The organism is Vibrio superstes (assembly GCF_003569005.1).
GTDB lineage: Bacteria > Pseudomonadota > Gammaproteobacteria > Enterobacterales > Vibrionaceae > Vibrio > Vibrio superstes.
In genome coordinates, this window is record NZ_BCUR01000004.1 from 1,186,688 (window position 1) to 1,244,358 (window position 57,671).

General features: G+C 44.8%; 53 protein-coding genes, 1 riboswitch and 1 other annotated feature (2 of these 55 running past the window's edge). Of the genes, 30 read left to right on the top strand and 23 right to left on the bottom strand.

The window, feature by feature from the left end; genetic code table 11:
* A protein-coding gene (gene dinG, locus D5I41_RS13390; protein WP_119010206.1) for an ATP-dependent DNA helicase DinG crosses the window boundary here: on the bottom strand, window positions 1-694 show its beginning. It extends 1,376 nt beyond the left edge of the window; the window shows 694 of its 2,070 coding nt (coding positions 1-694); it begins with the start codon at window positions 692-694; its stop codon lies off the left edge, out of view.
* A gap of 534 nt (window positions 695-1,228) precedes the next feature.
* On the opposite strand from dinG, the gene D5I41_RS13395 reads away from it, so the two are divergent.
* Complete coding sequence (locus D5I41_RS13395; protein ID WP_119010207.1) at window positions 1,229-2,251, top strand: porin; 1,023 nt, start codon at window positions 1,229-1,231, stop codon at window positions 2,249-2,251.
* Window positions 2,252-2,571: 320 nt separating this feature from the next.
* On the top strand, window positions 2,572-4,020 hold the full coding sequence (glgA, locus tag D5I41_RS13400) for a glycogen synthase GlgA (RefSeq protein ID WP_119010208.1): 1,449 nt from the start codon (window positions 2,572-2,574) through the stop codon (window positions 4,018-4,020).
* Between the two features lie 329 nt (window positions 4,021-4,349).
* Here glgA and purB read toward each other — a convergent pair whose 3' ends face one another.
* The 3 genes from purB to mnmA all read right to left on the bottom strand — a co-directional run bounded on the left by purB (window position 4,350) and on the right by mnmA (window position 7,627).
* Window positions 4,350-5,720 (bottom strand): adenylosuccinate lyase, encoded by a 1,371-nt coding sequence (gene purB / locus D5I41_RS13405; RefSeq protein ID WP_119010209.1) that lies wholly within the window; start codon window positions 5,718-5,720, stop codon window positions 4,350-4,352.
* 141 nt (window positions 5,721-5,861) lie between these two features.
* Complete coding sequence (hflD, locus tag D5I41_RS13410; RefSeq protein WP_102360223.1) at window positions 5,862-6,479, bottom strand: high frequency lysogenization protein HflD; 618 nt, start codon at window positions 6,477-6,479, stop codon at window positions 5,862-5,864.
* A gap of 17 nt (window positions 6,480-6,496) precedes the next feature.
* The gene (mnmA, locus tag D5I41_RS13415; RefSeq protein ID WP_119010210.1) at window positions 6,497-7,627 is read right to left on the bottom strand and encodes a tRNA 2-thiouridine(34) synthase MnmA; all 1,131 of its coding nucleotides are present in this window, start codon (window positions 7,625-7,627) and stop codon (window positions 6,497-6,499) included.
* 165 nt (window positions 7,628-7,792) lie between these two features.
* On the opposite strand from mnmA, the gene D5I41_RS13420 reads away from it, so the two are divergent.
* On the top strand, window positions 7,793-8,056 hold the full coding sequence (locus D5I41_RS13420; protein WP_017030351.1) for a hypothetical protein: 264 nt from the start codon (window positions 7,793-7,795) through the stop codon (window positions 8,054-8,056).
* Window positions 8,057-8,317: 261 nt separating this feature from the next.
* On the opposite strand, the gene D5I41_RS13425 is transcribed toward D5I41_RS13420, so the two are convergent.
* Entirely contained in the window at window positions 8,318-8,995 is a 678-nt protein-coding gene (locus D5I41_RS13425; RefSeq protein ID WP_119010211.1) for a pseudouridine synthase, read from the bottom strand.
* 305 nt (window positions 8,996-9,300) lie between these two features.
* Between D5I41_RS13425 and D5I41_RS13430 the strand changes: the two genes are divergently transcribed.
* Window positions 9,301-11,529, top strand: coding sequence for an NADP-dependent isocitrate dehydrogenase (locus D5I41_RS13430; protein WP_119010212.1), 2,229 nt, complete (start codon window positions 9,301-9,303; stop codon window positions 11,527-11,529).
* Window positions 11,530-11,601: 72 nt separating this feature from the next.
* On the opposite strand, the gene D5I41_RS13435 is transcribed toward D5I41_RS13430, so the two are convergent.
* The gene (locus D5I41_RS13435; protein WP_119010213.1) at window positions 11,602-13,026 is read right to left on the bottom strand and encodes a basic amino acid/polyamine antiporter; all 1,425 of its coding nucleotides are present in this window, start codon (window positions 13,024-13,026) and stop codon (window positions 11,602-11,604) included.
* A 303-nt stretch (window positions 13,027-13,329) separates the two neighbouring features.
* Here D5I41_RS13435 and D5I41_RS13440 point away from each other — a divergent pair, with 303 nt between their 5' ends.
* Window positions 13,330-13,620, top strand: a complete 291-nt coding sequence (locus D5I41_RS13440) for a putative quinol monooxygenase (RefSeq protein WP_119010214.1) — start codon at window positions 13,330-13,332, stop codon at window positions 13,618-13,620.
* Between the two features lie 93 nt (window positions 13,621-13,713).
* Window positions 13,714-14,496, top strand: coding sequence for an esterase/lipase family protein (locus D5I41_RS13445; RefSeq protein WP_119010215.1), 783 nt, complete (start codon window positions 13,714-13,716; stop codon window positions 14,494-14,496).
* A 72-nt stretch (window positions 14,497-14,568) separates the two neighbouring features.
* On the opposite strand, the gene D5I41_RS13450 is transcribed toward D5I41_RS13445, so the two are convergent.
* On the bottom strand, window positions 14,569-15,225 hold the full coding sequence (locus D5I41_RS13450) for an NAD(P)H-dependent oxidoreductase (protein WP_017030858.1): 657 nt from the start codon (window positions 15,223-15,225) through the stop codon (window positions 14,569-14,571).
* A gap of 307 nt (window positions 15,226-15,532) precedes the next feature.
* On the opposite strand from D5I41_RS13450, the gene D5I41_RS13455 reads away from it, so the two are divergent.
* Window positions 15,533-15,763, top strand: coding sequence for a glutaredoxin family protein (locus D5I41_RS13455; RefSeq protein WP_119010216.1), 231 nt, complete (start codon window positions 15,533-15,535; stop codon window positions 15,761-15,763).
* 59 nt (window positions 15,764-15,822) lie between these two features.
* Here D5I41_RS13455 and cspD read toward each other — a convergent pair whose 3' ends face one another.
* Window positions 15,823-16,044, bottom strand: a complete 222-nt coding sequence (gene cspD, locus D5I41_RS13460; protein WP_017030343.1) for a cold shock domain-containing protein CspD — start codon at window positions 16,042-16,044, stop codon at window positions 15,823-15,825.
* Window positions 16,045-16,487: 443 nt separating this feature from the next.
* Between cspD and clpS the strand changes: the two genes are divergently transcribed.
* Both clpS and clpA read left to right on the top strand, forming a co-directional pair.
* On the top strand, window positions 16,488-16,808 hold the full coding sequence (clpS, locus tag D5I41_RS13465; protein ID WP_017030856.1) for an ATP-dependent Clp protease adapter ClpS: 321 nt from the start codon (window positions 16,488-16,490) through the stop codon (window positions 16,806-16,808).
* Window positions 16,809-16,865: 57 nt separating this feature from the next.
* Window positions 16,866-19,130 carry an ATP-dependent Clp protease ATP-binding subunit ClpA gene (gene clpA / locus D5I41_RS13470; RefSeq protein WP_119010217.1) on the top strand — a complete coding sequence of 755 codons (2,265 nt, stop codon included), beginning with the start codon at window positions 16,866-16,868 and terminating at the stop codon, window positions 19,128-19,130.
* 147 nt (window positions 19,131-19,277) lie between these two features.
* Here the strand turns inward: clpA and infA are convergent, their stop codons facing one another.
* The 6 genes from infA to D5I41_RS13500 form a co-directional block, all read right to left on the bottom strand.
* The gene (gene infA, locus D5I41_RS13475; RefSeq protein WP_001040192.1) at window positions 19,278-19,496 is read right to left on the bottom strand and encodes a translation initiation factor IF-1; all 219 of its coding nucleotides are present in this window, start codon (window positions 19,494-19,496) and stop codon (window positions 19,278-19,280) included.
* 70 nt (window positions 19,497-19,566) lie between these two features.
* Window positions 19,567-20,265, bottom strand: a complete 699-nt coding sequence (locus D5I41_RS13480) for an arginyltransferase (RefSeq protein WP_119010218.1) — start codon at window positions 20,263-20,265, stop codon at window positions 19,567-19,569.
* 43 nt (window positions 20,266-20,308) lie between these two features.
* Entirely contained in the window at window positions 20,309-21,016 is a 708-nt protein-coding gene (gene aat / locus D5I41_RS13485; protein ID WP_119010219.1) for a leucyl/phenylalanyl-tRNA--protein transferase, read from the bottom strand.
* A 311-nt stretch (window positions 21,017-21,327) separates the two neighbouring features.
* Entirely contained in the window at window positions 21,328-23,706 is a 2,379-nt protein-coding gene (locus D5I41_RS13490; protein ID WP_119010220.1) for an FN3 domain-containing metallophosphoesterase family protein, read from the bottom strand.
* Window positions 23,707-23,725: 19 nt separating this feature from the next.
* Window positions 23,726-24,733 (bottom strand): HupE/UreJ family protein, encoded by a 1,008-nt coding sequence (locus tag D5I41_RS13495; RefSeq protein WP_119010221.1) that lies wholly within the window; start codon window positions 24,731-24,733, stop codon window positions 23,726-23,728.
* Window positions 24,726-25,577 (bottom strand): peptidylprolyl isomerase, encoded by an 852-nt coding sequence (locus D5I41_RS13500; protein ID WP_119010222.1) that lies wholly within the window; start codon window positions 25,575-25,577, stop codon window positions 24,726-24,728. Before D5I41_RS13500 ends, D5I41_RS13495 begins: the two co-directional genes overlap by 8 nt.
* Before the next feature lie 236 nt (window positions 25,578-25,813).
* On the opposite strand from D5I41_RS13500, the gene D5I41_RS13505 reads away from it, so the two are divergent.
* The 8 genes from D5I41_RS13505 to aroA all read left to right on the top strand — a co-directional run bounded on the left by D5I41_RS13505 (window position 25,814) and on the right by aroA (window position 34,043).
* Window positions 25,814-26,389 carry a HupE/UreJ family protein gene (locus D5I41_RS13505; RefSeq protein WP_119010223.1) on the top strand — a complete coding sequence of 192 codons (576 nt, stop codon included), beginning with the start codon at window positions 25,814-25,816 and terminating at the stop codon, window positions 26,387-26,389.
* Entirely contained in the window at window positions 26,386-27,915 is a 1,530-nt protein-coding gene (locus D5I41_RS13510) for an ABC transporter substrate-binding protein (RefSeq protein ID WP_119010224.1), read from the top strand. Before D5I41_RS13505 ends, D5I41_RS13510 begins: the two co-directional genes overlap by 4 nt.
* 34 nt (window positions 27,916-27,949) lie before the next feature.
* Window positions 27,950-28,852 carry an ABC transporter permease gene (locus tag D5I41_RS13515; protein WP_235868918.1) on the top strand — a complete coding sequence of 301 codons (903 nt, stop codon included), beginning with the start codon at window positions 27,950-27,952 and terminating at the stop codon, window positions 28,850-28,852.
* Window positions 28,849-29,637 (top strand): ABC transporter permease, encoded by a 789-nt coding sequence (locus D5I41_RS13520; protein ID WP_119010225.1) that lies wholly within the window; start codon window positions 28,849-28,851, stop codon window positions 29,635-29,637. Before D5I41_RS13515 ends, D5I41_RS13520 begins: the two co-directional genes overlap by 4 nt.
* On the top strand, window positions 29,630-31,069 hold the full coding sequence (locus D5I41_RS13525; RefSeq protein WP_119010226.1) for an ABC transporter ATP-binding protein: 1,440 nt from the start codon (window positions 29,630-29,632) through the stop codon (window positions 31,067-31,069). Before D5I41_RS13520 ends, D5I41_RS13525 begins: the two co-directional genes overlap by 8 nt.
* Before the next feature lie 30 nt (window positions 31,070-31,099).
* Window positions 31,100-32,008 carry a LysR family transcriptional regulator gene (locus tag D5I41_RS13530; protein WP_119010227.1) on the top strand — a complete coding sequence of 303 codons (909 nt, stop codon included), beginning with the start codon at window positions 31,100-31,102 and terminating at the stop codon, window positions 32,006-32,008.
* A gap of 176 nt (window positions 32,009-32,184) precedes the next feature.
* Window positions 32,185-32,640, top strand: coding sequence for an outer membrane lipoprotein (locus tag D5I41_RS13535; protein WP_119010228.1), 456 nt, complete (start codon window positions 32,185-32,187; stop codon window positions 32,638-32,640).
* A gap of 119 nt (window positions 32,641-32,759) precedes the next feature.
* Window positions 32,760-34,043 (top strand): 3-phosphoshikimate 1-carboxyvinyltransferase, encoded by a 1,284-nt coding sequence (aroA, locus tag D5I41_RS13540; protein ID WP_119010229.1) that lies wholly within the window; start codon window positions 32,760-32,762, stop codon window positions 34,041-34,043.
* Between the two features lie 242 nt (window positions 34,044-34,285).
* On the opposite strand, the gene D5I41_RS13545 is transcribed toward aroA, so the two are convergent.
* On the bottom strand, window positions 34,286-35,089 hold the full coding sequence (locus D5I41_RS13545) for a glucosaminidase domain-containing protein (RefSeq protein ID WP_119010230.1): 804 nt from the start codon (window positions 35,087-35,089) through the stop codon (window positions 34,286-34,288).
* A gap of 172 nt (window positions 35,090-35,261) precedes the next feature.
* Window positions 35,262-35,507 (bottom strand): YciN family protein, encoded by a 246-nt coding sequence (locus D5I41_RS13550; protein WP_119010231.1) that lies wholly within the window; start codon window positions 35,505-35,507, stop codon window positions 35,262-35,264.
* A gap of 245 nt (window positions 35,508-35,752) precedes the next feature.
* On the opposite strand from D5I41_RS13550, the gene topA reads away from it, so the two are divergent.
* Window positions 35,753-38,386 carry a type I DNA topoisomerase gene (topA, locus tag D5I41_RS13555; protein ID WP_119010232.1) on the top strand — a complete coding sequence of 878 codons (2,634 nt, stop codon included), beginning with the start codon at window positions 35,753-35,755 and terminating at the stop codon, window positions 38,384-38,386.
* A 182-nt stretch (window positions 38,387-38,568) separates the two neighbouring features.
* The gene (locus tag D5I41_RS13560; protein WP_119010233.1) at window positions 38,569-39,873 is read left to right on the top strand and encodes an inosine/guanosine kinase; all 1,305 of its coding nucleotides are present in this window, start codon (window positions 38,569-38,571) and stop codon (window positions 39,871-39,873) included.
* Window positions 39,874-40,169: 296 nt separating this feature from the next.
* Here the strand turns inward: D5I41_RS13560 and D5I41_RS13565 are convergent, their stop codons facing one another.
* Window positions 40,170-40,592 (bottom strand): H-NS family histone-like protein, encoded by a 423-nt coding sequence (locus D5I41_RS13565; RefSeq protein WP_119010234.1) that lies wholly within the window; start codon window positions 40,590-40,592, stop codon window positions 40,170-40,172.
* Window positions 40,593-41,050: 458 nt separating this feature from the next.
* Window positions 41,051-41,235: riboswitch (Lysine riboswitch) on the top strand.
* Between the two features lie 90 nt (window positions 41,236-41,325).
* Here D5I41_RS13565 and D5I41_RS13570 point away from each other — a divergent pair.
* The 9 genes from D5I41_RS13570 to hisIE all read left to right on the top strand — a co-directional run bounded on the left by D5I41_RS13570 (window position 41,326) and on the right by hisIE (window position 50,459).
* Window positions 41,326-42,921, top strand: coding sequence for a Na+/H+ antiporter NhaC family protein (locus D5I41_RS13570; RefSeq protein ID WP_119010235.1), 1,596 nt, complete (start codon window positions 41,326-41,328; stop codon window positions 42,919-42,921).
* A 217-nt stretch (window positions 42,922-43,138) separates the two neighbouring features.
* Window positions 43,139-43,266: a sequence feature (His leader region), on the top strand.
* Window positions 43,267-43,310: 44 nt separating this feature from the next.
* Complete coding sequence (hisG, locus tag D5I41_RS13575) at window positions 43,311-44,207, top strand: ATP phosphoribosyltransferase (RefSeq protein ID WP_102360229.1); 897 nt, start codon at window positions 43,311-43,313, stop codon at window positions 44,205-44,207.
* Window positions 44,208-44,210: 3 nt separating this feature from the next.
* Window positions 44,211-45,506 (top strand): histidinol dehydrogenase, encoded by a 1,296-nt coding sequence (hisD, locus tag D5I41_RS13580; protein WP_119010236.1) that lies wholly within the window; start codon window positions 44,211-44,213, stop codon window positions 45,504-45,506.
* 12 nt (window positions 45,507-45,518) lie between these two features.
* Window positions 45,519-46,571 carry a histidinol-phosphate transaminase gene (hisC, locus tag D5I41_RS13585; protein WP_119010237.1) on the top strand — a complete coding sequence of 351 codons (1,053 nt, stop codon included), beginning with the start codon at window positions 45,519-45,521 and terminating at the stop codon, window positions 46,569-46,571.
* Window positions 46,572-46,598: 27 nt separating this feature from the next.
* Window positions 46,599-47,672, top strand: a complete 1,074-nt coding sequence (gene hisB / locus D5I41_RS13590; protein WP_017030327.1) for a bifunctional histidinol-phosphatase/imidazoleglycerol-phosphate dehydratase HisB — start codon at window positions 46,599-46,601, stop codon at window positions 47,670-47,672.
* Window positions 47,673-47,675: 3 nt separating this feature from the next.
* Complete coding sequence (gene hisH, locus D5I41_RS13595; RefSeq protein WP_119010238.1) at window positions 47,676-48,302, top strand: imidazole glycerol phosphate synthase subunit HisH; 627 nt, start codon at window positions 47,676-47,678, stop codon at window positions 48,300-48,302.
* Between the two features lie 32 nt (window positions 48,303-48,334).
* Window positions 48,335-49,072, top strand: a complete 738-nt coding sequence (hisA, locus tag D5I41_RS13600; RefSeq protein WP_119010239.1) for a 1-(5-phosphoribosyl)-5-[(5-phosphoribosylamino)methylideneamino]imidazole-4-carboxamide isomerase — start codon at window positions 48,335-48,337, stop codon at window positions 49,070-49,072.
* A complete protein-coding gene (gene hisF, locus D5I41_RS13605) occupies window positions 49,054-49,827 on the top strand; it encodes an imidazole glycerol phosphate synthase subunit HisF (RefSeq protein WP_119010240.1) in 774 nt (257 codons plus the stop codon). The genes hisA and hisF overlap by 19 nt, the downstream gene beginning before the upstream one ends.
* Window positions 49,824-50,459 (top strand): bifunctional phosphoribosyl-AMP cyclohydrolase/phosphoribosyl-ATP diphosphatase HisIE, encoded by a 636-nt coding sequence (gene hisIE / locus D5I41_RS13610; RefSeq protein WP_017030323.1) that lies wholly within the window; start codon window positions 49,824-49,826, stop codon window positions 50,457-50,459. The genes hisF and hisIE overlap by 4 nt, the downstream gene beginning before the upstream one ends.
* A 45-nt stretch (window positions 50,460-50,504) precedes the next feature.
* Here hisIE and D5I41_RS13615 read toward each other — a convergent pair whose 3' ends face one another.
* The 4 genes from D5I41_RS13615 to D5I41_RS13630 all read right to left on the bottom strand — a co-directional run bounded on the left by D5I41_RS13615 (window position 50,505) and on the right by D5I41_RS13630 (window position 53,209).
* A complete protein-coding gene (locus tag D5I41_RS13615; protein ID WP_119010241.1) occupies window positions 50,505-50,999 on the bottom strand; it encodes a YchJ family protein in 495 nt (164 codons plus the stop codon).
* Between the two features lie 52 nt (window positions 51,000-51,051).
* A complete protein-coding gene (locus D5I41_RS13620) occupies window positions 51,052-51,822 on the bottom strand; it encodes an EAL and HDOD domain-containing protein (RefSeq protein ID WP_235868919.1) in 771 nt (256 codons plus the stop codon).
* Between the two features lie 109 nt (window positions 51,823-51,931).
* Window positions 51,932-52,651 carry a UDP-2,3-diacylglucosamine diphosphatase gene (gene lpxH, locus D5I41_RS13625; RefSeq protein WP_119010243.1) on the bottom strand — a complete coding sequence of 240 codons (720 nt, stop codon included), beginning with the start codon at window positions 52,649-52,651 and terminating at the stop codon, window positions 51,932-51,934.
* A gap of 63 nt (window positions 52,652-52,714) precedes the next feature.
* Window positions 52,715-53,209, bottom strand: coding sequence for a peptidylprolyl isomerase (locus D5I41_RS13630; RefSeq protein ID WP_017030838.1), 495 nt, complete (start codon window positions 53,207-53,209; stop codon window positions 52,715-52,717).
* 156 nt (window positions 53,210-53,365) lie between these two features.
* On the opposite strand from D5I41_RS13630, the gene cysS reads away from it, so the two are divergent.
* Both cysS and D5I41_RS13640 read left to right on the top strand, forming a co-directional pair.
* Entirely contained in the window at window positions 53,366-54,745 is a 1,380-nt protein-coding gene (gene cysS / locus D5I41_RS13635) for a cysteine--tRNA ligase (RefSeq protein ID WP_119010244.1), read from the top strand.
* A gap of 81 nt (window positions 54,746-54,826) precedes the next feature.
* Window positions 54,827-55,405, top strand: coding sequence for a thymidine kinase (locus D5I41_RS13640; RefSeq protein WP_119010245.1), 579 nt, complete (start codon window positions 54,827-54,829; stop codon window positions 55,403-55,405).
* A 101-nt stretch (window positions 55,406-55,506) separates the two neighbouring features.
* On the opposite strand, the gene D5I41_RS13645 is transcribed toward D5I41_RS13640, so the two are convergent.
* Both D5I41_RS13645 and D5I41_RS13650 read right to left on the bottom strand, forming a co-directional pair.
* Complete coding sequence (locus D5I41_RS13645; RefSeq protein WP_119010246.1) at window positions 55,507-56,484, bottom strand: alpha-L-glutamate ligase-like protein; 978 nt, start codon at window positions 56,482-56,484, stop codon at window positions 55,507-55,509.
* Window positions 56,485-56,488: 4 nt separating this feature from the next.
* Window positions 56,489-57,671 carry the 3' portion of an inactive transglutaminase family protein gene (locus D5I41_RS13650; protein ID WP_119010247.1) on the bottom strand. Its footprint extends 323 nt past the window's final position, so only the last 1,183 of its 1,506 coding nucleotides appear in the window; the start codon falls outside the window, past its right edge; the stop codon is at window positions 56,489-56,491.

The window sequence follows — 57,671 nt, forward strand, 5'->3', positions numbered from 1 at the left end:
CGCCGCCACCCAAGTCTAAGTCGGCCATAACCAAGCTATGGTTGGCAATCACTACATCGGCTTTATCGAGCTCAGAGCGTGCTTTCTGAAAAGGGCAGTCCCTATGTGCAGGGAGCCCGTTGTTACAGCTGTGCTTATCGCTGACAATGCTTTGCCAAACCTGATCTTTTATTGGCTTGGGCCAAGAATCTCGATCGCCATCCCATTTATTGTCAGATAGCGCCTTGTACATTCTCTCCAATAAATCGATATCTGATTTGTTTGGCTTGGTTTCGAACATGGCTATTTGCGTCTCATCAGCGCCGGAGGCAGCCGCGAGCTTTTCTGCGCAGCAATAGCGTTGTCTGCCTTTGGCCAATATAAAAGAGAACTCAAAATCCACTAGGCGACGATACAGTGGCAGATCTTTATTAATCAGCTGTTCTTGCAGAGCAACAGTCGCGGTAGAGATCACCACCTTACGGCTATTAAACTTTGCCACTGGAATAGTGGCCATCAAGTAGGCTAATGACTTACCAATGCCGGTTCCGGCCTCAGCCACTATTAGGCGATTCGACTTGTGATAATCACCACATAAGGTCTTGGTTATCTCAGCTACAAGGTAATTTTGCGCGCGACGAGGGATAAAGTTATCCAGCTGATGATGTAGGTTTTTATAGCTGTGGCGAATCGCTTCTTGGATTTTTCTATTCATTTCTTTTCAAACAGTTAGATGCTTTGGCCATGATAACACACCTCTAAAGCACAAAGAGTTCCCCTCAAAATGTTATTTATCGAATATTTTTTGAGATCAAGGTCACATAAATGTTATTGGCCGACCTAAGCGACTGAAACTTCTACATGATTCCATTGTCGTGCCACCTTGGTGGATAATTTTAAAAGTCCGTTTAGATTTTATTATGTCAATAAATTAAACCCTAAATGTGAAAGTAAAAATAGTGGTTAATTCTGTAGAATTACTACTTTGCAAAATTGTTAAGTGGTGGTGAATTGGCTGTAAAAACTGTGAGCTGTGCATTTGCACTTAGCTAAGTTGTTGTTTTTATGTGATTTTTATATTTTCATTTGTATTTTTTAGGGTGTTTGACACTGCTTTAGAAAAATTGCAATGTATCACCAACTTCAGGAGAGCGTAGATGTAGAAGCATTTTCACCTGATGATTATAAAAATAAATATATTTCAAGAGCCGCATAGGGTTCGAGTTAAAAGAAAAGGACGTAAATTAACATGAAAAAGACACTATTAGCGCTAGCAGTAGCATCTGTAGCTGCCACTTCTGTAAATGCAGCAGAAATCTACAAGTCTGAAGATGGTTCAGTAGAATTCTACGGTCAACTTCGTCAAGAGTTAAAATTCCTAGATTCTAAAGACCATGAAGCAACTCTAAGCTCTGGTTCTTCTCGTACGGGTGTTAAAGGTAGCTACTCGATCACAGATTCTGTAGATGTAATCGGTCTAGTAGAGATTGGTGTAGCAGATGGTGGTGTAACTCAACGTCAACACTACGTTGGTTTCGCTGGCGATTTTGGTACATTTGAATTTGGTAAGCAGTGGACTATCTCGGATGATGTGTACGGTGCTGATTACTCTTACTTCTTCGGTGGTTCTGCTCTACGTTACGCAACACTTTCAGGCGCATTGCATGAGTCTCAAATTCAATACAAATTTGATGGTGACGCATTCTGGGTTAAGGCTGCTTATGGTTTGAACAACGATGATTCTAACCAAGACCTTTATGAAGCATTCGCTGGTACTTCATTTGGTGATCTAAGCCTACACGTAGGTGCTGGTTACACTGGTGAAACTACTCCTGCTGATCCTGCAACTACAGTACTTTTAGAAAATACCTACGCTGAGTTTACTGCAGAGTATGGTCTTGGTGACCACCTGATCGGTTTCACTTACTACTGGGCTGAGTTAGCAAACCAAGACGGACCTGAAAAAATTGATGAGAATGGTTTCTCTGTAGCTGGTATTTTCCAAATGATGGAAAAAACAGCTCTATACGCTGGTTACGAATTTACAATGCAAGAAGCTAATAGCGCACTTGGTGGTGGTGACGAAGATGGTACACTTGTCTACGTTGGTATCGAGCACAAGTTTAACTCTTGGGCTCGCATTTACGGTGAGTATGGTTACGGCGACGGTGTAACACTTGGTTATAACAACCAAGGGTCTGATGCTCAAGTTGAGCCACAAGTTGCAGACGGCGAAAGCAACTTCGCAGTTGGTGCACGTTTCTACTGGTAATCACTAGTAAGACATAAGTATTTTAATGCCCAGCCTCAGTGCTGGGCATTTTCCTTTCTGAAGCATGCAAAACCCCACCTAAAATCGCCTTTTATCTTTTTTTACTTATCGTTTAAGTATGTGATTGCAGTGACTTATGACTTGAATTGATGCCTGTGAGTACTCTTCAAGATATGAATCTTTAGCCTGCTGAGTAGTGCCGTGAAGCACTAGCGCAATCGTTTGTTTTTTATGTTAAAATTGCCTAGAAATGACACGAGTCAAATCGACCATAACCAGAAGCTGTCAACAGCTCTAATGAAAAACAGGATTTCCCCAAAATGTCACAATTAAAAGTTTGGTTTACCGTCTCCGAAGCTGAAGGACTAGTAAAAAGCGGAGGCTTGGCAGACGTAGGTAAGGCGCTGCCAAAAGCGCTACAAAATAAGGGCGCGAATATCGCTATCGCTATTCCTGGCTATACAAAGTTACCTAACTTTGAACAGAGCCCAGTTGTGCTTTCTACTACGCTAGAGCACTTTCCACATACTCCGTACCAAGTTCGTAAGTTAGAGCTTGATGGCGTACCCGTGTACGCATTTGAGTGTGCACAATATTTCGACCGTCCAGAGCTTTATGCTGAGCGTAACCAAGCGTACGCGGACAACGGTGAGCGCTTTGCGTTCTTTGCGGCAGCAAGCCTAGATGCTTTGCCGAAGCTTAACTTCAAGCCTGACGTGGTTCACGCCAATGATTGGCACACTGGCTTAGTGCCTTTCTTATTGAAGACACGCTTTGCCAGCAACGATTTCTACAAAGGCATCAAGAGCGCACTGACTATTCATAATGCATTGTTTAAGGGAATCTACCCATACAATGAAGTAAGTATCATTCCAGAACTAAAGCAAGTTGAAGCAAGCACGGTGAACTACGGTCACGACTGCATCAGCATGCTACGTGCAGGTATCCAATACGCTGACAAGCTTAATGCAGTGAGCCCAAACTACGCTGAAGAGCTGAAGACCCCACTGGGCTCTCATGGCCTAGTTAACGACTTCGTATCTCGCTCTGCAGATTTTTCTGGCATCGTGAATGGTTGTGACTACAGCGAATGGGATCCAGCAACAGATAAATATCTAGTGAAGAAGTTCAAGCCCACGAAGGCGAGCTTTAAAGCCGGTAAATCTGCCAACAAAACAGCGCTTCAACAGGAGTTTAATCTTCCTGTGGCTAAGCTCCCTATGTTTGGCATGGTGTGTCGTCTGACTCATCAAAAAGGCTTCCACTACATTTTGCCTATCCTAGATCGTTTCTTGAAGAACGATGTACAGCTAGTGATCATAGGTACGGGCGATCCTGATATTGCAGCGCAACTGCGTGAAGTATCAGAGCAATACGGCGATAAGTTTGCCTTTGTAGAAGCATATGACAACCGTCTAGCTCACCTTGTAGAAGCAGGCTCAGATTTCTTCTTAATGCCTTCAGAATTTGAAGCATGTGGCTTGAACCAGCTTTACTCTATGGCTTACGGCACGCTGCCAATCGTTCGCGATGTAGGTGGCCTGAAGGATACCGTGAATGATTACGATACTGACCCAAGTGTTGGTACCGGCTTTTCATTCCACGACCCAATTCCAGATGAGCTACTAGTCTGTATGCAACGTGCATTGATTTTGTACCTTCAACAGCCAACAGAGTTTGCTGAAGTGCAACTACGCGCAATGAAGCAAGACTTCGGCTGGGATGTGGCTGCAGAGAAATACTTGGCAATGTTCAAGAGCGCAATGTAGCGATAACTCAATGAGCACAAAAAAGCCTGAATCGAAAGATTCAGGCTTTTTATTATCTAGCTAATAGCTAATAGCTAATAGCTAATAGCTAATAGCCTGTCTCTTGATCACAAATCGAACTTTAGAACTTCCGTCATGCCCGAGTGCTTTTCTGGGTCAGCACTCTGGTCGGGCATCTGTTTTTATAAAAGGTCCCCGACTGGTACGCCAGCCCGGAAAAGCACTCGGGGACGACGTTTATTCAAAGTAATGCTCTAAACGGACATACAAGAGCTCATTTTGAACGACGTTCAATACTTGTGTATGAAAGCCAGGCTGATAGCTGATACTTACAGCTTATCAGTCAGTTCGATTGCTTGACCAATATAGTTCGCAGGAGTCATTTCTTTCAGGCGAGCTTTCTCGTCTTCTGGAAGCTCTAGGCCGTCGATGAAGTTACGCATTGCTTCGCCGTCAACGCGCTTACCGCGTGTTAGCTCTTTTAGCTTCTCGTATGGTTTCTCGATACCGTAGCGACGCATGACTGTTTGTACTGGTTCTGCCAATACTTCCCAGTTCTTGTCTAGCTCTGCAAGCAGTGCTTCACGGTTCACTTCTAGCTTGCTAATACCTTTCAATGTAGAAGTGTATGCAATGATTGCGTAGCCTACGCCAACACCTAGGTTACGCAGAACCGTAGAGTCAGTTAGGTCACGCTGCCAGCGAGAGATAGGCAGTTTTTGTGCTAGGTGGCCGAATACAGCGTTAGCAAGACCTAGGTTACCTTCCGAGTTTTCAAAGTCGATTGGGTTAACCTTGTGCGGCATGGTTGAAGAACCAATTTCGCCAGCAATGGTTTTTTGCTTAAAGTGACCTAGTGCAATATAACCCCAGATATCACGATCGAAATCGATCAAGATAGTGTTGAAACGTGCAACTGCATCAAACAGTTCAGCAATGTAATCGTGTGGCTCAATTTGAGTGGTGTAAGGGTTCCAAGTTACGCCAAGAGACTCGGTGATGAACTCTTCTGCAAACTGGTGCCAATCGACTTCAGGGTAAGCGGATAGGTGAGCGTTGTAGTTACCTACTGCGCCGTTCACTTTACCTAGAATCTCAACACTTTCGATTTGCTTGTATTGACGCTCCATACGGTACGCTACGTTAGCCATTTCTTTACCCATAGTTGATGGGGATGCTGGCTGGCCGTGTGTACGAGATAGAAGTGGAATGTCACGGTATTCAACAGCAAGTGCTTTTAGAGCATCAATGATGTTTTTGATCTCAGGAAGAATCACAGTCTCACGTGCTTCTTTAAGCATTAGAGCGTGAGAGGTGTTGTTGATGTCTTCTGAAGTACATGCAAAGTGGATGAACTCGTTAACCGCGTGAAGCTCTGGTACGCCAGCAACTTTCTCTTTTAGGAAGTACTCAACCGCTTTTACGTCGTGGTTAGTCGTGCGCTCAATGTCCTTGATGCGTTGTGCGTCTTCTTCGCTGAAGTTAGCCGCTACGTTGTCAAGAAATTGGTTTGCTTCAGCGCTAAACGCTGGTACTTCTGCGATTGCATCTGTTGCTGCAAGCTTTTGTAGCCAGCGGATTTCAACGATAGTACGGTACTTTAGGAGGCCATACTCACTAAAGATGCTACGTAGTGCAGTGGTTTTGCTACCGTAACGGCCGTCTACTGGTGAAACAGCAGTCAATGCTGACAGTTCCATGTTGTTCTCCCGAGTTGAGTTTCTTAAATTTTGTGAGGTTTATACCAGTAACAAAGGCAATTGTCACTAGTGTTGCGCAAACGATTGCGTTAATTTTCTGTGCGCAAAAAAATTAGCTCGCGACAATGCGCGAGCCAATGTTTAAATTCGAGCTAAAAGTATCTCAGCCTGCTCAATCATTTTCTTGCGGCCAAAGATTAAGTGGCGACGCTTGCCACCCACCTGACGCCACAGTACGGCACTACGAATACCAGAAAGGAGTAGGGCACGGACCTTGCTTTGTACCGAGGTTTGTTGAAGCATTGCTGGGTTGCCCGTGACTTGAATACGAGGGCCAATTGGGCTGACCACATCAAGATAGACGCTAGCAAGGTTGCTGATCATTTGTTCTTCAAACAGATCAAAATGCTCAGTTTGGCGCTCAATTTGTTGAATGCGATCGCCCAGTTGCGCCATAGAGTCGCGGCGCTGGCTTAGCTTGCGTTCCAATGCCATCAAGCTGATCACGTAGCGGGTCAACTCATTGCCTGTTGCTGAGCTATCAATGCCACGTGCTAGACATTCAAGTCCCACCTTAAGGTCACGCTCATTGCCAAAGACGCTGACCGTGTCGGCTGGGTTGGTATTGATAATTGCAGCAACTGAGGTTTCAAACGCGGCAGAATTACAATGTCCGTCTTTTGCCACTTGTTGAACTAAAGCGACAGCCTGGCAGATGCCAGCAAAAGCGATGGTACGGTCATAATTGGTATTTGCCACGTAAGAACTCCTTTGTCTTAAGCTTTGATTCGTTTTTCGATAATTCCGCCACCCAAGCATACATCGTCTTTATAGAAGACCGCAGATTGACCAGGGGTAACGGCTACTTGTGGTTCGTCGAAGATCACTTTGATGTTCTCGTCGTCCACAGGAATAATGGTACATGGAATATCGGTTTGGCGATATCTCGTTTTCACAGTGCACGTCATTGGCTCACCAATAGGGTTGCGATCGACCCAGTGTAGCTGAGAGGCAATTAGACCTTCAGACTTAAGCAATGGATGGTCTGCACCTTGAACCGCAATCAATACATTACGCTTCAGGTCTTTCTCAGCTACGTACCATGGGTCTTCGTTACCACCGCCGCCTTTTTGGCCACCAATGTGTAGACCTTTGCGTTGACCTAGTGTGTGGTACATCAAACCCATGTGTTCGCCAATCTCTTGACCTTCAGGGGTTTCAATTTTACCCGGCTGTGCTGGCAAATAGCGAGAAAGAAAATCTGTAAACTTGCGCTCACCGATAAAACAGATGCCAGTTGAGTCTTTTTTCTTCGCTGTGATAAGACCTTGCTCTTCAGCAATGCGGCGAACTTCTGGTTTCTCTATGTCGCCCACAGGGAATAAGCTGCGGCCAACTTGTTCATGGCTTAGCGTATACAAGAAGTAGCTTTGATCTTTGTTGCCATCTAGGCCGCGAAGCATGCGAGGCTTTTCGCCTGCCGCAATGTCTTCTGCGCTAGGGAAGGTACGACGCACGTAGTGGCCCATTGCGATGTAATCCGCGTCCAGAACTTCGTCAGCAAATTCCAAGAAGGCCTTGAATTTGATTTCTTTGTTACAAAGGATATCTGGGTTTGGCGTACGACCTGCTTTGTACTCCTGAAGGAAGTACTCAAACACGTTGTCCCAATATTCTGCAGCAAAGTTTATCGTGTGCAAATGAATGCCCAGCTTGTCACAGACGGCTTGCGCATCGGCAAGGTCTTCTGCTGCTGTACAATACTCTTCGTTGTCGTCTTCTTCCCAGTTCTTCATAAACAGGCCTTCAACTTGATAGCCTTGCTGTTGAAGCAGGTACGCAGAGACAGAGGAATCAACCCCACCGGACATGCCGACGATGACTTTCTTTTGGCTGTTGTCAGACATTCAAAATTACCACTAGATAAACACGGTCGCAGATTCTAACAGAAACAAACCCAGTGTGACAGATCCTTGAGGTGAATCACATTTTCAAATTGACTGAAAAGTGTAAACATTTTCTGTCATACTATGTGCCAACATTTCGTTGCTCCCACAATAGGGCTAAAGACCATGCAAGACCAACAAGAAGTTCAAGACCAACTGATTGAAATCGTTGAAAATCAGATTGAATCGGGCAATCCAAAAAAAGTAAAAGAAACGCTGATGCGCCTAATGATGACCGGCAATAGCCGCGATGATGCTATCGCCATGATTGGTTGCGCAGTAGCAATCGAAGTATTTGATGTTGTGAACAATGGCGCAGAGTTCAACGAAAAGCGTTATGCAGAGCATTTGGACAGACTTCCTGACCTTGGGTTTATGGAAGGGGAATAGTATAGCTTCAAGCTACTAGCTATCAGCCTGACTTTTATACAAAAGTATTGATAGCTAATCTAAATGCTATCTAACAAGTAGTGTTCCTGATTGGATCCCTACTTTGAATAAACGTCTTGCCCGAGAGCTTTTCCGGGCTGGCGTACCAGTCGGGGACCTATATATAGGAACAGATGCCCGATAAAAGCATTCGGGCAAGACGGAAATCCTAGAGTCTGACTTGTGACCAAGAGACAGGCTATCAGCTTGAAGCTAGTAGCATTAGGCCTCTTTCCACTCCCCATTAGGTAGATCGCCCAAACTGTACTTGCCGATGGAATAGCGGATAAGTCGCAGAGTGGGGTAGCCGATATTGGCGGTCATTCGGCGTACTTGTCGGTTGCGGCCTTCTATGATGGTGATGGAAAGCCAGGTAGTTGGGATGGCTGCGCGAAAGCGCACGGGTGGGTTTCTGTCCCATACTGTCGGCTCTGGCATGATTTCTACCTGTGCGGGTAGAGTTATACCGTCTTTAAGTTCTACGCCATTGCGCAGCTTATCCAAGTCTTGCTCTGATGGCGCGCCTTCAACTTGTACCCAATAGGTTTTAGGTGATTTTGAATCAGGCTGAGTTAATTTAGCCTGTAAAATACCGTCATTGGTCAGCAGTAATAATCCCTCACTATCTCTATCGAGCCTTCCTGCAGCATACACATCCTTTACCTTGATGAAATCGGCCAAAGTTTGTCTGCCGTCACCGTCAGTAAACTGGCTTAACACATCAAAAGGCTTATTAAACAGCAGTACTTTCCGCTCTTCGGCAGACACACGTTTAACTGTGCGTACTGGCTTTCTTCGATTGGAAGAGCTATAGCGCTTTTGGCTGAATTTGTTATTGGGCTTCGAAGATGTTTCAGAAGTTCGAGACTTATTTTGAGGTCGGCGGTTGCCGCTAGACATGTTAACTACCTTGCATTTTTGTAAACAAACTGTATGAGTTCATTCTCACGAAACAACATTTGCTTTATGATACGCGCAGCAAACGGGTTAGGCTAATCATAACACGATTGCTAACAGAGCCGATTATTTGATAGGTTAAAGACAAGCGCCTTGTATGACTTAAGGCGTTTTAGGCTATTTGAAGCCAAGAATTGATAAAACCCAAGACACAACATCAATGATTCGCACGATGCGAACGCTATAAAATCGACTAACACGAGAGCTGAATACAGCCAGTGAACAAAAAATTAAGATAGGGAAATTTCATGTCTGCACAAAAGCCCACCATTATTTACACCATTACCGATGAAGCTCCAGCGCTGGCAACATACTCATTTTTGCCAATGGTACAAGCATTCACTGCATCGTCTGATATTGCAGTTGAAACTCGCGACATATCATTAGCGGGTCGTATTATCGCTAACTTCGCTGAGTACTTGAAACCAGAGCAACGTATTGGTGACGCGTTATCAGAGTTAGGTGATTTGGCGAAAACGCCAGAAGCGAACATTATTAAACTGCCAAACATCTCTGCGTCTATCCCGCAGCTTAAAGCGGCGATCAAAGAGCTACAAGCAAAGGGTTTTGACCTTCCTGATTACCCAGAAGAAGCAAAAACTGACGAAGAGAAAGCGATTCAATCTATCTATGACAAGATCAAGGGTAGTGCGGTAAACCCAGTATTGCGTGAGGGTAACTCAGATCGCCGTGCTCCAGCTTCAGTAAAGAACTACGCGAAGAAGAACCCACATTCAATGGGTGCTTGGTCTAAAGATTCTAAATCACACGTAGCGAGCATGGACGGCAACGATTTCTTCGGTAGCGAAAAATCGGTCACTATCGATAGCGCAACTGAGGTTCGTATTGAACTGCGTGGCGATGACGGCAGCGTTAACACATTAAAATCAGCATTCGCACTGCAAGACAAAGAGATTATTGATACCTCTGTGTTGAACAAGAATGCGTTGGTGTCTTTCTTTGAGAAAGAGATTGAATCTGCGAAAGAGCAAGATGTACTGCTTTCTCTGCATATGAAAGCGACCATGATGAAGGTATCAGACCCAGTTATCTTCGGTCATGCAGTTAAGGTTTACTACAAAGAGGTATTCGAGAAATACGGGTCTCTGTTTGACGAACTAGGTGTTGATGTCAACAACGGCCTTGGCGATGTGTACGCTAAGATTGAGTCTTTGCCTGAAGCACAGAAACAAGAAATTATTGCAGCTGTTAATGCGGTTTATGAAACGCGCCCTGAGCTTGCAATGGTAGATTCAGACCGTGGCATTACTAACCTTCATGTCCCATCAGATGTAATCGTTGATGCTTCTATGCCTGCAATGATCCGTACCTCTGGTCAAATGTGGGGTCCAGATGGTAAGCCAAAAGATGCGAAGGCGATGATCCCTGATCGCTGCTACGCTGGTGTTTACCAAGCAGTGATTGATTTTTGTAAGCAGCACGGTGCATTTGATCCGACAACTATGGGCAGCGTGCCAAACGTAGGTCTGATGGCGCAAAAAGCGGAAGAGTATGGTTCTCACGACAAGACATTCATCCTAGCTCAGTCAGGTAAAGTCTGTGTTGTTGATGCGAACGAGAAGGTACTTCTTGAGCAATCGGTTGAAGAAGGCGACATCTTCCGTATGTGTCAGGTAAAAGACGCGCCAATTCAAGATTGGGTGAAGTTGGCGGTTAATCGTTCACGTCTATCTGGTACTCCAGCGGTATTCTGGTTAGATTCAAATCGTGCTCACGATGCAGAGCTTATCAAGAAGGTAGAAGCGTACCTGCCTGAGCACAATACTGACGGTTTAGACCTTCGCGTATTGTCACCAGTAGAAGCAACCTTGTTCACCTTAGAGCGCATTGCTAAGGGTGAAGATACCATCTCTGTAACGGGTAACGTACTGCGTGATTACCTAACCGATTTGTTCCCGATTCTAGAGCTAGGTACTTCAGCTAAGATGCTGTCTATCGTGCCTCTGATGAACGGTGGCGGTTTGTTTGAAACAGGTGCCGGTGGTTCAGCGCCTAAGCACGTTCAGCAGGTAGAAAAAGAAAACCACCTACGTTGGGATTCTTTAGGTGAGTTCCTAGCTCTGGCTGCATCTCTTGAGCACCTAAGTGAAGTGACTGGCAACGAAAAGGCTCGCGTACTTGCAGAAACGCTTGATGCAGCAACAGGTAAGTTCCTTGACGAGAACAAGTCTCCTTCACGTCGCGTGGGTGAACTTGATAACCGTGGCAGTCACTACTTCCTTGCTCGCTACTGGGCAGAAGCATTGGCAAGTCAAAACAAGAACGTTGAACTGGCAGAGCAATTTTCTTTGGTAGCTAAATCTCTGGCTTCTAATGAAGAGAGCATTGTTGGCGAACTGAACAGTGCGCAAGGTGTTGCAGGAGTGTTGGGTGGTTACTACTCACCAGTAGATGCGATTGCCTCTGAGCTAATGCGTCCAAGCGCTACGCTAAATCAGGTTATCGATAACGTATAATTTAATATATAGCAAAAGCCCGAGCTAAGTGATTAGCTCGGGCTTTTTTATGCATTGAGATTTGTTTAACGGTTATGCGTGAAGATAACCGGTGAACATCAGATAAACAGAAAGTGCGGCTAGCGCTATCAATGTTCGCTCTATCCAAGTATCCACTAATGAATACACCTTCTCGCCTGCCTTTATTCGCGAGGCGTGCGTGTATCGGAAAAACGGGATACCTATGGTGTACAAAATAGTCGCCATCAACTGATATTCAAGTCCTGCCGCGGTAATTAGCCAAGCGCAAAACAACGCCGCGCTGGTGGCCAAAGCAATGTGGCCGTAATTACGCTTTTCTAAACCAAGGGACTTAGGATTTAGCGAGATCTTAAGAAGGAACAGACAGCTGAGTAGGTAGCAAGGTAGAACCATTACCGATGCGATGTTAATCGCTGCCAGATAGACATTCTCAAACATCACTACCAGTAAGACGCACAACTGCATGAACAATGTAGAGACATTCAATGCATTGATTGGCGCCTCATTTTTATTGGTGCGACTGAAGAAGCGCGGGAACTCACCCACTTTACCTGCTTCATAGGGCACTTCAGCGACCAACATCGTCCATGCCACAAGAGCACCGAATACTGAAACCAACACACAGATGTTGACCAGTACACGTCCGTAAGGGCCAATGGCTGCTTCTAACAGAGACGCTGCTGATGGGTTTGCCAATTGTGACAACTCTTGCTGAGGCAAGATGCCAAAGGCCAATATAGAGATCAGGCTGTACATGCTAATAGCGACTAAAAAGCCAATGAGGGTTGCTTTACCGACATCCGATTTCTTTTTCGCCCTGCCAGATAATACTACTGCGCCTTCAATACCCACAAAACACCAAAGTGTGACCATCATAGTGCTCTGGATTTGAGTGACTACTGAGCCGAGTTGCTGCTCTTCTCCCCATACATCTAGGGATAAGTTTGCGGGCTCAAAGCTGTACATAATGATCGCAATAATAATGATCAAGCCGATCAGCTTACCTACCGTTGAGATAAGGTTGATAAAAGATGAGCTGGCGGTGCCTCGCAGTGCTATGGCGTTCATGCCCCAGAGTAATGCTGAGCAAAGGAATACGGTTTCAATGCCGTGTTGAAGCAATACAGGGAAGAACAAGCCCAAAGAGTCATTGATCATAACGGCAAGGGCGACGTTACCCATACAGGTCATTAACCAATAGCCCCAAGCTGAATGGAAGCCGATGTATTCGCCAAAGCCTGCTTTCGCGTATGAGAAAATACCCGAATTTAGGTTAGGTTTTTGTTCGGCAAGTACTCTAAAGGTTTGCACCAAAAGAAGCATGCCGATACCTGTGATCAACCAAGCTAGGGATACGGCACCGATGGAGGCTTGTTCGGCCATGTTTTGCGGAATACTGAAGATACCGCTACCGATCATTGAGCCAAATACGATGGCGATTAAGCCAACTAAGCCTACGGAATTCTTATTACTCATTGCGTGCTCTAAACTGCTTCAGTGGTCGTCAAAAAGTGCGATGACCAAATTATGTGAAGTGAAATGATGAGTTGTGTGTTATTTGACCACCCTCATCACAAGGGGGAGGGATTATACTGACTGGTGTGCTGAATAAGTAGAGTTAATCGTAACGAGAGATTAAAACTATAATTTCACGGATGATCGGTGTTCTTTAAGGGAAATGAGGCCGATACTTAGAGTTGAGTTTTCGCCGTCATATTATTATGCAGATAACTCATTGAAAGACACATTTTTTTACAAAATAGAATCAGGGATTTAAGAATGACAAAGCTAACCATAGTAGCCAATATCGTAGCCAAACAAGACAAAATTGAGTTGGTGAAATCAGAACTGCAAAACCTTATCGATACCACGCGCGCTGAACAAGGCTGTGTGAACTACGACCTACATCAAGATAATGATAATCCAGCACATTTTCTGTTCTTTGAGAACTGGGAAACACGTGACCTATGGCGCAAGCACATGGAAAACGATCACCTAGCGGCTTATATTGCGGCAACAGAAGGGGCAGTAGAGTCTTTCGTTGTGCATGAAATGACGCAGATAGGCTAGCCTGAATATCGGTTTTATTTTGCACAAAATTGGGTGAGTGTTTGATTCCTGTTTGATATTCTAGTGATAGAAGAAATAGGAGTCATTGAGTCTATGAGAAAGAGCCTGATCACAGTAGTTTTTGGTGTATTAGTTACGGGTTGTAGCCAATCTGAAGCCCCCAAAGAGATCAGCGATTATAATTCCCACAAGAACCAGCAGGTGATTATCGTTCACGGCCTTGCTCGCAGTGCATCTTCCATGGAGGAGATGTCGGATAGAGTAAAAGAGCATGGCTATCAAGTGTGCGTGGTGGATTACCCAACTGTGGGCAGAGAGCTTGACTACACATTACGTAAAAGCGGTATGCAGATAGATGAGTGCGTATATCAGTTTGATCGCGAGTTGTCTCAGGCTAGTGGTAGTAAAATACACTTTGTTGGGCACTCTCTAGGTGGGTTGGTTATTCGAGATTACCTTGCCAAAAAGCCAGCAATGACGTATTCGCAACATCTAGGTGAGGTGGTGTTTTTAGGCACCCCTAATCATGGTAGCGACGTGGCGGATTTTTTCTCTAGCCTTTGGCTGCTGCCACTTGCTGGTGGTACGGCGGCCTCATTAACCACTGATCCGCAAAGCTTACCTAATTCATTGCCACAACCTAATTATCCGTTTGGAGTAATCGCAGGGACGGATACTTACCCGGTTTTAAGGCATGTGTTCGAGAATTCGAACGATGGCCTAGTGTCGGTTGAATCAGCGCAATTAGAGGGTATGCAAGACTTTATAGCAGTGGACATCAAACACGACAGCTTGAGAAGCGACCCTATGGTGACCGAGCTTGTTCTTAACTACCTAAGCAATCGACGCTTTGCGGTTGCAGAAACAGCGCAATAATACCAATCGTCGTAAATAACGGCTGACTCATTCAGACATTGAGTCAGCCGTTTTTGTAATTAGCGTTAGGCACTAAAGAACCTTGACGACTTTATCTAGGTCTAGGCGAGACTTAGGAAGATTGGCATTGTAATCTTCTTCTTTATGGTGATAACCAATGGCAAGAGCGACATTACATACATAGCCATCCAGTTCTTCAGCAAAGATGTCACCAATCAGTTCACTGTCCACCCCTTCCATTGTTGTCGAGTCAATCCCAAGCCTTGCAAGAACGTGTAGAGCGTTACCTAGAGCCAGATAGGTTTGCGACTTGGTCCATGTTGAGGTATCACCATTTTCATCGGTATTGAGCTCAACAAAGGCAAATGCGCCAAACGCCGAATCGCGTTGCTCTTTCGGGGTACGACCATCTTCAATACCCTTATCCACTACTTTGGCGTAGTCTTCTTTCGTGTAACGCGGGTTGTGAGCAAACAAGATCACATGAGAAGCGGACTTCACATGAGGTTGGTTAAATTGGTGCTTTATGGCAAACGTATCGTGCATGCGTTGCTTGGCTTCGTCGCTTTCAATGACGATAAATTTCCAAGGCTGTGAATTAATGGATGACGCGGATAGGCGAAGCGCTTCGTAGATCACGTCTAAATCTTGTTGAGGAATACGCTTTGACGCATCGTAGCGTTTTGCCGTGTAACGATTTTCTAGATCAGTGATGATTGGATGAGCCATGGCTGAGTCCTTTAATAGTTGGGTGAGGTAGCAAATGAGTGCGACCAAATAAACTGTGAGTGCTTTGAGTAAATCTAGACTATTTGATCGTGTCACGTGAATAAACCGCAGTTTATGCAAATTACTTTCAAATACTATTTAATAATCCTAATAGCATTATGAATCTATTTATAGATAGCAGGTATCCTAACTGATTGAATATTATGAATATGCTGTATTTGGTCACAAAAATTGGGTATGTAGGATATTTGCGATTCTAGCTGTGATCTCGCATAATCGGCACAAATATCATTGCTAGGTTTAACGCATGAAGAGATTAGTTTTGTATGTAAAGGATAAGTGCCCGCATTGCAAAGATGCTCAGCGCTATCTTGACTCTAAGGGTTATAAATACCGCTTAACCAATGCCAAGATGCAAAGAGGTCGCAAGGAGCTTGATGCTATCGGAGCTAGGTCTTTACCTGTATTGAAGATAGGCGATCAGATCATGATTGGTTGGGATCCGAAGAACTTTGAGCGAATGTACAATAGTAATTAAGCTAGCGACTAAAACGAAAAAAGAGGCTCTAGAGCCTCTTTTTACTTAATGCGGTAACGCTATTTTGCTGCGTCGCTTTCTATTGGTACCACAGCGCTAGCATGGGAGCCCTTAGGCCCATCTTCTACTTCGTAGTTGACAGTTTGACCCGCTTTTAATGTTCTATAACCATCCATCTGGATAGTTGAATAGTGAGCGAACACATCGCCTTCTTCTCCTTCTGGGCAAATAAACCCAAACCCTTTGGCGTTGTTAAACCACTTAACTGTACCTGTTGCCATGCTTTACATCCTTATGCATTTATTACTTGTTGTGCGCTGTGTCGCAATAGTCTGAATGATCAAATTACTTCAGTTAAACCAACTTCATCAGCCTACTTTGTTTGAATAGAAAACCTCAAATGATGATTTTCTAATCAGACAATAGAATAATGTAGACAAAGAATCATCATCGTCAATACATTTCATTCGATTATTTAACAGAATAATAACTATTGCTTTGAGATTAAACAACGCGGATCACTCAATATGTGGTGTAAGGTCAAGGTATGAGCAACATGTTGCAATAAACAGCGGGTTTTGCGCTGAAAGTAGGCTAAAAAACGCTCGTCCGATACTGATAGCAATCTTTTATTTGCAGGGATACAATTGCTCTATTAGTCTCTAAAGTAGCTGGAAAAAATTCTGCTACAAGAGTGATTGTTTTTTCTACTAAAGACGTAAAAATGAGTAAATTTTTTGAATGGGTGACTCCAGACTCAGACTTGCTGGAGAAAGAAAAAACCGAGGTAAAACCACCACCTATGTATCACGTTATTCTTAATAACGATGATTACACCCCTATGGATTTCGTTATTGAGATTCTTGAGCGCTTCTTTGGTATGGATGCCGACAAAGCGACTCAGACCATGCTTCAGGTGCATTACCAGGGGAAAGCACGTTGTGGAACGTACACAGCTGAAGTCGCAGAAACAAAGGTTGCTCAGGTTACAATGTATTCTGAACAACAAGAGCATCCTTTGTTGTGCACCATGGAAAGAGCATAACCACATCGCTGTCGAACAGGACTAAGTGGTTGTTTTTGAAGTTTTGGGGAGGCCTGTATGCTTAACAAGGAATTAGAAACGAGTTTGAATGGCGCTTTTTCTCAAGCGCGAGATAAACGGCACGAGTTTATGACGGTAGAGCATCTACTGTTGGCGCTTCTGGACAACCAATCTGCTCAAGAAGCTCTCAAGGCTTGCGGAGCAAACATTGACACAATTCGTCAAGAGCTTGATACCTTTATTGAACAAACCACTCCACTGATTGCCGTTGATGATGCGACGCGCGAGACTCAGCCAACCCTGAGCTTCCAGCGAGTATTGCAACGTGCGGTTTTCCATGTGCAATCTTCTGGCCGTAATGAGGTATCTGGTGCCAACGTACTGGTCGCTATCTTTAGTGAGCAAGAGTCTCACGCCGCCTATCTTCTGAAAAAGAACGATGTGAGTCGATTAGACATCGTCAACTTCATCTCTCACGGAATCACGAAAACACAAAAAGATGAGCCATCGGAACTGTTTGGCAGTGCAGAGACCACAGAAGAAGTCGCGCAAGAAGACCAGTTAGAAAATTTTGCAACCAATCTGAATATCGTAGCTCGCAATGGTCACATTGACCCGCTTATTGGTCGCGACCAAGAGCTGGAGCGCACTATTCAAGTGTTGTGTCGTCGTCGTAAGAACAATCCTCTATTGGTCGGTGAAGCCGGGGTGGGTAAAACCGCGATTGCTGAAGGCCTAGCGTGGAGAATTGTTGAGGGTGACGTGCCAGAGGTTATTGCCAACTCTGTTATTTACTCCCTAGATATTGGTTCACTGCTTGCGGGCACCAAATATCGTGGTGATTTTGAGAAGCGCTTCAAGAACATCCTCAAACAACTTGAGAAAGAAGATGACGCTATTCTGTTCATTGATGAGATTCATACCATCATTGGTGCAGGCGCAGCATCAGGTGGCCAAGTTGATGCTGCTAACTTAATCAAACCACTGCTAAGCAGTGGAAAGTTGCGCTGTATTGGTTCTACGACTTATCAAGAATACAGTACCATCTTTGAAAAAGAGCGCGCGCTATCTCGCCGCTTCCAGAAGATTGATGTGGTTGAGCCTTCTCTAGATGATACGACTAAGATCCTAATGGGTCTTAAATCGAAATACGAAGAGCACCATGAGGTTCGCTATACCAATAAAGCCCTTCGTGCTGCGGTAGAGCTTTCTGCTAAATACATTAACGAACGTCATTTACCTGACAAAGCTATCGACGTGATTGATGAGGCGGGTGCGAAGAGTCGCCTAGTGCCTAGCAGTCGTCGTAAGAAGACAGTAGGGGTGGGCGATATCGAAGCTATGGTTGCCAAGATGGCGCGTATTCCTGAGAAGTCGGTCTCTTCTTCAGATAAAGACATTCTTCAGAATCTAGATAAGAAAATGAAGATGTTGGTGTTTGGGCAAGATGAGGCTATCGATGTACTGAGTGAGTCTATCAAATTGTCTCGTGCTGGTTTAGGCGCAGAGAATAAGCCAGTGGGTTCTTTCTTGTTTGCAGGCCCTACAGGGGTGGGTAAAACCGAGGTGACAGCACAGCTTGCTAAACTGATGGGTATTGAACTGCTTCGCTTTGATATGTCTGAATATGGTGAGCGTCACTCTATCAGCCGATTGATTGGTGCACCTCCAGGTTACGTTGGCTATGACCAAGGTGGTTTGTTAACGGATGCCGTGATTAAACAGCCTCACTCTGTGGTTCTTCTTGATGAGATTGAGAAAGCACACCCAGATATCTTTAACTTGCTTCTGCAAGTGATGGATAACGGTACGCTAACAGACAATAACGGCCGTAAAGCCGACTTCCGCAATATCATCTTAGTCATGACCACTAACGCCGGTGTGGTGGAGACTGAGAAGCAATCAATAGGCCTGATCCAACAAGATCATGCACCTGATGCGATGGCTATTATTAAGCGTGTATTTACTCCAGAGTTCCGTAACCGCTTAGACAACATCATCTGGTTCAACAGCCTAGATGAAGAAGTTATCCATCAAGTTGTCGATAAGTTCATTGTTGAACTTCAGGCTCAGCTTGATACTCGTGGTGTGTCTCTTGAGGTTGCAGATAGCGCTCGTGAATGGCTAGCTGTGAAGGGCTATGATAAGTCGATGGGTGCAAGACCTATGTCTCGAGCAATTCAAGAGAACCTGAAGAAGCCACTGGCCAATGAGTTGTTATTCGGTGTGTTGGTGAATGGCGGTACTGTGACCGTTGATCTTAAGAATGACGAGTTGCAATTCCACTATGCGAATACAGAGGAAGAAGCGGTTCATCATTAATGGATTCATAATGAGTGAGTAGAACGTTGGGCTCTGAAGGGGCCTAACGCTAAGCCCACTGAGATGACTTAGATTAGAACATTAATCTTCAGCCAACAAAAAACGGAGCCTTAGGCTCCGTTTTTTTATGCATAGTTAATAGAGATATTAACGAGCACGGAAGACGATGCGGCCTTTACTTAGGTCGTATGGAGTCATCTCTACAGTCACCTTATCGCCAGTTAGGATACGGATGTAGTTTTTGCGCATCTTACCAGAGATATGTGCAGTCACAACGTGACCGTTTTCTAGTTCTACACGGAACATAGTGTTTGGCAGAGTGTCCAGGACAGTGCCTTGCATCTCAATTACGTCTTCTTTAGCCATTTAATCCTCGAATCAGAATAAGGGTAATCTTGGTAACTCATTTAGTTACCTATTCACATTGGGCGATATTCTACCCTTGCCACCGGTGATTTACTAGCTTTTGATGCGAATCAAATCGGACTTTATAGTTCATGGCTGGGCATTCATCAATTTGATAGCCCAGATAGAGCCACTTTTTACCTTGTGAACGGGTGTATTGGATCTGATAGAGCACAGACAGTGTACCCAATGAAATAGGGTGGTCCGGGTCATAAAAGGTATAAAAAGCACTGTTTGCACTATTCACTTGATCAGTAACCGCGACCGACACCAATTGATCTTGATAATAAATCTGCAAAAAGGTGGTTGGAATCGTTTTTGAGCGGATGAATTTGGCAAAGTCATCACGTTTTGGAGGGTACATACTGCCCTCAAAGTGCCGAGCTTCGATATATTTCTCGTAAACTTCAAACCAATTGGGGTTAATTTGCGTGGTAACTTCCCAAGTATATTGTTTACCTTTATTGAGCAAACGCCTTTGGCTTTTGGATGGTTTACAGTGCTCAACGTCGATTCGAATGGCGATACATTTACTGCACCCTTCACAATGGGGGCGATAAATCGTGTCTCCACTGCGCCTGAACCCATTTGCTAACAACAACTCATAGCCTTGTAAGCTTTGCAGTTCATTGTCCAGTGCAATCGCGACACGCTCTTGCTTGTCCTTCAAATAGCTGCATTGATGGCTTTGGGTGAAACCCACTCGAATTTGTTGTAACTCTGGATTCATTTACGGATAGATTCCTTTTCGGTGTTAGCTGTCTAGATAAACGTTATGAAGTGCATAGTTGCTGACTGTCGTAGCAACCTGCCGTCATCGATGCATCTCTACTCTCTAAAAGATAGTCTTGAAAGGTGGTTCTTGGTATCTCAATTGCGCCTAAAGAGGCCAAATGCGGGTTCATGATCTGACAATCTATTAGTTTCCCTCCATGGCTGATGAAGTGTTGGCAAAAATACCACAGTGCTATTTTTGAAGCGTTGGGCTTAACACTGACCATAGACTCTCCGCAGAATACCTGACCCACAGAGACGCCGTACAGACCGCCAATCAGGTCATCGCCATCCCATACTTCAACAGAGTGGCAATGCCCGCTTCGAGCAAACGCTTTATAGGCGGCAAGCATCTCTTCAGTGATCCAAGTTTCTTGATCAGGGCGAGTATCGGCACACAGCTGTATCAGTTGCTCCGTTGCTTGGTTTATCGTGACTTGGTATTGATGCTTACGCTGGAACTTTATTAAGCTTTTAGCTGGCTTAAATGTGTCAGGTACAAATACCGCTCTTGGAGAGGGGCTCCACCATAATATCGGTTCACCATAGCTGTACCATGGGAATATACCTTGACGATAAGCGCTACGCAGTCGCTCAACAGAGAGATCTCCACCAAATGCGAGTAAGCCATTGGGCTCAGCAAGTGCAAGCTTTGGGTCTGGGAATTGAGTGTCGCTATGACTAAGCTCAGGAAGATAGATGGTCATTTAGTAATGATAGTTTTTTACTGTTGCATCCATTTTTATCACAAGCTGGATATCAAAGGAACATACAGAGTGGGTTGTGGTGTGATTACGGTCTTTGAGTACAAGATAAAACTAAAAGATAGGGGGATCTTGCACGAGTAATTGAAAGAGGACTCTCAGGAATAATTCTAAGTGAAATGAGCCAAACTGAGATTTATTCATGGCTAATATTATAAGTTAGAAGAGATCAGAGGTTGTTTTGGTAAAGAAAAAGCCCACCTGCTTAGCAGATGAGCTTCAATTAAGCCTAATTGGAAACAGCGATTGCTCGGTTACAACTCAGGCATCGACAAGATAAGCTCTACGTCATCGAACTGTGAGTCGGTATCTGTTCCAGCCTTGTGCTCGGATTCCATCACAATGCGTACGTAGTGAGTGCCGGTTGGAGCAAGCTCCGCGCCCATGTACTTAGTTAGCTTCTTAGAAGAATTGGCCTTGATGTCTTCCGTTTTACTGATCAGCTCTTGATCTTCATCTAGGAACTCTACATACATCCAAATCGGGTCATCGTTGGCGCTACCCCAGTTCATCATGTAAGAAGAGTAGGTAGCGTATAGTGGTTCCGAACCTGTGTAACCCGCTAGTTCCTCGATAGCATTCACTGTCTGTGAAGCAACACCACCAAAGCCGTAACCAACACCATTGCAGTTTTCATCGCCTAGGTTACCTAGTTGGAACACTCGCTCTCCATTCGCATCTGGAATACCACAAGCCCCTTTAGGTAGCGAGCGAAGTGCATTCTCAGTTTGCTCTTGCGTCTTAGGGTAGTGATCCCAGCCATCTTCGTTTCCAGCTTCAGCATCGCCATTAATGACCAAGTTATCGGTTGCGACACCCTTATAATCAAGATCTTGAACAGGAGACCAGTCAGACCAGTTTAGGTTGTTATCACGATAACGGACGCGAGCGTAAATAGTGCTTCCAGGAACCGCACTTGATACCGTCTCATAGGAGGTAATATCAACGCCTTTTTGTGTGTCTACGGGGAAGGTATCGAGACGGTCAGCATCACAGAACTCGTTTTTACCTGCATAAGGGTTACACTCATTTACAACGCGATTGCCGTCCTCATCTAGGAAGTCTTCTTCGTTGTACCACCAGTTATATGCGCGGGTGGTATTACCCCAGATGTCATTCACATCTTCGCTAAAGTCCGATGTGCTTGATAACTGCCAGTGCGTCTCGTAGTGCTTAGTCTCAGGTTGACCATCAAATTCGGTAGCTGCTATTGCAATGACACCCGGATCCGTGAAGCCAATATTATTGATCATCGGCTGCGATGGTCCAGTATGAACCTTGTAGACCTGCGTTTCATACACTGGGAACTCGTGTTGGAAACCACGGTAGAAGCTGCCTCCGTTACGACGAGTCATTGTGATTTGTTTGTCACCTTCAGCAGTCATGGTGAAGATGTTATAGCCATTTTCATCATTCGACAGCGCTACGGTATCGTAGTCGTGTTGTGCAAACTCCGCGAAGTGGTCAATACGACCGACAGAAGTGGCGACGTTGAGTGCAACGTGAGGAACATTCTTGTCGTTGCCACGCGTATAGGCGTGTGTGTGACCAAACATGTGGCCCGATAGCTTGCCTGAATTCGCTGAGTACTCGTGCAAGAGATCCACAAACTCACAAGCCTTCCAAGACTCACCAGACAACCACATAGAAGACTTACAAGGGGCGTGAGTAATACCTAGAACGTAGTCGATGTCAGCATCATGAACTGTCTGCTCAAGCTCCTCCTTGGTCCAATCGTATTGGTATTCTTGACCACCATCGGTTTTGACGAAGCTATCAAAGAAGAACATACGTAGATTAAGAAAATCTAAAGAATAGGTGTAGCGCGCCTTGTCCCAACCCATCTGTTCAGGCCAATCTAAGTAGATGTCATAACCTTCAATGTTACCACCGTCGTGTTCATGGTTACCTGGAGTTGGCAGAATAGGGATGTAGGCGGCCAGTTCGTGAGAAGAATTGAAGAAATCACGATACGCTTTGCGCACATTGGTTGCATAGACAAGATCACCTGCAACCATGATGCCAGAGATTAGGTCATTACAACTTGCCACATCACCTAGACACTCATTACGGATGATGCCGTTTTCGTAGATATCACGAAGACCTGTTAAGCCCTCTCCCCAGCGGTCACGATCACTAGCGTGTGTATCCGACATGGCGATAAATGTGTATTCGCTGTTGTTAGCAATATCTGACTCAGTTGGCCAAGTACGGAAGTTGTAGACCTTAGAATCTCCAGCACTTGTGCGGACAAAGTAATCATACTTAGTGTCGCTGTGCAAACCCTCAATACGAGCCAGTTGGACGAGTGACAAACTGTCATACTCTCGGCTTGTACTGATAATAGGTAGGTAAGGGCCACTAGAGCCTTGTTCGCGATAATAAACCACAGAGTCAGCTTCGCTTACGACTTCTGGCTCAAACATAACCGTCATGCCGTCTGTCGCAGGGTGCTGAAGGTAAGGGGTGGCTAGAAAGTCGGCGACAGGCCCCTCTCGGTCATAGACACCCTCTATTGGGTTTTCTGGGATACCTGTTCCAGGGTCGGTTGGTTTATTTGAGTTGCTTGATGAGTTACAGCCGGCAAGCAGCGGCAACGCAATCAATGCGCTATATAAAAGCGACTTTTTCATGTGACTTCCTATTTTTAGATTAAACGAATAGATGAATGCTTCGCGCTTCAAACCACAAGATGAAGCGGTCTAGTACCCAATACATTGCAAGACCACCAGTGAGGTAGATCGAGATTACCTTGGCCTTGTAAATTTCTTTCTTATCAAAGTTGAATTTATTGGAGATGAAAGTAATGCTAATCCATGCAAAGACAATTAATAATTGACCGAACTCAACCCCGATATTGAAAAAAAGGATGCTTGATATATCAATAATATTTGCTGTATTGACTTCGGATAATACAGAGGAAAAACCTACGCCATGCAATAACCCACAGAAAAATGAAACAATTACTGGGTATCTATGGGTTAAGCTGTTTTTATCTCTTGCTATTTCATAGGCAAGCAACAGAACACTCATAGCAACAATTAATTCGATGGGCTCTATAGAAGGCTGTATAATCCCAAGGCTAACAATAAATAGAGTCATTGAATGCGCTATTGTGAAACCAGTAATAGCTTGGACTAACTTTCTATTTGACTTTACTATCATTAATAAGCAGAGAATAAACAATACATGGTCAAACCCACCTAATATATGTTCAAACCCGACGTTCAAATAAAGTAGGTTACTATCTGAGCTGTTTAATTCTTCTGGTATCGTCCATGATAGTTTGTTTGTAATTTCAGTTAGTTCATTTTTTCCGTCGATATCGTAGTAGTTAATCAAGGTTGATATTTGAGGTACGTAGTAGTCAAACTTGATATCTAACGTTTTTCCTAACAGTGATTCTTTGCAATTAATCGTGGATATCAAGGTATTAAAATTAGTACTTTGACACCCTGCTGGAAGCACGAAATAAGGGCTATTTTCTTCTTTATATTCATCAGGCAACCTCAACTCAACGCGATATTGGTTGTTCTCCATGGTGATGACCGAGATAAAGATCGGCTCTAAGCCATGACTGATCGCATGTGTTGCAAACAATGAGGTGAAGGTTGTCAGTACGAATAAAAATAGGCGATGTAAAGACTTTTGATTAGACATCTGACTTTACTCTTAACTGACCAATTAATTCTTGGATTAACACCTGATATCGCTCATCTATTCTCTGTTGATAAAGATCAGAAATAACTTGATCTTTAATCGTCTCAAAATCAGGGGAGGTAGCTGGAATCGTCTCTTTTCTGATCCAGTGATAACCTTTATCTGTGGTATATGGACCAGACCAAGTACCATCTTTTTGGTCTAAGATAGCTGCAGATTGTATTTCACCAAATGAACTGATTAGCCTGTCTGGGTCTGCATTTCTAAAAATTTTCTCAAAATTAACCACATCAGACATGCCAACTAACTGACGCAGAGATAGGGGCTCTTTACTTAGTATTTCACTTAGATTTGGGTTATTATTTTTCTTGTTTACTAATACCAGGTCATAGGTTTCTGACTTGTGATAATTGTGCGTACCATCTTCAAAGAAACGTTTGGCCTCATTAATGCTAGGTAATGGTTTTTCAGCATTGACCATCATCTCAATAATATTCTTAGATTTAGCGGTAATAATTGATTTCAACTCTTCATCGTTCTTATCAAGAGAACGGTTAATAGCAAAATTATAAAGTGCTTCATTAGTAATATACTCACTGATGAGGAGCTCTTTCTTGTCCTCGTCAAGAGTATTAATATACTGATTGATCATGTCGGCATTATCTAGCCCATATTGGACATTAACGAACTTGCGAAGATTGTCTTGGCTGACAACGACCTTATTGGATTGACGATCATAAAATAAGGTGTTGTCTATGATTAATATGCCGATTGAGATGATAAGGAAGATAAACAACGGACTTTTAAAATATCCACCCGTTTTTTTAATTAAAAGTTGAACCATGACTCTATTTCTCTGTCATTTAATAACTGAGCTAGAGGCTAGGCTATATTTATTACTGAATAATTAAGGCGTGTATAGATTTTCTATACCCCCGAGGGATAAATTGTCAGACACTACTGATTGTATATTCATGTAAGAAAATGTTTTTATGGATTAATTTCAGGTCTAGTCCAGAATGAAATGAAAACATAATATTATTGTTTTATCGTATCCTCGATTTAAATAGGGACACGACAATGAGAATTCTCATATTACTTTCATCATTTTTTTCTTGTTCTGTATTGGCTCATAGTGCGGAATCCACTGCAGAATTTTTGCAAGGTATTGCACATCCCATGAGCGGTATGGATCACTTACTCGCCATGCTTGCGGTCGGCGTACTTAGTAGTCGGTTTGGAGGCGCAACCATATGGCAAATACCGGCAGCATTCATTGCCTCTATGCTGGTCGGTTTATACCTTGGAGAGAGTGGGTTCTCATTGCCAAGCTATCAACTAGGAATTGCATTCTCACTGGTACTACTAGGGCTATTTCTTTTAAGACCAGGAACGCCAAGTTTGCTCTTAATACTCATTTCAGTGTTGGTGTTTGGTCTTTTTCATGGTTATGCCCACGGCATTGAAATCGGTGGGTTAATTAATCCAGAGGGGTTCCGTAAGGGGTTCTTTATGGGGTCGGTGATCATTCATGTTGTGGGTGTCATGTTAGGTTTAGTGCCTAGGCAATATAAAGGTTTTCATCAAGTTATGACGTTAAGTGGTGTGGTTTACATCTCGATTGGCCTATTCGGATTCTATGAGGGGTGGGTATGATTAAGAACACTTTGATTGCTGCTATGTTTGGTTTGATTACCTGGCTGTTTTTGGGATATCAAGCCATCGACAAAGAGAACACTCTGGTCATAGGTGGTCCGTTTGAGTTTACTAGCCAAGATCTCTCGAAAGACGGTTACATTTACGCCCGTATGCAGGTGGCTGAATCTTTATTTGAGGTTCAACCCCATGGTGCACTTAAGCCAAAGCTTGCTACGTCTTGGCGTGTGAGTGAGGATGGTTTGCAGTGGACATTCCCGATACGCAGTGATGTTAATTTCCATAATGGAGAGAGACTAACCGCTGACAGCATCATCTTTTCCCTGACTCATGCGATGACCAAACCTGGTGTGCTTAATCAGGTGCCATTTAAACGTGTCTATTCTCACGATAATCAAGTGGTTGTTGAGCTTCTTGAACCCTATCGACCGCTTGTCTCGGTGCTAGCGCATTATTCTGCTGCTATCTTGGCGCCAAGTTCGTTTGATGATGAGGGTAATGTCGTCGACATATTGGGAACTGGCCCTTATCGTGCATCCGTTATCGCCCCTCCACACAAATTGAACGTTCGCAGGTTTGAAGGTTACTGGGGCGCGGTTCCTATGATTGAAGAGGTTCACTATCTCACAGGTCACCGTGCAGAAAGTCGCGCCCTGCAGGCACAAAGTGGCCAAGCGGATCTTATCTATACTTTAGACCCTGCCAGTATTGACCTACTTCAAGCATCTGACAATCTGGATGTTCACAGTGAGTCCATTCCAAGAACCGTGTTGCTTAAATTTAATAATGAACACAGGTTTTTAAACAACAAAGAAACGCGCCAAGCTATTAGCTTGGCGATAGATAGAGAAGGGATTTCGAATCATATAGTACGAGTCCCTGGTTCTGAGGCTTATCAATTATTCCCACCATCACTTGCTGACTGGCACCTTGATTATGAGGATACGCCACAACGTAACCTAGAAAAATCACGACTTCTATTAGAGCAACAGGGATGGAATTTGAACTCTGAACAGATATTAGAACGAGATGGTGAGAGATTCGCGCTCAAGTTAGTGACCTATGCGGACCGTCCTGAGTTGACGGTGATCTCTACCGCCATTCAGGCTCAGTTGCGTGAGTTGGGTATTGATATCGATGTCAGTGTGGACAACTCCAGTGCGATTCCAGCAGGCCACCATGATGGCTCTCTTGAGATTGCATTAGTGGCACGAAACTACGGCACGATTTCAGACCCGCTAGCCATTTTAATGGATGATACCAAGAGCTTTAAAGGCAGTGATTGGGGGCAGATGAATTGGTCGTCTAAGGATCTAGATACAACACTGCACAATATGATGCTCAGTGATGATGAAGGTTATAAGCCTTTAGCCCAAGAGGCAGCCAAGATACTTGCCGATGAAATGCCATTGATACCTGTCGTATTTTATACCCAGCAGGTCTCTATCAACAAGCGTGTACAAAACTTTAAGTTTGACCCGTTTGAGAATAACTATCGAGTATCGGAGATGTATTTTGCTCAGTAAGATCTTATTTAAAAGATTAGCTCAGGCGGGATTTGTGGCCTGGGCAGTGGGGACATTGACCTTTGTTTTGATGCGCATGTTACCTGGAGATTTTGCGTTTCGAATAGCAGCTGCACGCTACGGCTACGATTACGTGAATCAAGCGGCCGCCGATGCTGTTAGAGACGAGCTGGGCTTAGGTAGGTCTGCCATTGTTCAATACTTTGACTGGCTCATTAACCTTGTACAGTTTGACCTAGGTGACTCTCTTGTTAGCGGTAACCCTGTGACGCAGGAGCTGTACCACCAGCTCGGCCATTCTCTGCAATTGGCGGTCTTTGCAACCTTTTTTTCTTTGATGATTGCTGTACCTATTGGCGTTATGGCCGGGCGTAGGGTAGGGAAAAGCACCGATCAGTTATCGCTGTTTCTTTCTATCTTGGCAAGGGCACAACCAGTATTCGTGATCGGCTTGATTCTCGTGCTGATCTTTGCGCTCAATCTTAAGCTTTTACCCGTGGCAGGATTTGGCAGTTCTGAATATTTAATTCTCCCAGCCCTAGCTCTCGCCCTTTCTATGGCAGCAATGTCGAATCGGATTATTCGTAATGCAACTCATGATGTATTGGCCTCACCCTTTTATCGCTTCGCACGATTTAAAGGACTCACTGAGAAGCAAGCATTTGAACACCATGCCCAACCTAACATCACATTGCCGGTGATCGCTTTTGTGGGTATTCAATCAGTGGCCTTAGTCGAGGGGATTGTTATGGTTGAATCCCTGTTTTCATGGCCAGGAATAGGTCATGCCTTAGCTCACGCCATCTTTGGACGGGATGTTCCTATGATTCAAGGCGCTGCTTTAGTCATGGGGCTGTTGTTTGTGTTTATTAACACCTGTATCGATCTCGTGGGTTATTGGTTAGACCCTAGACAAAGAGCGGAGGCATTCGCATGAGTTCTTTCACGCTCTCTCAACGCATTGGCTTTGGCCTGATTATCTCTCTTTTATTTTTTGTCGCGTTTGAATGGGTGTTCTGGGGACACGATCCTTGGTTGCAAAACCTAGATAAGGTATTTGCCAGCCCTAGTTTACTCGACCCCTTAGGAACGGATCAGTTTGGGCGTAGCAATATAGCTCGATTATCCAGTGCCCTGCAGACGTCATTGCTGATGGTGCTCGTTGCCGTCATAACCTCCTCAACCCTTGGGGTGCTGTGTGGTGTGATTGCGGGCTGGAAGCAAGGGTGGTTCGATCGGGTACTCTCTTGTGTGGTGAACATAGTGTTGGCACTGCCAGGACTTATCTTGGTGCTCTTGTTTGGAGCCCTTATCCCAGGCTCTTTCTTCATCCTCTATGTCGCGATCTCTCTGGTGCTTTGGGTTGAGTATTTTCGAGTTATTCGAGCTAGGACCCTCACCATAGTTCGACTTCCAGAGGTAGAGGCATCAAAACTATTTGGTTTTGGACCTTGGTATATCTTCAAGCGTCATCTTTGGCCTGCCTTTCGCAAGGATGTGTTTACCTTGGCCTGTTTTGGTGCTGGAAACGCGGTATTAGCATTGGCATCTGTTGGCTTTGTCTATGTGGGACTAAGACCCCCCCATGCCGAACTGGGGTTAATGATGGTTGAGCTGTTCCCTTATTACAGCGATGCACCCTGGGTTTTGATACAGCCTCTCATTGCTGTGGTGGTCATGGTATTGGGTTTTCATTTAATTGCCGGAGGCGAACGTGGATAAGGTTATCGACATAAAAGCACTCTCCATCTATTCCGATCAGGAAACTATAGTACAAGCCTTGAGCCTTTCACTTGTGTGGGGAAAACCTGTGACCATTTTAGGTGAAACCGGTTCAGGAAAAAGTCTGTTGGTTCAGGCAATTATGGGGGCGCTTCCAAAGGGCTTAGAAATGGAAGGTAACATATCCTTGTTTGGTCAGTCAGGGTTGTCTCAAAGGCAGATAGAGGAGCACTGGGGTAACGATATTGCCATGTTGCCGCAAGAACCTTGGCTCTCTTTAGACCCCATCATGCCAGCAATTAAGCAGATTTCTTTGGTCAATTGGCTTGTTCGGGGCTTTGCTAAGGAAAAGTCTCGCAAGGTTGCAGATCAAGCGCTCTCTCTATTGGGGCTAGATGATTCACTGCAAAAAGTACCTAGCCATCTCTCCGGGGGAATGGCGCAGCGTTTGGCCTATTTGTGTGCCACTGCTGCTGGAGGAAGAGTCTTAATTGCCGATGAACCGACAAAAGGCTTGGATGCTAGCCGAAGAGCTCAACTGATTGAGCTTTTGAAAAAACACAGTGAATTTGGTGCGCTATTGACGATTACCCACGATGTGGAGGTCGCGAGGTCTTTAGGCGGTGAATTGATCGTGATGCGGCAAGGCGAAATCTTGGAAAGAGGGGACTGTGAAGCCGTACTAACGAATCCAAAATCCACTTATGCCCAAGAACTTCTCTCTGCGTGGGACTTTAGGGCTCCTTCATCAACAAGGAGTTTGGCCAAGCAGAACCTAGTGCAGGTCAAGAGTGTGAGTAAATCTCGAGGAGGCAAGACGCTATTTGATGGGCTAAGTCTGACTATCAAGGCTGGTGAGGTTGTGGGGATAGTAGGAGACAGTGGTTTGGGAAAGTCGACGCTTGCTGACATGATACTTGGCTTGACCGATACAGATAGCGGCAGTATCACTCGATCTGAAAAGTTTGCCCCTGCTAAGTTACTTAAATTATATCAAGACCCGCCCTCGGCATTTTGTCAAACCATAACCCTAGAGCAAAATTTAAGGGATCTGTGTGGTCTACACAAGATAGATTTCTCTAAGGTGTCTGAGCTAATGAAGGATCTCAAGTTAGATAATACCTTGTTGAACAGGACTCCTGATTGCGTCTCCGGCGGTGAGTTGCAAAGATTTGCGATTGTGCGTGTACTATTGATGAAGCCGAAGTTGCTAGTAGCTGATGAACCTACCTCACGGCTCGACCCGATCATTGCTGCCTCTACCATCAAGCTTTTACTTGAACAAACCCGCCGTATTGATTGTGCCCTCGTATTGATCAGTCACGATCTCAAGTTAATAGATCAGGTGAGTGATAAGGTGATACAGCTTGCTGATTTTGCGCCCCCTCATCTGCTAGATGCAGAACCAATGCAGACCGTCACTGTGAGCTAAATACTCAACAATATAAGGTTAACCAAGGATATGTATCGTAGCGAACGAGTGGCAAATCGCTCCTTGCCACCGTTAAATTCATTGCGCGCTTTTGAAGCAGCCGCGCGCCATTTGAGCCTGTCTAAAGCCGCTTGCGAGCTTAATGTCAGTCGCGGTGCTGTGAGTCAGCAAATTAAACTCTTAGAAAGACACCTCAACGAACCCCTTTTTGTTCGACAGGGCTCTCAAATCACCCTGACCGATCCTGCGATTCATTTTTTGACGTTACTTACGGCGACCTTTGATAACTTGCAAATGGGTACTCAGGGGTTATTTGGACAAAATGTGCAGCACACCCTAACGGTGCGTATCTCTCAGTCTTTTTGTTGTGCATGGCTGTTAACACGCTTAGCGGATTTTCAAAGGCAGAATCCGAACCTCAATATCAAATTTTATTCCACGGTTAATCTTTATCCATCCACGGACCAATCTTTCGATATAGAGATCATTAATGGATATGGGAACTGGCATAATAAGGATGCGGAGCGTTTAACACAAAGTGAAGAATGGCTGGTGGTTGCCAGTCCTTGTTTTATGAAGCGCTTTGATTTCTCACAAGCTGTTGAGACGATCTCTGGCTATCCCAAGATAGGAACCATGGGTTACAGTGAAGGGTGGCGAGATTGGTTTAACGTTCACTCCAAAGGCATGCCCTTTACCGACCCGGTATTGGAATTCGACAGTACTCAGCTATCCATGGAGGCGGCGTGCCAGGGGTTAGGTATGTTGCTTGCGAAGAGAATTCTAGTCGAGGACTCGATTAAGGCTGGGGATTTATTGATAGCACACCCTAATGCTTTTAATAGTCAAAGCCATCATTACATGATCGTCAACAAGCACCGTGACAATCATTATCAGGTATCACAATTCAAACAATGGTTGGTGGAAAGCCTGCGCTAGTTAACCCAAGAGAGAAGCAAGGAGCAATTTAAAGTCGACAAGCCCCTTTTGTTGCATATATGGTTTAGTCCATGCGTTATGGTGATATCTTTGACCTTAGCAAGCAGTGCTAAACTTGGGATAGGTCATTGAGTATTATTATGGCTGGATTCAAAAGGAAATAAGGTCATTCGACGATGAGAGTATTAATTACATTTTTACTGATGGTTCCGTTATTGGCACAAGCCGCGTATCAAAGAAATACAGCACGCGCAGTCAACGAGGTGGTGTATGGGCAGGTAGATACCGTTCGCTATATTTCTCAGCAACAAATTATCGAGTCTGAGGCTAAGGGATGGCAAACCTTATTGGGCGCTGTTGTTGGAGGCGTGATTGGTAATCAATTTGGTGGTGGTACAGGCAAAGAAGTAGCAACCGCGATTGGTGCAGTAGCGGGGGCGGGAGTTGTACAACATTATGGTAATCAGCAGTACCGCGTTGAACATAAGCTGGTGGAGATACTGATCAAGACCGACGACAATCGATTGATTGATGTAATCCAGGATATCGATAGAAACATGCTTTTCTCTGCGGGCGACACCGTCCGTATCCTTTATTTTGATAATGGTGTGCGAGTAGATTTGCATCAATAAAACAAAATTCTCAGATTTAGTGTCAATTGAGTCTGTTTTTCTTTGCGCAATTTCGATAGTCTGAAATTATCTTCAATATCACGACTTAGCATCAAATTGCTTTCAAGGAAAAGACGTCAATGGAAAGCTTAACTCTACAACCTATCTCTAAGGTCAGCGGCCAAGTTAACTTGCCGGGCTCTAAGAGCGTATCTAACCGTGCACTATTGCTTGCAGCCCTTGCAAATGGCACAACTCGTTTAACTAACCTTCTCGACAGTGACGATATTCGTCATATGCTAAATGCCCTTGAGCAACTAGGCGTAAAATATAGTCTGTCTCAGGATAAAACAGTGTGTGAGATTGAGGGTCTAGGTGGCGTATTCAATGCGCCTAAAGCACTAGAACTGTTTCTAGGTAATGCAGGCACGGCAATGCGTCCATTGGCTGCGGCACTTTGTGCTAGCCAAGGTGAATTCGTACTGACGGGTGAGCCGCGTATGAAAGAACGCCCAATCGGTCACTTGGTTGATGCTCTGCGTGAGGCAGGTGCTGAGGTGACTTACCTTGAAAACGATGGCTTCCCACCGCTTAAGATCCAAGGCACAGGGCTAACCTCTGGTGAAGTGTCTATTGATGGCTCTATCTCTAGCCAATTTCTAACGGCATTTTTAATGACCGCACCTTTGGCTGATGGCGATATCACTATCAACATCGAAGGCGACCTAGTTTCTAAGCCTTACATCGATATTACTTTGCATATCATGCAACAGTTCGGCGTTAGCGTTGAAAACTACGATTATCAAAAATTCATCGTACGTTCTGGTCAAAGCTATGTAGCACCAGGGGATTTCTTGGTAGAAGGCGATGCATCGTCCGCATCATACTTCTTAGCGGCCGCTGCAGTTGGCGGTGGTGAGATCAAGGTGACAGGTATTGGCAAAGACAGTATCCAAGGCGATATTCAATTTGCAGATGCACTGCAGGCAATGGGCGCTGAAATTGAATGGGGCAGTGATTACATCATTGCTCGTAAAGGCGAACTAAAAGCGGTTGATATGGACTTCAACCATATCCCAGATGCAGCTATGACCATTGCAACAGCAGCGCTGTTTGCAGAAGGTACTACGGCCATTCGCAACGTGTACAACTGGCGTGTAAAAGAAACAGACCGTTTAGCTGCAATGGCAACTGAACTGCGTAAAGTGGGTGCGACGGTTGAAGAGGGTGAAGACTACATTATTATTACGCCGCCACAGCAGCTGATTCATGCGGCTATTGATACCTACGACGATCACCGTATGGCGATGTGTTTCTCGCTGGTGGCATTGAGCGATACCCCTGTGACGATCAATGACCCTAAGTGTACGTCAAAAACCTTCCCTGACTACTTTGATAAGCTCCAAGGTCTAGTCGTCGTTTAGGTTGACAGGAAATTCGCTTGAAAGAAAACGAGTAGAATAAAAAACGGGCTCCCACTGGGAGCCCGTTTTATGTGTAATCAGCTTTATACCAATCGTAGTCAATAACGGGTCGTCCTAGCTTGTCAAAACACTCGATAACGGCGTTAGAATTTTTGATTATAGAATAACGACTTATCAAAAAGTTCTGCCTTGTTATCCAGGGTTTTTCCTATGCTATTTCTGACCACTGACTGTGATTGGTATTAGTTGGCTGGTGGCGCCTGCTCAAGGAGTGCCTTGTTGTGACGCAACATCGTCAGAATATCATTGATGTAGTCATCAGAGCGCTCAGAGTAGCTGCCTAGCCCATGAATCAGCTGTTCAGCGGTTGGCGTCTTATGTTGTGCGCGAATATTCGCACGAAGCTCTCTAAAGCTGCTGTATGCTTGATTGGTGTTTAGGTTATCGACGTAGGCAGATACTGAATCACCAACGGAGTCGAACTTAGCCACTTCGTGGGTCATACCTTCTTTACGTTGGTTTGGCACAACGCCACAGCCTTTGGTAAAGCACCACTGACCAAAGAAGTTATTGGCTTCTTTTGCAAAACGGGACGTTCCCCAGCCACTTTCATTGGCTGCTTGGATCAAAACCAGTTGTTCTGGAATGACGTCAACATGAACAAGTAGCGCATCGACTTCATTCAGGCTGAAATCTTTCACTTCGACGCGATACTGACTGGCAATTTGAGCCAATGTATTCTGCTCTGTTTCAGACAATAATTGGCCATCAACTAATTTGCTTTGTAGCGTCACTAACGTTTGGCGTTGCTGCTGAACAAAGGCGTTTTTCTTCTCAATGTATGGCTTAATGAAGGCAAAGAATTCACCTTTCTTCTGATTTACGTCACTAATTGCGGCAAAATCGGGTACCGATACTTTTTCAAATGTTAGAGAATTTTGGTTATTACCCATGCCTAGATGGTAATAGGTTGAAGCCATCAATATGATAGCCATGCTACCGATAATAATTGCGCCATTTGTTGGTATAAATCTGCGTAAACTCACCGTAATTCCTTGTCTCAATCGATTGAAAAATGTGAAGTAGGTCATTATATGTGAGAGTGAAGCGCTTGGATACAGGCGTAACATTATGTTGCGTGTTTTAGTTAGCACAGGGTGAAAAGGCGTCGATAGAGAGGAAGTAAAAAGAGCTCCTTAGAGGAGCCCTATTTAATAATTAATGAACCGTAAATTCTTTTGAAAGGTGGTGCGCTAAGTATTTGAACATGTTGAAAACAGCGGTAGTGTTTGGGGTGGGTAAACCGTTGTCATCAAGGAAGTATTCGCCCTTGAAAATCAATACTTCATCCTTTTCAACAACCGAGGTTGCACGCATTCCCTCTATATAGTCATCGTGTTCTTGGATGATGTTATTTGCAATCATCAGCAACTCAAGTTCTGAGATAGGCTTCTTATCACTCATCTTGTTACCTATAGTTCAATTAAATTCTGGTGCTAAGTGTACCGCTAATAACAAGCAAAACAAAAGCAGATTCATGTAAATCCATCTATGGTCTATCCTGACTAGACTGGCTATTAAGCGCACAATTAGCACTAAAAGAGTAAAAATGGGTTGATTTTGAAAAAATCTCGCTCAATAGTAAAAAAAGAATCAAAAGTAGAGTTCGCACGTTTGCGGGCCAAAAACATAGGACAGAACGTTCAGTTATGGGTAAGTCTCTCGTTATAGTGGAGTCACCAGCTAAGGCAAAAACGATCAATAAATACCTTGGCAAAGACTTCATTGTTAAATCTAGTGTTGGTCACGTACGTGATCTACCTACTGCGGGTCAATCCAGCGGTAAAAAGGCTACGCCTGTATCCACTAAAGGATTGAGTGCGGAAGAAAAAGCACGCATCACAAAAGAAAAGAACAAGAAATCTCTGATTAAGAAAATGGGTATCGACCCATATTCTGATTGGGAGGCCAATTATCAGATCCTTCCGGGTAAAGAGAAGGTTGTTGCTGAACTACAGAAACTCGCTAAAGACGCTGACTACGTTTATCTCGCAACCGATTTGGACCGCGAAGGAGAGGCTATCGCATGGCACCTTCGTGAGATCATCGGCGGCGATGAACAGCGATACAAGCGTGTAGTGTTTAACGAAATTACTAAAAATGCTATCCAGCAAGCGTTCGAAACTCCGGGCGAGTTGAACATGGATGGTGTTAATGCCCAGCAGGCGCGTCGCTTTATGGACCGCGTTGTGGGCTTCATGGTTTCACCATTACTTTGGAAAAAGGTTGCTCGTGGGCTGTCTGCGGGTCGTGTTCAGTCCGTTGCTACCAAGCTTGTGGTTGAGCGTGAACGCGAGATCAAGGCATTCACTCCTGAAGAATTCTGGGACGTTCATGCGAATACGCTAACCAATAATAGCGATGACTTCCGTTTGATGGTCGCTCAACGTGACGGACAAGTGTTCAAGCCGAGAAATGAAGCAGACACTAAAACCGCTCTAAATGTTTTAGAAAAAGCAGAGTACGAGGTTTGTAAGCGAGAAGACCGCCCAACGAAGAGCAAACCTTCGGCGCCTTATATCACTTCCACACTACAGCAAGCGGCAAGTACGCGTTTGGGTTACGGCGTTAAGAAAACCATGATGCTAGCTCAACGTTTGTATGAAGCGGGTTACATTACCTATATGCGTACCGACTCCACTAACTTGAGTAGTGAAGCGGTAGAAAACCTACGCAGTTACATCGGTAGCGAATACGGCGATAAGTACCTACCTGCGAAGCCTATTACTTACGGAAGTAAAGAGGGCGCGCAAGAGGCGCACGAAGCGATCCGTCCTTCGAGCGTAGAAGTGAAGGTTGATGACCTAGCGGGCGTTGATGCTGATGCTCATAAGCTGTATGCACTGATCTGGAATCAATTTGTGGCGTGTCAAATGACACCGGCACAATATGACTCGACAACCATCAGTGTTAAAGCGGCTGAATTTACTCTAAAAGCGAAAGGTCGAATCCTTAAGTTTGATGGTTGGACTCGCGTTCAGCGCCCTATGGGCAAGAATGAAGACCAGATCCTTCCTGAGGTTAAACTGGGCGATAAGCTTTCACTGAAAGAGCTAGAACCAAAGCAACACTTTACTAAGCCACCGGCGCGCTTTACTGAAGCAGCCTTGGTTAAAGAGCTTGAGAAGCGTGGAATTGGTCGTCCATCAACGTACGCATCTATCATCTCGACCATTCAAGATCGTGGATACGTGAAGGTTGAACAACGTCGCTTCTATGCTGAGAAAATGGGTGAGATTGTTTCAGATCGCTTGAACAATAGCTTCCTTGACCTGATGAACTACGACTTTACTGCCCGTATGGAGCAGAAACTCGATCAGATTGCAGAGGGTGATGCGACTTGGACTCAGGTTCTAGATAGCTTCTTCACTGATTTCTCATCTGAGTTAGAGAAAGCTGAGTTGGATGCAGACGAAGGCGGTATGGAACAAAACCATATCGTAATGACTGATATTGAATGTCCGACGTGTTCTCGCCCTATGGGTATCAGAACTGCGTCAACGGGTGTTTTCTTAGGGTGTTCTGGCTATGCATTGCCACCGAAGGAGCGTTGCAAAACGACGATTAACCTCGGTGATGAAGATGGAATCATCAACGTTCTTGAAGAAGATCCAGAAACGGCTGCGCTGCGTGCTAAACGTCGCTGTCCTATCTGTGAAACTGCGATGGATGCTTATCTAATAGATGATAAGCGTAAGCTTCATGTGTGTGGTAACAATCCAAACTGTGAAGGCTACGAGATCGAAAACGGTGAGTTTAAGGTCAAGGGCTACGATGGTCCTGTTGTTGAGTGTGATAAATGTGGTTCTGATATGGTGTTGAAAAACGGCCGTTTTGGTAAGTACATGGACTGCACCAGCGAAACCTGTAAGAACACTCGTAAGATTTTGCGTAATGGCGAAGTTGCGCCACCAAAAGAAGATCCAGTGCACTTCCCGGAGCTACCTTGTACTCAGTCGGATGCGTATTTTGTGCTTCGCGATGGTGCTTCAGGTCTGTTCATGGCGGCAAGCAACTTCCCTAAATCTCGTGAAACTCGTGCGCCGTTAGTAGAAGAGCTGTCTCGCTTTAAGGACCGTTTATCGCCTAAATTCCAGTACTTGGCGGATGCTCCTGCAGAGGATCCAGACGGCAGACCAACAGTGGTTCGCTTTAGCCGCAAGAGCAAAGAGAACTATGTTCGTTCTGAAATCGATGGTAAGCCTTCTGGTTGGACTGGCTTATACATTGACGGTAAGTGGGAAATTACTGACAAGCGCAAAAAACCAAAAGCGAAGAGCTAGCGGTTTGAAGCTTGAATGACAAGAGCCAGTGCCGATGAATCGTGCGCTGGCTTTTTTTGTTTAAAATTTGACCGAACGAGTGATTTTATTCTGAGTTAACCGTTTGCGTTTTCATAGTGTGTTGAAGGTCACATTTCTAGCGTCTACAATTTGCAGATCTATTCCCCTAACATAGAACCCGAATGAAATTTCCAGGCCAACGCAAATCTAAACACTACTTTCCAGTCAATACCTCTGATCCATTGGTTCCGAAAACACAATCTGATGACGGTGCTCACAGCACCTATGTTGTGGGAATTGATCAGACGTTAGTAGATATAGAAGCTACGGTATCCGATGACTTCATTAGCAAGTTCAATCTTAGTAAGGGGCACTCTTTGGTCATTGACGACCAAACCGCAGAGTCTCTGTATAACGAACTTAAACAGCAGCAATTGATCACCAACGAATATGCGGGTGGCACGATTGGTAACACCTTGCACAACTACTCAGTATTAGCCGATGATAAGTCTATCTTGCTTGGCGTAATGAGTGCCGAAATTAAAATTGGTAGTTATGGCTTTCGTTATTTGTGTAACACCTCTAGTCGAATGGATCTTAACTATCTGCAAGGTGTGGATGGCGCTATTGGCCGCTGCTTTACCCTTATCTCTGATGGTGGAGAGCGTACCTTTGCCATTAGCGAAGGTCAGATGAACCAACTTCGCGCTGAGAGTATCCCAGAGTCGATTTTCCCTGATGCAGCTGCCCTTGTGCTGACTTCATACCTAGTTCGTTGTAAAGAGGGTGACCCTATGCCTGAAGCAACGATGAAGGCAGTAGAATATGCGAAAAAGCATGACGTACCCGTTGTATTAACCTTAGGCACAAAATTTGTCATTCAGGATGATCCGCAATTCTGGATTGATTTTATTTCAGAGAACGTTTCTGTTGTCGCGATGAACGAAGAAGAAGCGGAGGCGCTGACGGGGCTGAGCGACCCTTTGTTAGCTGCTGACAAAGTATTGGACTGGGCTGACTTAGTTCTGTGTACTGCGGGCCCTGTGGGACTATTTATGGCAGGCTACACTGAGGAGAGTGCTAAGCGTGAAACCTCACTGCCGCTTCTACCAGGAGAGATCGCAGAATTTAACCGCTATGAATTCAGTCGTCCCGCTTTAAAGTCGGCGTGTACTACTCCATTTAAGGTCTACTCTCACATTGCACCATATATGGGGGGGCCTGAGAAGATCAAGAACACGAATGGAGCAGGGGATGCGGCTTTGTCTGCGTTATTGCATGATTTGTCAGCGAATAGATTCCATAAGCAAAATATTCCTAACTCAAGTAAACATGAGCACGAATATTTGACTTACTCATCTTTCTCGCAGGTTTGTAAATATTCTAATCGTGCCAGTTATGAAGTTTTAGCGCAGCATTCCCCTCGTTTATCTCGTGGATTGCCAGAGCGAGAAGATAGCCTCGAAGAGGCGTACTGGGAAAGGTAATATCCTGTAATTAAATTAAGGCTCCGATAGGGGCCTTTTTACATAGAGCTGACAATTAACGTTTATTTGTGCTTTATGGGGCTTGGGATTAAAAATATTTAGTGGTAAAGGTTAGTACAAGAGCTTACAAGCTTATCGGTATTGTAGTCGATATAGATGTGTTCAATGATTTAATATCAGCCCTTTACTAGTGTTATTTTTTTGTGCTTAAGATTGCATATATTGGTTAATTGAAGGCATAAAAAAGCTCCCAAGTTGGGAGCTTAATTCAATCTAATGCAAATCTAGTATTCAAATTATGCCTTGATTAGGAAAGCGTCTAGAGACTTACCTTCATCAAGATGTTTTTGGATTGCTGAAGGCGTGCGGCCTTGACCAGTCCAAGTTTTAGTTGCGCCACTTTCGTTTACGTATTCGTATTTAGCAGGACGTGGAGCGCGTTTAGATTTTGTTTTACCTGCTTTAGCAGTAGAATCACCAGCAACTGCTGCTACTAGATCTTCAATATCAATGCCTTCTTTAAGAAGTTGTTGAGCATATTCTGCTAGTTTCTTTTCTTTTTCTTCACGTGCTGCACGTTCTTCAGCTTCGTTTTCACGACGCTCTTCTACAACAGTCGTTAATTTATCTAAAGCTTCTTCTAGTTGTTCTAGAGTGAGTTCACGAGAGAAAGCGCGAAGACTACGGATATTTAGAAGTGTTTTAGTGATTTCAGACATTTTATGATCCCATCAGATTTATACAGCAAACAATTGTTGCCTAAGTAAAGTGCACAGCTGTGCCACAGAATAAGTCAATTATATAAGAGCTTTTCAAATAGTTAAATATAAAACAAATAAAATTTCAAAAATAATAAGAAACAAAAGATTCCAAAATAAAAGGAACTTTTATAGCTTCATAAATTATTCGGGTTAATTCAAAACAAATTTACCTAACTTAAACATCGACTTAGAGTATTCGCTCTATTTAATGCGAGGTAATAAAAGCCTTGCTAACTAGCTGATCTTCATAGCTAAATTTTTCAGAGCGGGGTTCTGGAAATAGATGATTAATACTTGGATACTGTTTCTCAATCAAGTATTGCCACTTTATGTTGCAATTTCGATTTAACTCAGTAGAATGCGTCGCTCCTAGATCATCTAGTAGCATATTACATTTTGTAAGTTGCCTAACTAGGGGATGAGGTAGAGGCGCAGATACTATCAGTAGCTAACAATAGAGTGATGTCGTTGTAATTGTTAGTGAAAGGAGTAACTGCCGAAATGAGTAATCCAATCAAGATTGCTTGTTGGGGTTATTTCCGAAAGGGATAACACTGCCATAGTCTATTGTGTTGTTAAACTATGGAGCGCTACTGTGGGGTAACTTGTCGCCAGATGAGTTGCTTATTCAACATCTTGTCGAATACCTATCTACAGTAGATCTCTTACCAAATTTGGTATTAAGAAGATCATGAATTTAATGGATTTTGCTACATCGCCTGTTTCTTTATTGCCCCCATTATTGGCTTTAGGGCTGGCTATTATTACTCGTCGCGTACTGCTTTCTTTGGGTACCGGTATCGTCCTTGGCGGTTTCCTTTTAGCTGATTACTCCGTAACTGGAGCAGCGGGTTACATTTTTGACACCGTTTATGGCGTATTCATCGAAGACGGCAGTATCAACTCATGGAATATGAGTATTGTTGGGTTTCTATTACTATTAGGCATGATGACAGCATTGCTGACATTGTCTGGTGGTACTCGCGCATTTGCTGAGTGGGCTCAGTCACGCGTGAAAAGCAAGCGTGGTTCTAAGCTACTTGCTGCTTTCTTGGGTGTGTTCATCTTTATTGATGATTACTTCAACAGCCTTGCTGTTGGCGCGGTTGCTCGCCCTGTGACAGACCGTTTCTACGTTTCAAGAGCAAAGCTTGCGTACATTCTTGATTCGACCGCTGCGCCTATGTGTGTGCTAATGCCGGCTTCCAGCTGGGGTGCATACATAATGACGATCATTGGTGGTATCCTGGTTAGCCACAACATGACCGAATATTCGGCACTTGGCGCTTATATTCGTCTTATCCCAATGAACTTCTATGCCGTATTTGCGCTGCTTATGGTATTCGCTGTAGCTTGGTTTAAGATTGATGTCGGTGCGATGCGTCGTCATGAAATTGAAGCATCTCAAGGCCGCGGCTTCGAAAAAGACGAAGAAACCGAAGGCTCTCACTTAATTGATGAAGAACTGGATATTGAGCAAAGCTCTCGCGGTTCAGTAACAGACCTTATCCTTCCAATCGTTACTTTGATCGTAGCGACAGTGGCGGCAATGATGTATACCGGTGGTCTAGCTCTGGCTGAAGATGGCATTGCCTTCAACGTGCTAGGTGCGTTTGAGAATACCGATGTGGGTACTTCTTTAATCTACGGTGGTCTTGTTGGTATTGTTGTGGCACTTGCCACTGTATTACGCCAAGGTTTGCCTGTAGGTGATATTAGCCGTGCATTGTGGATCGGTGCTAAATCTATGTTTGGCGCAATTCTAATCCTAGTCTTTGCATGGTCTATTGGTAGCGTAATTGGTGACATGAAGACGGGTTCTTACCTATCATCAATGGCACAGCAAGCGAACATCAATGCAGGTTGGTTGCCTGTCATCCTATTCTTACTAGCGGGTGTGATGGCATTCTCTACCGGTACTTCTTGGGGTACGTTCGGTATCATGCTTCCAATTGCCGGTGACATGGCTGGAGCGACAGATCTTGCGCTAATGCTTCCTATGTTGGGTGCAGTACTGGCGGGCTCTGTATTTGGTGACCACTGTTCACCTATCTCGGACACCACCATCCTGTCATCTACGGGTGCACGTTGTAATCACATCGACCACGTTTCAACTCAGTTGCCGTATGCAATCTCTGTAGCGCTTATTTCTTGTGTGGGCTTTATCACGCTAGGTATGACAACCTCTGTCGCGATATCGTTTGCAGCATCAAGTGTGGCGTTTGTGGTGGTATGTTTTGTGCTTTCTACATTGTCTCGCTCGAAGATGGCTTGCCAAAAAGCATAGCGTGTCGATTGCTAGCTTGAAAGGTGACTACAAAGGAAGCGCTGCTTCCTTTTTTTGTAAAGGCAGTTTTACGTTTCGGTCGTACTCTAAGTAAATTGACTCGAAAACGTATTTTTCATAACTAAACGGTTGCAAAGTTTGATCTGCTTAGTTAGTGTGTTTGTAAGCCAATTGAATAAGCCTTTAAGAATATGCGCCGACAAGATATGAACCTACATCATCATCACCATCACCCACACTAGTCTTTCGGGCGAGTTGCGCGTATCCGGGAGACAATGCTCTCGGAGGTTGAATCAAGAATACAGATTTAAACCCTTGGGAGCCTAGCCCCAAGGGTTTTTTCATTTTACACGATTAACAAATTAGAATATCAGCACAGGGAATCTGCAATGCAAACACAACGTCTAAGAATTGCTATTCAAAAGAAAGGTCGACTTAGCAAAGAATGTCAGGAATTACTCAAGAAGAGTGGCGTTAAATTCAACATCATGGGAGAGCGTCTCGTCGCTCATTCGTTAAACACACCGATCGATCTTTTATTGGTGCGCGATGACGATATTCCTGGTCTTATCATGGATGGTGTTGTTGATTTAGGTTTCATTGGTGAGAACGAATTAGAAGAGGTTCGCCTTGATCGCAAAGCGCAGGGACAACCAAGCACCTTTAAGACACTGCGTCGCCTAGACTTTGGCGGTTGCCGCTTATCTATCGCTGTGGATAAAGAAATGGAATACGCAGGTCCTCAAGACCTAGCAGGTAAACGCATTGCAACAAGCTACCCACACTTGCTTAAGGCGTACATGGACACGCAAGGCATCGAATTTAGCACCTGTATGCTAACCGGCTCTGTAGAAGTCGCTCCTCGTGCGGGTCTTGCTGACGGCATTGCTGACTTAGTGTCAACTGGCGCGACGCTAGAAGCGAACGGTCTAAAAGAGGCTGAAGTTATCTTTCGTTCAAAAGCGACACTGATTCAACGTGACGGCGAGTTTGACCAAGAGAAGCTAGACCTTATCGATAAGCTGCTTACTCGCATGCAGGGCGTGCAGCAAGCCAAAGAATCTAAATACATCATGCTTCACGCGCCTCTTGACCGCTTAGAAGAAGTCACAGCGCTACTTCCAGGTGCTGAAGACCCAACAGTACTGCCTTTATCTAACGATAAGTCTAAAGCCGCTATCCATCTAGTAAGTTCAGAAAATCTGTTTTGGGAAACCATGGAGCAGCTGAAAGAGTTGGGTGCAAGCTCAATCCTAGTGCTACCTATTGAGAAAATGATGGAGTAGGTGATGAGAACGGTTACTTGGGAATCATTAAGTAAAGAGCAGCAAAGCGCTGTTCTTCAGCGCCCAGCTATTGCTGAGGGTGCAAATATTACCGCAGCAGTCTCTGCGGTAGTAGACAGTGTTAAAAAAGACGGCGACAAGGCTCTGTTAGAGCTTACGGAGAAGTTTGATGGTATTCGCCCAGACAGTATCCGCGTTTCCAATGCAGACATTGATGCTGCCTTTAAGCGCTTGTCTGAAGAGATGAAGGCTGCGCTTAACCAAGCGTACCAAAACATCGCAAAGTTTCACCAAGCACAAAAACCAACACCAATTAAGGTAGAAACTCAGCCAGGTGTGGTATGCGAGCAAGTAACGCGTCCAATTAATACGGTCGGTTTATATATTCCAGGTGGTAGTGCCCCATTACCATCAACAGTATTGATGCTTGGCGTGCCTGCGCAAATTGCAGGCTGCAACAAGGTTGTATTGTGTTCGCCTCCGCCGATCGCCGATGAAATCCTGTATGTGGCTAAGCTGTGCAATATCGACGAAGTGTATAACCTAGGTGGCGGACAAGCGATTGCAGCTATGGCCTATGGCACTGACACGGTAGCCAAGGTTGACAAGATCTTTGGACCAGGCAACGCGTATGTTACAGAAGCTAAGCGTCAAGTGAGTAATGATTTTCGCGGAGCCGGCATTGATATGCCAGCTGGCCCTTCAGAGGTGCTAGTCATTGCCGATGAAACCGCAGACGCTGATTTTATTGCCGCTGATCTATTGAGCCAAGCAGAACACGGCCCAGACTCTCAGGTTGTTCTCGTGACTCCTTCAGTGCTGATTGCCGACCAAGTGACCGACGCGGTTCAGCGCCAACTGCAGCAACTGTCTCGCAAAGATATCGCTCAACAAGCTCTAGCTTCTAGCTTAATCATCATTGCTGAATCAGTGACTCAAGCCATCGCTATCTCAAACTACTATGGGCCTGAGCACTTAATTGTTCAGACTAAGAACCCACGTGAGTTAGTGCCACTTCTAGATAATGCAGGCTCTATCTTCTTAGGGGACTGGTCTCCAGAATCCGTTGGTGATTACGCATCGGGCACGAACCACGTATTGCCAACCTATGGCTATACGCGCACTTATTCTAGCCTTGGATTGGCAGACTTTAGTAAGCGTATGACGGTACAAGAGCTAAGCGCAGATGGCTTAAGACTATTAGCACCAACGGTGGTGACTATGGCTGACGCCGAGGGCCTTGATGCCCACAAGCGCGCCGTGACCATACGCGTAGAAAAACTGTTATCGGCTGAGTAGGAGAGATTGAACATGGAAAAGTTAGCTCGTAAACAAGTTCAGGCTCTTACTCCGTATCTCTCGGCTCGTCGCATTGGCGGTTCGGGTGATGTATGGCTAAACGCCAATGAATCACCGTTTGATAACGCCTACACGCTTGAGGCTTCTCGCCTAAATCGTTATAGCGAATGTCAGCCTCCACAGTTGATTGAAGCCTATGCCGCTTATGCTGGCGTTACACCACAGCAGGTGTTGACCTCGCGCGGTGCCGATGAGGGCATCGAGCTGCTTATCCGAGCGTTCTGTGAGCCGGGCGAAGACGCAATCCTGTATTGTCCACCTACCTATGGCATGTATGCCATTAGCGCCGAGACGATTGGGGTTGAACGTAAGACAGTACCGCTCACTGAAGAGTGGCAGCTGAACCTTGAATCCATCGAGCAAAACCTCGATGCGGTGAAACTGGTCTTTGTTTGCTCCCCTAATAACCCAACGGGGAACTTAATCAATCGTGAAGATATTGTCTCTCTACTGGAGATGACAAAAGATAAAGCGATTGTCGTGATGGACGAAGCCTATATCGATTTCTGTCCAGAAGCGTCTACGGTTGATCTTCTGAGCCAATATCCTAACCTTGCCATCTTGCGAACCATGTCTAAAGCATTTGCTCTAGCAGGTCTGCGTTGTGGATTTACCTTAGCAAATGAGGAGCTGATTCAGGTTCTACTTAAGGTTATTGCACCTTATCCTGTACCAGTGCCAGTAGCGGATATTGCTTCATCAGCCTTGTCCAAAGAAGGGCTAGAGCGCGCGATCACGCAGATTTCTATCCTAAATGACAGCCGCGCATTCTTAGAGGGTGAGTTACAGTCACTCCCTGATGTGACCGTATTTGCCGGATTTGGTAATTACTTACTGGTGCGCTTTAGCGATGGCGATGCGTTATTTAAAGCCGCTTGGGATGCAGGTATTATCTTGCGTAATTCCCCAATTAAAGACTGTGTGCGTATCAGCATTGGCAGTCGTGAAGAGTGTGAAAAGACGCTGAATTTTATTAAGCAACAATTGGCTCAATTTGCTGCGTAGGACGCCGAATTACAAAAAGGAACAATAATGAGCAACTCCCAAAAGATTTTATTTATCGACCGTGACGGCACCTTAATTGTTGAGCCACCGGTAGATTTTCAAGTAGACCGCCTAGACAAACTCAAGTTTGAACCTTTGGTGATCCCAAGCCTTTTAACCCTGCAAGATGCAGGATACCGCCTGGTTATGGTGACCAACCAAGATGGTTTAGGCACGGATAGCTACCCTCAGGCTGACTTTGATGCACCTCACGACTTGATGATGCACCTTTTTGAATCTCAAGGCGTGCGCTTTGACGATGTACTTATCTGCCCACACTTTGAAGAAGACAACTGTTCTTGCCGTAAGCCAAAGCTTGGTATGGTGAAAGAGTATCTGCAATCAGGCAAGGTGGACTTTAAGACATCGGCTGTGATTGGCGATCGAATGACAGACCTTCAACTGGCTGAAAACATGGCAATACAGGGTATTCAGTACAATCCTGAAACGCTAAATTGGCCTGCTATCGTGAAGATGTTGACCACCAATCCTCGCATTGCTGAAGTCGTACGTACCACCAAGGAAACGGACATTCGTGTTGCGGTAAACCTTGATGAAGCGGGTGGCAATAAGATTGAGACCGGCCTTGGGTTTTTCGACCACATGCTGGATCAAATTGCCACACACGGTGGATTCCAGCTCAAACTGTCTGTTGATGGTGATCTGCACATCGACGATCACCACACCGTTGAAGATACTGCACTGGCGCTAGGCCAAGCTATCAAAGAGGCTTTGGGTGATAAGCGTGGCATCGGCCGCTTCGGCTTTAGCCTGCCAATGGATGAGTGTTTGGCGCAGTGTAGTCTAGACCTTTCTGGTCGTGCTTATCTAAAGTTTGATGCTAAATTTAGCCGCGAAGAGGTGGGTGGTTTCTCAACTGAGATGGTTGTGCACTTCTTCCGCTCTCTTGCTGATGGTATGGCGTGTACGCTGCACCTGTCGTCAACGGGTGATAACGATCACCACATCATCGAGAGCTTGTTTAAAGCATTTGGCCGCACTCTGCGCCAAGCGATCAAGGTTGAAGGTACTGAGCTACCAAGCAGCAAAGGGATGTTGTAAGAGATGAGTGTGGAAAAGCAATCGCAAACCGTTGTGATCATTGATACCGGCTGTGCAAACGTATCTTCAGTGCGCTTCGCCATCGAACGCTTGGGCTTTGATGTATCAGTATCAAAAGATCCAGACATAGTGCTAGGGGCTGACAAGCTGTTTTTGCCAGGTGTTGGAACCGCTAGTGAAGCAATGCAAAACCTTAAACAGCGCAATCTTATTGAGCTGGTTAAGCAGGTAGAAAAACCGATGCTAGGCATCTGTTTAGGTATGCAGCTTCTTGGAAAATTGTCTGAAGAAAAAGGCCAAAAAGCCGATGAGATTGTACCGTGTCTTGGCCTTTGTGAAGGCGAAGTACGCAAGCTAGATAGTAAAGACTTTCCTCTGCCTCACATGGGCTGGAACACGGTTTCGGCGATAGAAGGCCACCCTTTGTTCAAGGGTATTGAATCAGGAGAGTACTTTTACTTTGTGCACAGCTTTGCGATGCCAGTAGGGGATTACACCATCGGTAGTTGTGATTACGGCAATCGCTTTAGTGCAGCAATTCAGAGCGGCAACTACTATGGTGTTCAGTTTCACCCTGAGCGCTCTTCAAAGGCTGGCTCACAACTGATTAAAAACTTTTTAGAGCTGTAAGGCTCTAAATCTTTCGACTTTAGGGACTAGAAGTGATTATTCCAGCATTAGATTTAATTGAAGGTCAGGTAGTCAGATTATACCAAGGTGACTACGGACAAGTAACAGAGTACAAGGTAGACCCTGCTGAGCAGTTCAACCTTTATCATCAAGCGGGTGCTAACTGGCTTCACTTGGTCGACCTAACGGGAGCAAAAGATACCAGTGCGCGTCAGCTTGATCTTATCGGCCGACTTCTGAAAAGCACCCCTGCTAAGATTCAAATCGGTGGCGGTGTTCGTACAGAGCAAGATGTTATTGATTTGCTCAATGCCGGCGCAGAGAGAGTGGTTGTAGGTTCAACTGCCGTTAAGCAGCCAGAGCTAGTCAAGGGTTGGATGGAAAAATACGGCCCTGAACATATTGTGCTAGCGCTGGATGTCAACATAGACAAAGAAGGCAATCGCAAGGTTGCGGTATCAGGATGGCAAGAAGACTCAGGCGTGACTATTGAAGCTCTTATCGAAGACTTTTTAACCGTTGGCTTGAAGCATGTGCTTTGCACTGATATTTCAAAAGATGGCACTTTGACCGGCTCCAATGTAGAGCTGTATGTCGACCTGTGTAAGCTGTATCCACAAGTGCACTTTCAATCTTCTGGTGGTATCGGAAGCTTGGCGGATATTGAAGCACTGAAGGATACCGGCGTGCGTGGTGTCATCGTAGGTCGTGCACTACTAGACGGTAAATTCACAGCAGAGGAGGCTTTTGCATGTTGGCAAAACGTATAATTCCTTGCTTGGATGTCCGAGACGGACAGGTTGTAAAGGGTGTTCAGTTTAGAAACCATGAAATCATTGGTGACATTGTTCCCTTGGCTCAGCGTTATGCCGAAGAGGGTGCTGATGAGTTGGTGTTCTATGATATTACCGCCTCTAGTGATGGGCGTGTAGTAGACAAGAGCTGGGTTGCTCGCGTTGCTGAGGTGATTGATATTCCATTTTGTGTTGCCGGTGGCATAAAGTCCGCAGAAGACGCCTCTCGTATTTTGGAGTTTGGTGCTGATAAGGTATCCATCAATTCTCCAGCATTGGCTAATCCAGAATTGATTACACACTTAGCGGACAAATTTGGCGTGCAGTGTATTGTTGTCGGTATTGATTCTTACTTTGATAAAGAGACGGGTAAGTATCAGGTGTATCAATTCACCGGTGACGAGGCGAGAACCAAAGCGACCCAGTGGGAAACCAAAGATTGGGTGCAAGAGGTGCAAACGCGTGGCGCGGGTGAAATCGTGTTGAACATGATGAACCAAGATGGCGTTCGCAATGGCTACGATGTCACTCAACTGAACATGGTGCGTGAGGTATGTAAGGTACCTTTGATTGCATCAGGCGGCGCTGGCGCGATGGAGCACTTTGCGGAAGCCTTCAATAAAACCAATGTGGATGGTGCCTTAGCCGCTTCAGTATTCCACAAGCAAATCATCAATATTGGTGAATTAAAACAATACCTTAAGACCCAAGCAGTAGAGGTGAGAATATGAGTTTTGCAGCAGCTGAAGTAACCACATTAGCTGAAAGAATTGACTGGGATAAGGTTGATGGCTTAGTGCCTGCCATTGTTCAGGACTTCACTTCTAGCCAAGTATTGATGATGGGCTACATGAACCCAGAGGCATTGCAGAAAACCGGTGAAACCGGAAATGTAACCTTTTTCTCGCGCACTAAGCAGCGTCTGTGGACTAAGGGTGAAACCTCTGGCAATGTACTGCAGCTTAAAAACATCGCGCTAGATTGCGACAATGACACCCTGCTGGTGAAAGTAGCGCCAATTGGTCCTACTTGCCACACTGGCACAACAACCTGCTGGGATGCGGACTCTCAAGAAGAATCGCAAATGGTGTGGCTTCATCAGCTCGAAACTTTATTGGCCGAGCGCAAATCAGCCGATCCTGATTCTTCCTACACCGCTAGCTTATATGCCCGTGGCACCAAGCGTATTTCGCAGAAAGTGGGCGAAGAAGGCGTTGAAGTCGCGCTTGCGGCGACGTCGGGCGATAAGGCGGAACTAGTGTGTGAGTCTGCTGATCTGATTTATCACTTGATCGTGCTACTCCAGGACCAAGGCTTATCGCTAAATGATGTAGTGAACAAGCTTAAAGAACGTCATAAATAGCCGATTCAATCTAAAATGCCATCTCGAAAGAGATGGCATTTTCATTTAACTACCGCAGCATTTTTTATACTTCTTGCCACTACCGCAGACACAAGGGTCATTACGGCCTATTTCTCTCTTCTTCACCGGGAGCGGGTAATCGTACATCTCACCATCAATATAAAACCACTGCTCATTCTCTTTAACGAAGCGTGATTTCTCTGTGAAACTGTATTGGCGTTTTTCTTCGATAAAGTAGGCATTAAAGGTGACGTAACCTTCATTGTCATCTTTACCGAGCTCTGTACTCACTACCTCTAGTTTTTTCCAATCACCATGAATGGACTCAGCAATGGCATCGGCTTCCGCTGCAGCGTTACAGCTGGGATGGTAGGTGTGCACCACAAAGTCCACGAGTCTTAATTCGTGCGCACAATAGCGAGCACGCATTAACTGCTCAGGCGTGAGGGCTTTCTTTGGGTTAGTATGGATAGGCTGGCAGCAGTCTTGGTAAGCCCTTTGGCTATGACAACGGCAAAGGGAAGTGGCTAATTCGCTCATTAAGGCTTCATAATTGAGTTATTTGTCCCAATTATAACACCGTTAACTGAGATTATTTATTGCTGATAGACGAACGATTACCCGCAAAGGCAATAAATTGATGTTGTGGATTTTGCAGTGCTTCATTGGCCGCAATAGTATTCGGTAATTCGTAGACCGTCTCTGAACTCAGCACTTCGTGATTCAAATCTTGATACACCTGCCTATACCAAAGTGGGTAAGACTCATTTAGTACGTGTTTTTCAAACATCTCGGGCATGGCAAGATAATAGCCTTGAAATAGATCAAAGCCTGCATTCAGTGCTTGTAAATACTGGTGTTCATGCTCAATCTTTTCTGCAATAAATCGAATGTTTAAGTGTTTGTTAGCCTGGATAAAAAGGTGGGAATCGAAAAGAGAGTACTGCTTTATATCAATCTTGATAATGGAAATAAATGGGATAACCGGTTCCCACTCTGGAGACGGAATAAAGTCATCCAATGCAATTTGATAACCCTTTGCGTGCAGATCTTTAATGGCTTCGATTAACTCAGTACTTGGAGAATCACCCTCTAATACCTCAATAACGATATTATCGGGTGGTAGATATAACGGTAGACCATTTATTATACAATCATGGCTAAAATTAATATAACCCGTGACATTATTTAGCAGTAAACGTGAATGATCTAATAAAAGATCAACCATTATGGAGCGAGTTGCATAATTGGCGTTAACTTTTGGGTAACGATTTAAATGGCTTTGCCGATACAGCAACTCATAGGCTACTGTATTGCCATTACGGTCAGAAATCGATTGTCGAGCAATATATGAACTATACACAAAAATTATCGGCTATCACAAAAATGTCACATTAGATAATAGACACAAATTATGAATTAAAAATGAATTTTATCTAAAAATGCCTATTTGGTAGTATTAATAAGTCAATTTATAGAGGTTGATTGAATAAATTAAGGTCATCCTTAGTGACTTCGAGGATTGAAGATTCAGTAAACCAGTCCCCAAGAACGATGCGTTGTTTAGTTCCATCGGCATCTAATGGGTGGATATCTTGGCGGTGAGTATGGCCATGAATAAGCCACTTTGCATTGTGACGTTGCATAGCATCAATAACCGCCTGCTGATTCACATCCATAATGTCATAGGATTTGGATTGTTTGTCATCATTGGCATTATTTTGCACCTTTTTAACGAGCTTACGGCGAAAGGATAGGGGAACTCGGTTGTAAATCCACTGCAACCATTTTAGGTGCATCTTCTTACGAAACTCTTGGTATTTAACATCATCAGTGCATAGGGTATCGCCATGCATGATTAAGGTTGGAGTGCCATAGAGGTCGATTAAGGTTTCATCGCCTAAAAGCTTAGCCCCGCTTTTACGCTCAAATCTCTTGCCCACTAAGAAATCGCGATTGCCTTGTACAAAAAAGCATGGCGTTCCTGAGTCTACAAGCGTTCTTATCTCATTGGTTACTGTGTTGTTTAGCGGAGAGTCGTCATCGTCTCCAACCCAGAATTCAAAAAGATCCCCAAGAATATAAACTGCGTCTGAATTCGGTGCTTCTTCACGCATAAAACGTACGAAAGCGTCCGTCATATCGCTGCGATTGGGAGTAAGGTGTAGATCTGAGATAAAGAGAGTGCGCATTAGGAGAGTGTTCCATTGGAGAGAATAAACCGCCCAAGCCGAGCTTGGACGGTTTGAAAGCTATTACTCAGCGATAGTAGTGCCAGTAATAATAACTTCTTCTAAAGGAACATCTTGGTGCATACCCATGCTGCCAGTGCTCACGCCTTTGATCTTGTTTACTACATCCATGCCTTCAGTCACTTTACCGAATACACAGTAACCCCAGCCATTCATGTCTTCTGATTTGAAGTCCAAGAACGTGTTGTTGTTAATGTTGATAAAGAACTGTGAGCTAGCTGAATGCGGTTCCATAGTACGCGCCATTGCGATAGTACCAACAGCGTTGCTTAGACCGTTGTTTGCTTCGTTCTTGATAGTGTCGCGAGTTGGTTTCTCACGCAAGCCAGAAGTCATACCGCCGCCTTGGATCATAAAACCATCGATAACACGGTGGAAAAGAGTGTTGTCGTAAAAACCATCTTTACAATACTGAGCGAAGTTTGCCGCTGTCGCAGGTGCTGCTTCGTGGTTCAGTTCTAGAGTGATGTCACCGTGATTGGTGTGAAGGGTGATCATAAGAGCGTCCTTAACGTTTATTTAGTAGATAAATCGAATCAAATTCTAACCAAACTCTCAGCACAATCAACTGCTATCCGAGTTTTATGTTACTTAACGGGTTATGTGTTGGTATACTAACCGCATTATTGCCACCAAGAAGTAAAAGCTGAAGAAATGCTCAAGATATACAATACACTGACGCGTCAAAAAGAAGAATTCAAACCTATCACTGCCGGTAAAATAGGCATGTATGTCTGTGGAGTGACCATCTATGACTTGTGTCACATTGGACATGGTCGCACTTTTGTTTCTTTTGACGTAGTGTCTCGTTACCTTAGGTATCTTGGTTACGACTTGAACTTTGTACGCAACATTACCGATATTGATGACAAGATCATCAAGCGTGCGGCAGAGAATGGCGAAAGCTGTGAGTCTTTGACAGAGCGCCTTATCGCTGAAATGCATGCTGATTTTGATGCACTCAACATGAAACGCCCTGACGTTGAACCTCGCGCAACAGAATTCATTGATGAGATCATAGTTCTTGTTGAGAAGCTTATCGAGCGCGGCTTTGCATATGTTGCAAGTAATGGCGATGTGATGTTCGAAGTGAGCAAATTTGATGAGTACGGTAAACTGTCAAAGCAAGATCTAGAGCAGCTTCAAGCAGGCGCTCGTGTAGACGTAGAGACAGCGAAACGTAGCCCTCTGGACTTTGTCCTTTGGAAGATGTCAAAACCAGGTGAGCCAACATGGGAATCCCCATGGGGCGCTGGTCGTCCGGGTTGGCACATTGAATGTTCTGCAATGAACTCATCTATTCTAGGCAACCACTTTGACATTCACGGTGGTGGCTCGGATCTACAATTCCCTCACCACGAAAATGAGATTGCGCAATCTTGCTGTGCTCACGGCACCCAGTATGTAAATACTTGGATGCACAGCGGTATGGTTATGGTTGATCAAGAGAAAATGTCTAAGTCTTTAGGCAATTTCTTTACTATCCGTGACGTGTTAGGTCATTACGACTCGGAGACGGTTCGTTACTTCCTAATGTCGGGCCACTACCGCAGCCAGTTAAACTACAGTGAAGATAACCTGAACCAAGCTCGTGCTTCTCTTGAACGTCTATACACTGCACTTCGTGGTCTAGATGCTAGTGCGACACCGGCAGGTGGCGAAGATTACGTGTCTCGCTTTACCGTTGCAATGAATGATGACTTCAATACCCCAGAAGCTTACGCTGTGCTATTTGATATGGCGCGTGAGGTGAACCGTCTGAAGGGTGCTGAGCTAGAAAAAGCGAGCCAACTGGGCGCGCTGATGCGTGAACTAGCGGATGTGATTGGTATTCTTTATCAAGACCCTGAAGCCTTCCTGCAAGGTGATCAAGAAGACGATGAAGTGGCTGAGATTGAAGCTCTGATTAAACTTCGCAATGATTCTCGAGCTTCCAAAGATTGGGCGAACGCCGATCTTGCTCGCGACAAGCTAAATGAGCTGGGTATTATCTTAGAAGATGGTCCTCAAGGTACCACTTGGCGTCGCAAGTAACTCTTAAGCTTTGAATAATTAGGGCTGATACTTATCGGCCCTTTTCTTTATGCAATCTAGAATAATAATAAAGGCTTTAACGTGGCTCAGATGTACTTCTATTACTCAGCGATGAATGCGGGTAAATCCACCACACTTCTACAATCCTCTTTTAACTATCAAGAAAGAGGAATGACCCCACTTATTTTTACGGCAGCACTTGATGATCGCTATGGTGAAGGGAAGGTGACTTCTCGAATTGGCCTTCAGGCTGATGCGCACCTTTTTCACAAAGAGACTGACTTGTTTAAGAAGATGAGTGAGCTCAATGAAGAAACGCAACACCATTGTGTACTAGTCGATGAATGCCAGTTCTTATCGAAAGAGCAGGTATACCAACTGACGGAAATTGTTGATAAGTTACACATCCCAGTACTGTGCTACGGCTTGCGTACCGATTTCTTGGGCGAGTTATTTGAAGGCAGTCTTCATTTGTTGGCGTGGGCGGACAAACTGGTTGAGCTAAAAACTATCTGCCACTGCGGTCGCAAAGCCAACATGGTGATCCGTACTGATGAGCATGGTAACCCTATCGCAGAAGGGGATCAGGTCGCTATTGGCGGTAACGATAAATATGTGTCGGTGTGTCGAGTGCATTATAAAGAAGCGCTAGGACGTTAAGATTAGTAGCGGTGCTAGGGCCTTAGAATCTAGAGCCGCTACAAAAGAGCCCTCATCACTTTTTATAGTGATGAGGGCTTTGTTGTTTCTACAGGTAGATACTATTTTTTCACGTTATCCAAATGTGCTGCAAATTGCTTCGCGGCGTAGGCTACGCGTTCTGCGGGCCTTGGATACTCAGCTGTTTCACCAAGGTTCTCAATGTGTTGCAGTCTTGGCAGTAGGCCTGTGCCGTTAGCGATTTGAATCGCTAAACCCGGACGGGCGTTAAGCTCTAACACCATAGGGCCTTCTTCACTATCAAGTACCATGTCGGTACCCATGTAACCAAGGCCTGTCATTTCCCAAGCGCTTGAAGCCAAGACCAGCAAACGTTCCCAGTGAGGAACCTGCAATTGCATTAGGTCTTTACCTGTATCAGGGTGGTGGGTTACGGGTAAATCGTACTGAACAGCGCGCACGGCTTTGCCTGTCGCTATATCAATGCCCACGCCCACAGCACCTTGGTGCAAGTTAGCTTTTCCGTCAGAGTTAGACGTTGATAGTCGCATCATCGCCATAACAGGGTAGCCTTTAAATACGATGATACGTACATCGGGCACACCCTCGTAGCTGTAACCTTCGAAGCAACTGTCGAACTTAATCAAGTTCTCAACAACGGCAACGTCGTTCTTACCCCCTAAGGAAAACAGACCCGCCAGTGTGTTACTGATATGTCGTTCAACATCTTGCTCGTTAACGGTATCGCCAGACGGTTTAGTGTAAACGCCGTCTTTGTGCGAGATGATGACCAAGATTCCTTTACCACCACTACCCTGAGCAGGTTTGATACAGAATCCAGGCCATTCCTTAACCATTTTATGGATACGTTTCACTTCAGCTTGTTGACCAATGACGCCAATGAGCGCTGGCGTCGTTGCGCCGTGAAGCTCTGCAATTTTTTTGGTTTTTAGCTTGTCATCCACCAGAGGGAATTTACTACGGTCATTGTACTTACCAATGTAACTGTGGTTACGTTGGTTCATGCCCATAATTCCCTTTGAGCGAATCTTAAATGGCGAAGTAAACTGACTCAACATAGGCTTAGTCCTCCGCCAGTGGCTTGAAGCGACGTAGCTCGGTTAAGCGGTATCCAGTGTAGTTACCTAGCATTAGAATCAGTGCCAAGATAATTAGCTGCATGCCAATGAAGTTGAAGGTCAGGTGTTGGATGTACATGTTAGTCATTGCCAAGTAAACCAGTACAGCCGTTAGTAGTGAACCACCACCTTGTAGAACCACTTCCTTAGCGCCTTCCTCTTCCCAAAGAATCGACATACGTTCAATAGTCCAAGATAGGATAATCATAGGGAAGAAGGTGATAGACAGACCTTCGACCAAGCCGATATTAAAGGCTACGATAGTGAAGACTGAAATAATCAAGATTACGGTGATGATTACCGCGGATATCCTGGCCACCAGTAGCAGGTTGAGCTTGGAGAGGTAACTACGTATCACCAAACCTGTACCGACGATGAGTAGGAAACCGACAATACCGGTCACTAGCTGCGTTTGCACAAAGGCAACCGCAATAAGCACTGGCATGAAGGTACCGGAAGTCTTAAGACCGATGATTATTCGCAAGAACACCACGATGAGCGCACCGATAGGAATCAGCATGATGGTTTTAAACATCGATTGCTCTTCTAGAGGCAGGCTGTGAATAGAGAAGTTGAGTAGATCATCAGCATTTACCTTGCTAGCGGTTGCAGCGCGAGGCGTAATGTCCTGAGCAATCATAGAGAACAGCACCTGACTGTTTCTACCACCGGTTACGTCAAGAAGTGACACGTTCGACTCGTCCCAGATAAGCGTGTTTTCACTCTTACCTTGAGTACCTGTCTCAGCATCAAACAACAACCATGCCTTGCCGTCCCATACCTGGACCATAGGATTGATTGACTGACGACGGCGACCATCTTCCAGCTGAATAACACCTACAGTTTTACTCGGTACTTCAGCGTAAGCGAGCAGGGCGGAAAGCGCTTCTTGCTTGGTAAACTGATTAAGCAGTAGGGCAGCGTTTTGGCTGTTGTTATCATTCAGCTTGCGGATGATCTCGCGGGTTAACGTTTCATCGTTAGCACTTCGCTTGGTCGCTTCTTCCACAATGGCTTGAGCCGCTGCTTCTTGAGGCCCATCAAAGGTTGGTGCTTCAATGCCACCTTCAGGTGGAACTGATTCTACCTTGGCCTGCGGATCGACAAGGAATTGAGCTTTGTAATAG

Excerpts from the sequence above, each read along its gene's own strand:
- D5I41_RS13645 (WP_119010246.1), bottom strand. The coding sequence starts at position 56,484 with ATGTTGAGTCAGTTTACTTCGCCATTTAAGATTCGCTCAAAGGGAATT.
- D5I41_RS13455 (WP_119010216.1), top strand. The coding sequence starts at position 15,533 with ATGAAGAGATTAGTTTTGTATGTAAAGGATAAGTGCCCGCATTGCAAA.
- cysS (WP_119010244.1), top strand. The coding sequence starts at position 53,366 with ATGCTCAAGATATACAATACACTGACGCGTCAAAAAGAAGAATTCAAA.
- lpxH (WP_119010243.1), bottom strand. The coding sequence starts at position 52,651 with ATGCGCACTCTCTTTATCTCAGATCTACACCTTACTCCCAATCGCAGC.
- hisC (WP_119010237.1), top strand. The coding sequence starts at position 45,519 with ATGGAAAAGTTAGCTCGTAAACAAGTTCAGGCTCTTACTCCGTATCTC.
- purB (WP_119010209.1), bottom strand. The coding sequence starts at position 5,720 with ATGGAACTGTCAGCATTGACTGCTGTTTCACCAGTAGACGGCCGTTAC.
- D5I41_RS13535 (WP_119010228.1), top strand. The coding sequence starts at position 32,185 with ATGAGAGTATTAATTACATTTTTACTGATGGTTCCGTTATTGGCACAA.
- D5I41_RS13395 (WP_119010207.1), top strand. The coding sequence starts at position 1,229 with ATGAAAAAGACACTATTAGCGCTAGCAGTAGCATCTGTAGCTGCCACT.
- mnmA (WP_119010210.1), bottom strand. The coding sequence starts at position 7,627 with ATGTCTGACAACAGCCAAAAGAAAGTCATCGTCGGCATGTCCGGTGGG.
- D5I41_RS13440 (WP_119010214.1), top strand. The coding sequence starts at position 13,330 with ATGACAAAGCTAACCATAGTAGCCAATATCGTAGCCAAACAAGACAAA.
- D5I41_RS13560 (WP_119010233.1), top strand. The coding sequence starts at position 38,569 with ATGAAATTTCCAGGCCAACGCAAATCTAAACACTACTTTCCAGTCAAT.
- D5I41_RS13630 (WP_017030838.1), bottom strand. The coding sequence starts at position 53,209 with ATGATCACCCTTCACACCAATCACGGTGACATCACTCTAGAACTGAAC.
- D5I41_RS13520 (WP_119010225.1), top strand. The coding sequence starts at position 28,849 with ATGAGTTCTTTCACGCTCTCTCAACGCATTGGCTTTGGCCTGATTATC.
- hisD (WP_119010236.1), top strand. The coding sequence starts at position 44,211 with ATGAGAACGGTTACTTGGGAATCATTAAGTAAAGAGCAGCAAAGCGCT.
- D5I41_RS13435 (WP_119010213.1), bottom strand. The coding sequence starts at position 13,026 with ATGAGTAATAAGAATTCCGTAGGCTTAGTTGGCTTAATCGCCATCGTA.
- D5I41_RS13500 (WP_119010222.1), bottom strand. The coding sequence starts at position 25,577 with ATGGTTCAACTTTTAATTAAAAAAACGGGTGGATATTTTAAAAGTCCG.
- D5I41_RS13570 (WP_119010235.1), top strand. The coding sequence starts at position 41,326 with ATGAATTTAATGGATTTTGCTACATCGCCTGTTTCTTTATTGCCCCCA.
- D5I41_RS13565 (WP_119010234.1), bottom strand. The coding sequence starts at position 40,592 with ATGTCTGAAATCACTAAAACACTTCTAAATATCCGTAGTCTTCGCGCT.
- glgA (WP_119010208.1), top strand. The coding sequence starts at position 2,572 with ATGTCACAATTAAAAGTTTGGTTTACCGTCTCCGAAGCTGAAGGACTA.
- D5I41_RS13530 (WP_119010227.1), top strand. The coding sequence starts at position 31,100 with ATGTATCGTAGCGAACGAGTGGCAAATCGCTCCTTGCCACCGTTAAAT.
- hisF (WP_119010240.1), top strand. The coding sequence starts at position 49,054 with ATGTTGGCAAAACGTATAATTCCTTGCTTGGATGTCCGAGACGGACAG.
- D5I41_RS13425 (WP_119010211.1), bottom strand. The coding sequence starts at position 8,995 with ATGTCTAGCGGCAACCGCCGACCTCAAAATAAGTCTCGAACTTCTGAA.
- hisB (WP_017030327.1), top strand. The coding sequence starts at position 46,599 with ATGAGCAACTCCCAAAAGATTTTATTTATCGACCGTGACGGCACCTTA.
- D5I41_RS13450 (WP_017030858.1), bottom strand. The coding sequence starts at position 15,225 with ATGGCTCATCCAATCATCACTGATCTAGAAAATCGTTACACGGCAAAA.
- clpA (WP_119010217.1), top strand. The coding sequence starts at position 16,866 with ATGCTTAACAAGGAATTAGAAACGAGTTTGAATGGCGCTTTTTCTCAA.
- hisG (WP_102360229.1), top strand. The coding sequence starts at position 43,311 with ATGCAAACACAACGTCTAAGAATTGCTATTCAAAAGAAAGGTCGACTT.
- D5I41_RS13480 (WP_119010218.1), bottom strand. The coding sequence starts at position 20,265 with ATGAATCCAGAGTTACAACAAATTCGAGTGGGTTTCACCCAAAGCCAT.
- D5I41_RS13420 (WP_017030351.1), top strand. The coding sequence starts at position 7,793 with ATGCAAGACCAACAAGAAGTTCAAGACCAACTGATTGAAATCGTTGAA.
- D5I41_RS13505 (WP_119010223.1), top strand. The coding sequence starts at position 25,814 with ATGAGAATTCTCATATTACTTTCATCATTTTTTTCTTGTTCTGTATTG.
- cspD (WP_017030343.1), bottom strand. The coding sequence starts at position 16,044 with ATGGCAACAGGTACAGTTAAGTGGTTTAACAACGCCAAAGGGTTTGGG.
- hisH (WP_119010238.1), top strand. The coding sequence starts at position 47,676 with ATGAGTGTGGAAAAGCAATCGCAAACCGTTGTGATCATTGATACCGGC.
- infA (WP_001040192.1), bottom strand. The coding sequence starts at position 19,496 with ATGGCTAAAGAAGACGTAATTGAGATGCAAGGCACTGTCCTGGACACT.
- D5I41_RS13550 (WP_119010231.1), bottom strand. The coding sequence starts at position 35,507 with ATGAGTGATAAGAAGCCTATCTCAGAACTTGAGTTGCTGATGATTGCA.
- D5I41_RS13615 (WP_119010241.1), bottom strand. The coding sequence starts at position 50,999 with ATGAGCGAATTAGCCACTTCCCTTTGCCGTTGTCATAGCCAAAGGGCT.
- D5I41_RS13510 (WP_119010224.1), top strand. The coding sequence starts at position 26,386 with ATGATTAAGAACACTTTGATTGCTGCTATGTTTGGTTTGATTACCTGG.
- topA (WP_119010232.1), top strand. The coding sequence starts at position 35,753 with ATGGGTAAGTCTCTCGTTATAGTGGAGTCACCAGCTAAGGCAAAAACG.
- clpS (WP_017030856.1), top strand. The coding sequence starts at position 16,488 with ATGAGTAAATTTTTTGAATGGGTGACTCCAGACTCAGACTTGCTGGAG.
- hisIE (WP_017030323.1), top strand. The coding sequence starts at position 49,824 with ATGAGTTTTGCAGCAGCTGAAGTAACCACATTAGCTGAAAGAATTGAC.
- D5I41_RS13445 (WP_119010215.1), top strand. The coding sequence starts at position 13,714 with ATGAGAAAGAGCCTGATCACAGTAGTTTTTGGTGTATTAGTTACGGGT.
- aroA (WP_119010229.1), top strand. The coding sequence starts at position 32,760 with ATGGAAAGCTTAACTCTACAACCTATCTCTAAGGTCAGCGGCCAAGTT.
- D5I41_RS13430 (WP_119010212.1), top strand. The coding sequence starts at position 9,301 with ATGTCTGCACAAAAGCCCACCATTATTTACACCATTACCGATGAAGCT.
- aat (WP_119010219.1), bottom strand. The coding sequence starts at position 21,016 with ATGACCATCTATCTTCCTGAGCTTAGTCATAGCGACACTCAATTCCCA.
- D5I41_RS13495 (WP_119010221.1), bottom strand. The coding sequence starts at position 24,733 with ATGTCTAATCAAAAGTCTTTACATCGCCTATTTTTATTCGTACTGACA.
- D5I41_RS13490 (WP_119010220.1), bottom strand. The coding sequence starts at position 23,706 with ATGAAAAAGTCGCTTTTATATAGCGCATTGATTGCGTTGCCGCTGCTT.